General features: G+C 34.9%; 50 protein-coding genes and 1 pseudogene (2 of these 51 only partly in view). 33 read left to right on the top strand and 18 right to left on the bottom strand.

The features are described from left to right. The 3 genes in view from VK161_RS12345 to tsaD are tightly spaced (at most 4 nt apart) and all read right to left on the bottom strand, a layout consistent with a single transcriptional unit that may run on beyond the window. Nucleotides 1-515, bottom strand: the 5' portion of a protein-coding gene (locus VK161_RS12345) for a DUF4159 domain-containing protein (protein ID WP_324215089.1). It extends 124 nt beyond the left edge of the window; 515 of the gene's 639 nt are visible here — the first part of the coding sequence; its start codon is at nucleotides 513-515; its stop codon lies beyond the left edge, outside the window. A 4-nt stretch (nucleotides 516-519) separates the two neighbouring features. Continuing rightward, entirely contained in the window at nucleotides 520-1,224 is a 705-nt protein-coding gene (locus VK161_RS12340) for a 16S rRNA (uracil(1498)-N(3))-methyltransferase (protein ID WP_324215088.1), read from the bottom strand. Between the two features lies 1 nt (nucleotide 1,225). Beyond that, nucleotides 1,226-2,248, bottom strand: coding sequence for a tRNA (adenosine(37)-N6)-threonylcarbamoyltransferase complex transferase subunit TsaD (gene tsaD / locus VK161_RS12335; RefSeq protein WP_324215087.1), 1,023 nt, complete (start codon nucleotides 2,246-2,248; stop codon nucleotides 1,226-1,228). Between the two features lie 174 nt (nucleotides 2,249-2,422). Here tsaD and VK161_RS12330 point away from each other — a divergent pair, with 174 nt between their 5' ends. The 5 genes from VK161_RS12330 (at nucleotide 2,423) to VK161_RS12310 (ending at nucleotide 10,641) form a co-directional block, all read left to right on the top strand. After that, a complete protein-coding gene (locus tag VK161_RS12330) occupies nucleotides 2,423-6,874 on the top strand; it encodes a translocation/assembly module TamB domain-containing protein (protein ID WP_324215086.1) in 4,452 nt (1,483 codons plus the stop codon). Between the two features lie 151 nt (nucleotides 6,875-7,025). Then, nucleotides 7,026-8,012 (top strand): 6-phosphofructokinase, encoded by a 987-nt coding sequence (gene pfkA, locus VK161_RS12325; protein WP_324215085.1) that lies wholly within the window; start codon nucleotides 7,026-7,028, stop codon nucleotides 8,010-8,012. Between the two features lie 71 nt (nucleotides 8,013-8,083). Then, on the top strand, nucleotides 8,084-9,094 hold the full coding sequence (gap, locus tag VK161_RS12320) for a type I glyceraldehyde-3-phosphate dehydrogenase (protein ID WP_324215084.1): 1,011 nt from the start codon (nucleotides 8,084-8,086) through the stop codon (nucleotides 9,092-9,094). 208 nt (nucleotides 9,095-9,302) lie between these two features. Further along, nucleotides 9,303-10,154 carry an N-acetylglucosamine kinase gene (locus VK161_RS12315; protein WP_324215083.1) on the top strand — a complete coding sequence of 284 codons (852 nt, stop codon included), beginning with the start codon at nucleotides 9,303-9,305 and terminating at the stop codon, nucleotides 10,152-10,154. A gap of 112 nt (nucleotides 10,155-10,266) precedes the next feature. After that, nucleotides 10,267-10,641 (top strand): methylglyoxal synthase, encoded by a 375-nt coding sequence (locus VK161_RS12310; RefSeq protein WP_324215082.1) that lies wholly within the window; start codon nucleotides 10,267-10,269, stop codon nucleotides 10,639-10,641. A gap of 19 nt (nucleotides 10,642-10,660) precedes the next feature. Here the strand turns inward: VK161_RS12310 and VK161_RS12305 are convergent, their stop codons facing one another. Continuing rightward, nucleotides 10,661-11,041 carry a RidA family protein gene (locus VK161_RS12305; RefSeq protein WP_324215081.1) on the bottom strand — a complete coding sequence of 127 codons (381 nt, stop codon included), beginning with the start codon at nucleotides 11,039-11,041 and terminating at the stop codon, nucleotides 10,661-10,663. 30 nt (nucleotides 11,042-11,071) lie between these two features. Beyond that, nucleotides 11,072-13,762: a putative LPS assembly protein LptD gene (locus VK161_RS12300; RefSeq protein WP_324215080.1), complete on the bottom strand. Its 2,691-nt coding sequence runs from the start codon at nucleotides 13,760-13,762 to the stop codon at nucleotides 11,072-11,074. Nucleotides 13,763-13,894: 132 nt separating this feature from the next. Between VK161_RS12300 and VK161_RS12295 the strand changes: the two genes are divergently transcribed. The 10 genes from VK161_RS12295 to VK161_RS12250 all read left to right on the top strand — a co-directional run bounded on the left by VK161_RS12295 (nucleotide 13,895) and on the right by VK161_RS12250 (nucleotide 25,061). Next, complete coding sequence (locus VK161_RS12295) at nucleotides 13,895-15,022, top strand: N-acetylmuramoyl-L-alanine amidase (RefSeq protein ID WP_324215079.1); 1,128 nt, start codon at nucleotides 13,895-13,897, stop codon at nucleotides 15,020-15,022. A 23-nt stretch (nucleotides 15,023-15,045) separates the two neighbouring features. After that, entirely contained in the window at nucleotides 15,046-16,197 is a 1,152-nt protein-coding gene (locus tag VK161_RS12290) for an N-acetylmuramoyl-L-alanine amidase (RefSeq protein WP_324215078.1), read from the top strand. Nucleotides 16,198-16,225: 28 nt separating this feature from the next. Then, entirely contained in the window at nucleotides 16,226-17,179 is a 954-nt protein-coding gene (locus VK161_RS12285) for an MlaD family protein (protein ID WP_324215077.1), read from the top strand. 6 nt (nucleotides 17,180-17,185) lie between these two features. Continuing rightward, nucleotides 17,186-18,511, top strand: a complete 1,326-nt coding sequence (locus tag VK161_RS12280; RefSeq protein ID WP_324215076.1) for a (Fe-S)-binding protein — start codon at nucleotides 17,186-17,188, stop codon at nucleotides 18,509-18,511. A gap of 125 nt (nucleotides 18,512-18,636) precedes the next feature. Next, on the top strand, nucleotides 18,637-19,083 hold the full coding sequence (locus VK161_RS12275; RefSeq protein ID WP_324215118.1) for an LNS2 domain-containing protein: 447 nt from the start codon (nucleotides 18,637-18,639) through the stop codon (nucleotides 19,081-19,083). 41 nt (nucleotides 19,084-19,124) lie between these two features. After that, nucleotides 19,125-19,916 (top strand): (Fe-S)-binding protein, encoded by a 792-nt coding sequence (locus VK161_RS12270; RefSeq protein ID WP_324215075.1) that lies wholly within the window; start codon nucleotides 19,125-19,127, stop codon nucleotides 19,914-19,916. An 18-nt stretch (nucleotides 19,917-19,934) separates the two neighbouring features. Beyond that, nucleotides 19,935-20,417 carry an ABC transporter ATPase gene (locus VK161_RS12265; RefSeq protein ID WP_324215074.1) on the top strand — a complete coding sequence of 161 codons (483 nt, stop codon included), beginning with the start codon at nucleotides 19,935-19,937 and terminating at the stop codon, nucleotides 20,415-20,417. A 9-nt stretch (nucleotides 20,418-20,426) separates the two neighbouring features. Next, the gene (locus VK161_RS12260; protein WP_324215073.1) at nucleotides 20,427-23,438 is read left to right on the top strand and encodes a glycoside hydrolase family 3 N-terminal domain-containing protein; all 3,012 of its coding nucleotides are present in this window, start codon (nucleotides 20,427-20,429) and stop codon (nucleotides 23,436-23,438) included. Between the two features lie 64 nt (nucleotides 23,439-23,502). Then, nucleotides 23,503-24,645, top strand: coding sequence for an N-acetyl-alpha-D-glucosaminyl L-malate synthase BshA (gene bshA, locus VK161_RS12255; protein ID WP_324215072.1), 1,143 nt, complete (start codon nucleotides 23,503-23,505; stop codon nucleotides 24,643-24,645). Then, nucleotides 24,642-25,061: a protease complex subunit PrcB family protein gene (locus tag VK161_RS12250; RefSeq protein WP_324215071.1), complete on the top strand. Its 420-nt coding sequence runs from the start codon at nucleotides 24,642-24,644 to the stop codon at nucleotides 25,059-25,061. Before bshA ends, VK161_RS12250 begins: the two co-directional genes overlap by 4 nt. Nucleotides 25,062-25,128: 67 nt before the next feature. Here VK161_RS12250 and VK161_RS12245 read toward each other — a convergent pair whose 3' ends face one another. The 7 genes from VK161_RS12245 to VK161_RS12215 all read right to left on the bottom strand — a co-directional run bounded on the left by VK161_RS12245 (nucleotide 25,129) and on the right by VK161_RS12215 (nucleotide 30,777). Next, on the bottom strand, nucleotides 25,129-26,301 hold the full coding sequence (locus VK161_RS12245; RefSeq protein WP_324215070.1) for a cytochrome-c peroxidase: 1,173 nt from the start codon (nucleotides 26,299-26,301) through the stop codon (nucleotides 25,129-25,131). 26 nt (nucleotides 26,302-26,327) lie between these two features. Continuing rightward, on the bottom strand, nucleotides 26,328-27,689 hold the full coding sequence (locus VK161_RS12240) for a YHYH protein (protein ID WP_324215069.1): 1,362 nt from the start codon (nucleotides 27,687-27,689) through the stop codon (nucleotides 26,328-26,330). A gap of 62 nt (nucleotides 27,690-27,751) precedes the next feature. After that, on the bottom strand, nucleotides 27,752-28,774 hold the full coding sequence (locus VK161_RS12235) for a cytochrome-c peroxidase (protein ID WP_324215068.1): 1,023 nt from the start codon (nucleotides 28,772-28,774) through the stop codon (nucleotides 27,752-27,754). Continuing rightward, nucleotides 28,771-29,466 (bottom strand): MbnP family protein, encoded by a 696-nt coding sequence (locus VK161_RS12230; protein ID WP_324215067.1) that lies wholly within the window; start codon nucleotides 29,464-29,466, stop codon nucleotides 28,771-28,773. Before VK161_RS12230 ends, VK161_RS12235 begins: the two co-directional genes overlap by 4 nt. Further along, entirely contained in the window at nucleotides 29,456-29,935 is a 480-nt protein-coding gene (locus tag VK161_RS12225) for a Spy/CpxP family protein refolding chaperone (RefSeq protein ID WP_324215066.1), read from the bottom strand. Before VK161_RS12225 ends, VK161_RS12230 begins: the two co-directional genes overlap by 11 nt. Before the next feature lie 5 nt (nucleotides 29,936-29,940). Next, nucleotides 29,941-30,207 carry a hypothetical protein gene (locus VK161_RS12220; protein WP_324215065.1) on the bottom strand — a complete coding sequence of 89 codons (267 nt, stop codon included), beginning with the start codon at nucleotides 30,205-30,207 and terminating at the stop codon, nucleotides 29,941-29,943. Between the two features lie 21 nt (nucleotides 30,208-30,228). After that, a complete protein-coding gene (locus tag VK161_RS12215; RefSeq protein ID WP_324215064.1) occupies nucleotides 30,229-30,777 on the bottom strand; it encodes an RNA polymerase sigma factor in 549 nt (182 codons plus the stop codon). A gap of 129 nt (nucleotides 30,778-30,906) precedes the next feature. On the opposite strand from VK161_RS12215, the gene fabG reads away from it, so the two are divergent. From fabG to VK161_RS12200, 3 genes are read left to right on the top strand one after another with little or no spacing between them, the layout of a single operon-like run. After that, nucleotides 30,907-31,653, top strand: a complete 747-nt coding sequence (gene fabG, locus VK161_RS12210) for a 3-oxoacyl-[acyl-carrier-protein] reductase (protein ID WP_324215063.1) — start codon at nucleotides 30,907-30,909, stop codon at nucleotides 31,651-31,653. 14 nt (nucleotides 31,654-31,667) lie between these two features. Continuing rightward, on the top strand, nucleotides 31,668-32,123 hold the full coding sequence (locus tag VK161_RS12205; RefSeq protein ID WP_324215062.1) for a hypothetical protein: 456 nt from the start codon (nucleotides 31,668-31,670) through the stop codon (nucleotides 32,121-32,123). Between the two features lie 26 nt (nucleotides 32,124-32,149). Then, complete coding sequence (locus VK161_RS12200; protein ID WP_324215061.1) at nucleotides 32,150-34,186, top strand: hypothetical protein; 2,037 nt, start codon at nucleotides 32,150-32,152, stop codon at nucleotides 34,184-34,186. 7 nt (nucleotides 34,187-34,193) lie between these two features. Here VK161_RS12200 and VK161_RS12195 read toward each other — a convergent pair whose 3' ends face one another. After that, nucleotides 34,194-36,281: an LTA synthase family protein gene (locus VK161_RS12195; RefSeq protein ID WP_324215060.1), complete on the bottom strand. Its 2,088-nt coding sequence runs from the start codon at nucleotides 36,279-36,281 to the stop codon at nucleotides 34,194-34,196. A 209-nt stretch (nucleotides 36,282-36,490) separates the two neighbouring features. On the opposite strand from VK161_RS12195, the gene VK161_RS12190 reads away from it, so the two are divergent. From VK161_RS12190 to hisB, 11 genes and pseudogenes are all read left to right on the top strand, one after another. Further along, nucleotides 36,491-36,925: a thioredoxin family protein gene (locus tag VK161_RS12190; RefSeq protein ID WP_324215059.1), complete on the top strand. Its 435-nt coding sequence runs from the start codon at nucleotides 36,491-36,493 to the stop codon at nucleotides 36,923-36,925. Further along, nucleotides 36,925-37,911 (top strand): FAD:protein FMN transferase, encoded by a 987-nt coding sequence (locus VK161_RS12185; RefSeq protein WP_324215058.1) that lies wholly within the window; start codon nucleotides 36,925-36,927, stop codon nucleotides 37,909-37,911. Before VK161_RS12190 ends, VK161_RS12185 begins: the two co-directional genes overlap by 1 nt. Before the next feature lie 5 nt (nucleotides 37,912-37,916). Next, nucleotides 37,917-38,126: a DUF4266 domain-containing protein gene (locus VK161_RS12180; protein ID WP_324215057.1), complete on the top strand. Its 210-nt coding sequence runs from the start codon at nucleotides 37,917-37,919 to the stop codon at nucleotides 38,124-38,126. A 22-nt stretch (nucleotides 38,127-38,148) separates the two neighbouring features. Beyond that, nucleotides 38,149-39,492: a DUF3570 domain-containing protein gene (locus tag VK161_RS12175; RefSeq protein ID WP_324215056.1), complete on the top strand. Its 1,344-nt coding sequence runs from the start codon at nucleotides 38,149-38,151 to the stop codon at nucleotides 39,490-39,492. Between the two features lie 2 nt (nucleotides 39,493-39,494). Beyond that, entirely contained in the window at nucleotides 39,495-40,163 is a 669-nt protein-coding gene (locus VK161_RS12170) for a response regulator transcription factor (RefSeq protein ID WP_324215055.1), read from the top strand. A gap of 2 nt (nucleotides 40,164-40,165) precedes the next feature. Beyond that, the gene (locus VK161_RS12165) at nucleotides 40,166-41,542 is read left to right on the top strand and encodes a HAMP domain-containing sensor histidine kinase (protein WP_324215054.1); all 1,377 of its coding nucleotides are present in this window, start codon (nucleotides 40,166-40,168) and stop codon (nucleotides 41,540-41,542) included. Nucleotides 41,543-41,615: 73 nt separating this feature from the next. Next, the gene (locus VK161_RS12160; RefSeq protein WP_324215053.1) at nucleotides 41,616-45,950 is read left to right on the top strand and encodes a CusA/CzcA family heavy metal efflux RND transporter; all 4,335 of its coding nucleotides are present in this window, start codon (nucleotides 41,616-41,618) and stop codon (nucleotides 45,948-45,950) included. 1 nt (nucleotide 45,951) lies between these two features. Further along, nucleotides 45,952-47,070: an efflux RND transporter periplasmic adaptor subunit gene (locus tag VK161_RS12155; protein WP_324215052.1), complete on the top strand. Its 1,119-nt coding sequence runs from the start codon at nucleotides 45,952-45,954 to the stop codon at nucleotides 47,068-47,070. A 24-nt stretch (nucleotides 47,071-47,094) separates the two neighbouring features. Further along, nucleotides 47,095-47,823, top strand: coding sequence for a VIT family protein (locus VK161_RS12150; protein WP_324215051.1), 729 nt, complete (start codon nucleotides 47,095-47,097; stop codon nucleotides 47,821-47,823). A gap of 30 nt (nucleotides 47,824-47,853) precedes the next feature. Continuing rightward, nucleotides 47,854-48,360 (top strand): hypothetical protein, encoded by a 507-nt coding sequence (locus tag VK161_RS12145; RefSeq protein WP_324215050.1) that lies wholly within the window; start codon nucleotides 47,854-47,856, stop codon nucleotides 48,358-48,360. 81 nt (nucleotides 48,361-48,441) lie between these two features. Further along, nucleotides 48,442-48,999 (top strand): annotated as a pseudogene (hisB, locus tag VK161_RS12140) (histidinol-phosphatase); the annotation flags it as partial. A gap of 5 nt (nucleotides 49,000-49,004) precedes the next feature. On the opposite strand, the gene VK161_RS12135 reads toward hisB, so the two are convergent. Both VK161_RS12135 and VK161_RS12130 read right to left on the bottom strand, forming a co-directional pair. Further along, nucleotides 49,005-49,403: a glyoxalase gene (locus VK161_RS12135; RefSeq protein WP_324215049.1), complete on the bottom strand. Its 399-nt coding sequence runs from the start codon at nucleotides 49,401-49,403 to the stop codon at nucleotides 49,005-49,007. Between the two features lie 91 nt (nucleotides 49,404-49,494). Continuing rightward, on the bottom strand, nucleotides 49,495-50,835 hold the full coding sequence (locus tag VK161_RS12130) for an OmpA family protein (RefSeq protein WP_324215048.1): 1,341 nt from the start codon (nucleotides 50,833-50,835) through the stop codon (nucleotides 49,495-49,497). 168 nt (nucleotides 50,836-51,003) lie between these two features. Here VK161_RS12130 and VK161_RS12125 point away from each other — a divergent pair, with 168 nt between their 5' ends. Beyond that, the gene (locus VK161_RS12125; protein ID WP_324215047.1) at nucleotides 51,004-51,396 is read left to right on the top strand and encodes an acyl-CoA thioesterase; all 393 of its coding nucleotides are present in this window, start codon (nucleotides 51,004-51,006) and stop codon (nucleotides 51,394-51,396) included. Here the strand turns inward: VK161_RS12125 and VK161_RS12120 are convergent. Beyond that, nucleotides 51,393-52,652, bottom strand: a complete 1,260-nt coding sequence (locus VK161_RS12120; protein ID WP_324215046.1) for a mechanosensitive ion channel family protein — start codon at nucleotides 52,650-52,652, stop codon at nucleotides 51,393-51,395. The genes VK161_RS12125 and VK161_RS12120 overlap by 4 nt on opposite strands. After that, entirely contained in the window at nucleotides 52,645-52,929 is a 285-nt protein-coding gene (locus VK161_RS12115; protein ID WP_324215045.1) for a DUF3817 domain-containing protein, read from the bottom strand. Before VK161_RS12115 ends, VK161_RS12120 begins: the two co-directional genes overlap by 8 nt. A gap of 84 nt (nucleotides 52,930-53,013) precedes the next feature. Here VK161_RS12115 and VK161_RS12110 point away from each other — a divergent pair, with 84 nt between their 5' ends. Then, entirely contained in the window at nucleotides 53,014-53,529 is a 516-nt protein-coding gene (locus tag VK161_RS12110; RefSeq protein WP_324215044.1) for a DUF6155 family protein, read from the top strand. 73 nt (nucleotides 53,530-53,602) lie between these two features. Further along, nucleotides 53,603-55,138 (top strand): DEAD/DEAH box helicase, encoded by a 1,536-nt coding sequence (locus VK161_RS12105; RefSeq protein WP_324215043.1) that lies wholly within the window; start codon nucleotides 53,603-53,605, stop codon nucleotides 55,136-55,138. A gap of 103 nt (nucleotides 55,139-55,241) precedes the next feature. On the opposite strand, the gene VK161_RS12100 is transcribed toward VK161_RS12105, so the two are convergent. After that, complete coding sequence (locus VK161_RS12100; protein ID WP_324215042.1) at nucleotides 55,242-55,853, bottom strand: Pr6Pr family membrane protein; 612 nt, start codon at nucleotides 55,851-55,853, stop codon at nucleotides 55,242-55,244. A 146-nt stretch (nucleotides 55,854-55,999) separates the two neighbouring features. Here VK161_RS12100 and VK161_RS12095 point away from each other — a divergent pair, with 146 nt between their 5' ends. Then, nucleotides 56,000-57,671, top strand: partial view of a DUF294 nucleotidyltransferase-like domain-containing protein gene (locus VK161_RS12095; protein WP_324215041.1) — the 5' portion only. The gene runs 239 nt beyond the window's last position; 1,672 of the gene's 1,911 nt are visible here — the first part of the coding sequence; its start codon is at nucleotides 56,000-56,002; the stop codon falls past the right edge of the window.

The raw sequence follows: 57,671 nt of genomic DNA, 5'->3' as shown, positions 1-57,671 counted from the left end.
TATAAAAGCACTAATCTATTGTTTTCAAAAATACCAAAGGCTTGAGGTCTTTTGCCGTCGTGCTCGTGAATTTTAGGCAATCCGCCAGCAAAAGTGTAGGGTTTTTGAAAAATAGCATGATTAGCAGGAATCTCAACTAAGTTATTATTAGGAAAAAGTTTCTTTATTTCTTTGCGTATGTACTCATCCATACCGAAGTTGTCATCAATGTGCAGAAAACCTCCTGAAAGCATATAGTTTCTGAGATTGATTACATCACTTTCATTAAAAACAACATTTCCATGTCCGGTCATGTGTACAAATGGATAGGAAAATAATTCGGGACTACTTGGCTCAACGGTTACTGCTTTAGTTTTTATTTTGGTGTTGATGTTTTGATTGGCAAAACGAATCAAATTGGGCAATGAAGTTGGGTTGGCATACCAATCGCCTCCGCCACTGTATTTTAAAAGAGCAATTTCCTGTGAGAAAACAGAAGTTGAAAGCAATAGCAATAAAAATAAATAGTTTTTCATTGATTTATTCATTTGTATAAACAACACTATGACAAGCTACAATGGCAGCGGTTTCAGTTCGTAAACGAGTGCTTCCCAAAGATACAGGAATATAATTAGCATCCAAAGCCAATTGGATTTCTTTAACAGAAAAATCACCTTCCGGACCAATTAGGATTGTACAATCGCTATTCGATTGCAATTCATTCTTCAGCGATTTTTTGTCCGTTTCTTCACAATGAGCGATGAATTTTTGCCCGCTAAAGTCTCTTTTTACAAATTCTTTAAAATAAATCGGCTCGTTTAATTTAGGTAAATAATAATGCAACGATTGTTTCATAGCCGATTCAATTATCTTAACAAAACGATCGGTTTTGACTACTTTTCGCTCCGAATGTTCGCAAATAATAGGAGTAATTTCTTGTATGCCAATTTCGGTTGCTTTCTCCAAAAACCATTCGTAACGTTCGTTCATTTTAGTCGGAGCAACCGCTAAATGCAAGCGAAACTTTGGTCGTTCTTGTTGTTCAAAAGAAACAATCTCAACCGTACATTTATTGTCCGAAGCTAGTTTTATTTTGGTAGTAAATAAAAAACCTAAACCATTGGTTACGTGTAAAATATCATTTTCTTTTTTACGTAAAACTTTAATAATATGTTTGCTTTCTTCTTTATCAAAAATAAAAGAAGTTTCGGTCGAATTTATGGTTGGGTTGTAGAATAATTGCATCTTAAAATTCGATTCTGGCTTTCGATACAATTGAAGCATCGTTAAACTTATTTTCTAAAAATTTATAGTAGCCCACAATTCCTATCATTGCAGCATTATCAGTTGTGTATTCAAACTTCGGAATAAAAGTCTTCCAACCGTATTTGGATTCAGCATTTTTCAAAGTAGTTCTAATGCCTGAATTTGCCGAAACTCCACCACCAATCGCAATTTGATTGATTCCAGTCTCAGCCACTGCCAATTTCAACTTATCCATTAAAATTTCTATGATTATATTTTGAATAGAAGCACAAACATCCGCTTTGTTTTCTTCAATAAAATTCGGATTTTCTTTTACATTTTTCTGTACAAAGTACAAAATCTGTGTTTTCAATCCCGAAAAACTAAAGTTCAAACCTTCCACTTTGGGTTTGGTGAAAGCAAATCGTTTCGGGTTACCTTCTTTTGCTAATTGGTCAATTAACGGTCCACCAGGATAAGGCAAACCTAATATTTTTGCGGTTTTATCAAATGCTTCACCAACAGCATCATCTGTAGTTTCACCGATGATTTCCATATCAAAAAAACTATTAACTTTTACGATCTGTGTATGTCCGCCGGAAATTGTCAAAGCCAAAAAGGGAAACTTGGGTTTATCAAATCCTTCTTCATCAATAAAATGAGCTAAAATGTGAGCGTGCATGTGATTCACAGCTATCAATGGAACATGCAATGCCATCGATAATGATTTAGCAAAAGAAGTTCCAACAAGCAGCGACCCCATCAATCCCGGACCTTGAGTAAAAGCAATGGCTTTTAATTGGGAACGATCAACATTGGCCTTCTTGAGTGCAACATCAATCACAGGGACAATGTTTTGTTGGTGTGCTCTCGAGGCCAGTTCAGGTACAACTCCGCCATATTCTTCATGAATACTTTGGCGCGCAACAACATTCGATAGTACTTTGTCGTTATTAAGAACTGCTGCTGCTGTATCATCGCATGAACTTTCTATTGCAAGAATATAGACATCGGACTTACTCATTGGGCATAATTTTTGTTTACTATTTGGAAAACCGCCATAAAACGTTAATTTTACTACGTTTACAAAAGTAACTATTTTTCAAGGTTTCTGGCAAAACCAAAGCTTATTTTGGAAGAAAAAAAATCAAATACCCGTTTTAAAAAGATACGAAAAATAGTCTTTCGCACTCTCATAGTGCTGATACTGTTATTGTTGCTTATAGGGTTTTTATTGTCGCTTCCTGTCGTACAAACTAAAATAGCACATTATCTTACAGAACAACTCAACAAAGATTTTGGTACCAATATCAACGTAGAACGTGTAGAAATTTCCATTTTTGGTGGTGTTCATCTGAAAAATGTATTGGTTTTGGATGAAAAAAAAGATACTTTAATTTCCTCAAGTCGAATTAAAACCAGTGTAAAAGACGTCAATCAACTGTTGGATGGGAATTTAATTTTCGGACCGATTAAAGCGGACAATCTGCGACTCAAAGTAATAACATATAAAGGTCAGAAAGACACCAATCTCGATAAATTTGTAGCTGCTTTTGATAACGGAAAGAAATCGTCAGGTAAATTTTTGATGACTTCCAAAGAAATTACATTGGTAGACAGCCGTTTTACCTTACTTGATTACAATAGGAAAGTGCCGTTAGATGTTGATTTTACAAAGTTGAATGCTGTAGTGTCTGACTTCAAAATTAAAGGTCCGGATGTGACCACTTCCATCGATAAAATGTCGTTCAGAGACCACCGCGGATTGGAAGTTGAAAACCTAAAATCCAAATTCACCTACACCAAAAAGAACATTCGTTTGGAAGAATTGGATCTAAAAACTAAAGAATCTGAATTCAAAGGAGATATTATTTTAAAATACAATCGTAAAGATTTTGCCGATTTCAACAACAAAGTGATTTTTGATATAAATACCGAAAAAGCTTCTATTGCTACCAACGATATTCGCTACTTCTATAAAGAAATAGGGAAGAATCAGCAGTTTGCACTGAGTGGTAAAATTGATGGAACGCTTAACGATTTAACAGCAAAAAACCTCGTTCTTAAAGACAATAAAAACACTCAAATTATTGGGGATGTTAATTTTAGAAACCTGTTTCAAAAAGAAGGAAAAGGCGGGTTTTATATGAACGGTTCTTTTGATAAAGTGTCTTCTAATTATACTGATTTAACTACTTTATTGCCTAATGTTCTTGGGAAAAAACTGCCCACTTCATTAAAGAAATTAGGTCAGTTCAATTTAAAAGGCGATGCCGAGATTACTACCACTTCAATTGACACTGATTTTGAATTAACTACTCAATTGGGTAATGTAAAATCAAAAATGATTATGACCAACATCGATAACATTGACAATGCCAAATACATTGGAAATGTTCAGTTGGATCGATTCAATTTGGGTAGTTTCATGAACAGTAATGATTTCGGAATTGTAACTCTTGATATCGATGTAGACGGAAAAGGATTTACCGAAAAATACATTGATACTAAGATGTCGGGTACAATTTCTAGTTTTACTTACAATGGCTATACCTATAAAAACATCATTGCTGATGGGAAATTCAAGAAACCAATTTTTGAAGGAAAAGTCAATGTAAATGATCCCAATTTATTTTTAGATTTTGATGGTAAAGTCGATTTAAGTAAGCGCGAAAACATTTATGATTTTAACGCCAAAGTCGATTATGCCAATCTGAAAAATCTCAATTTCATCAACAACAAAATTTCAGTTTTTAGAGGCGATGTTCAGATGAATGTTTCAGGAAGTTCCATTAATAACCTAAAAGGCGATGTAATCATATCGAATGCTTCTTATCAAAATGAAAAAGACATTTATTTCTTTGATAATGTAACGGTTAATTCACAATTTGATCAATTCAATGAACGTACTATCAGTTTGTATTCGCCTAATGAAATTCGCGGTCAAATAGTAGGTAAATACGATTTCAATCAGCTGGCCAAAATCGTTCAAAACTCACTCGGAAGTTTATACACCAATTACAAGCCCAATAAAATAGGCAAAGGTCAATACATTAAATTCAATTTTTCTGAATTCAACAAAATCGTAGAAATCTTCCGCCCGGATATAGTTTTATCGCCCGATGCGGTTTTGAGTGGAAGTATAGTAGGTGATAATAACGATTTCAAACTCAAATTTGCTTCCGATTCGATTGCGGCTTTCAATACCCAATTCGATAAAATTATAGTTGATATTGACAATAAAAATCCGCTTTACAATGCCTACGTTCAGATGGACAGCATCAAAACGAAAAATTACAAAATTCGTGATTTCTCTTTAATTAATGTTACTTCGAATGATACGCTTCACTTTAGAACGGAGTTCAAAGGCGGACGATTGGGCAACGATTTCTACAACCTGAACTTGTATCATACCATAGACAAAAGCAAAAATAACATAGTCGGATTTAAAAATTCGGAAATGATGTTTAAAGATTATTTGTGGAATGTAAATGCAACAAATAATGAGAAAAATCGAATTATTTTTGATAAAACGCTTTCCAATTTTACTTTTGATGATATAGTTGTTTCACACGAGAATCAATCGATGTTGCTCAGTGGAATGCTCAAAGGGGAAGATGATAAAGACATCAACCTCGTCTTTAATGATGTCGATTTAAATAAAATTACTCCCGATGTAAATAAATTTAATTTCCAAGGATTTGTCGATGGAGAAGTAAATATTAAGCAGGTCAATTCCGTCTATAAACCAACATCCAATCTTCGCATCAATCAATTGGAAGTAAACGACAATTTACTCGGCGACATGATTTTGAATATTGAAGGCGATGAGAATTTCAGAAAGTTTTTAATCAATTCAACAATCGAAAACGAAAATTTTGAATCCTTTAGTGCTATTGGAAATCTTCAAATCGTTAATGAAGAAGCTTTGCTTGATGTAGTTTTGAATTTCCGTAAATTTAATTTAGGTGTTTTGAGTAATTTAGGTGGCGACGTGTTTAGAAACATTAGAGGTTCGGTTTCAGGAAGCGCTCGTTTGGATGGAAATGTAAACAATATTGATTACAACGGACGTTTGTTTTTGGAAAAAACCGGACTTACAATCCCGTATCTAAACGTCGATTTACAACTCGAAGACAATTCAATTGTAGACGTAACCCAAAGTAAATTCATTATTCAACGAACTTCTATTTTCGATACCAAATTCAACTCAAAAGGATTCATCAACGGATTTGTAAAGCACAAACAATTTGGTGAATGGGAATTGGACATCAATATTGATTCCAACCGATTATTGGCATTGAATACTCAAGATAGTGAAGATGCAGCGTATTACGGAACTGCTTATATCAATGGTAATGCAAAAGTGTATGGTCCGACAGATGGTTTGGTAATTGATGTTGTTGCCAAATCAGAAAAAGGAACCGACATCAAAATTCCTATCAACGATGCCAGTGCAATCGACGAAAAAGAATACATTCATTTTATCACTGAAGACGAAAAATACAATCGTGTTGTAAGCGAAGAAGCCAGAGGCAGAAATTACAAAGGTTTGGAATTGAATTTTGAATTTGATATTACTCCCGATGCTAATATTGAAGTAATTCTGGATAGAGCATCAGGACACGGAATGAAAGGAAGCGGAAGAGGTGGACTTTTATTCAGAATCAACACTTTAGGAAAGTTTTTAATGTATGGTGACTTTGTAGTTGAAAAAGGAACCTATAATTTTAAATACGGTGGTTTATTTGATAAGAATTTTACTGTAAAAAAGAACGGCTACATTGCTTGGGAAGGCGATCCGTATCGCGCTAATTTAGATTTACAAGCAGTATATGAAACTCAGGCTAATCCCGCTGTTTTAATCAATAATTCCTCGCTGAATAAAAAAGTTCCAGTAGAAGTTACGATTGATTTAAAAGGTACAATTAATAGTCCGGAGCCTGATTTTATTATCAGTTTTCCGACTGTAACAAGTACACTTAAGTCAGAAATACAAACCGTTTTAGATGACCCATCAACACGTCAAACTCAGGCTTTAGCTCTTTTATCAACGGGTTCATTTATCACAGCAGAAAATGCTAGTAACGCTGCTTATGGTTCGTTGTACGAAACTGCAGGAAATATGCTAAGTCAACTTTTTGGGAATAGTGGAGACAAATTTCAATTGGGATTTGGATACAATCAAGCCGACCGAACTCCAGGTCGGGAAACCGATGGTAGAGTAGTAGCCAATATTTCTACTAAAATTAACGAGCGAATTACCATAAATGGAGTAGTAGGTGTTCCTGTAGGCGGAATCAACGAATCGGCTGTTGTGGGTAATTTTGAGCTTTTATACCGTGTAAACGAAGACGGAACTCTTAATCTTCGTGTATTCAACCGTGAAAACGACATTAACTATATCGGACAAGGTATCGGTTATACTCAAGGGCTTGGATTGAATTATGAAGTAGACTTCAATACATTTAAAGAATTAGTCAATAAAATTTTCACCAAACATCAAATTGAAGTGGAAAAAAAAACTGAAGATGTTGACGATTCAAACTTCTTTCCTGACCACATCGAAATGAATGGAGATGATTCTGAAGAACAAAAAAAGAAAGAAGAAAATAAACACAACAAAGAAGCCATTCCTCAAGAAGAATAATTCTTAAAATGCATATTTTTTCACATTGCACTTCCCATTTTAAAAACTTATCAACGAAAACGTTTGAATTTCGATTTTTTTAATAATATACTAAATATCACCTATTTTATATCGCGATTGTTTGCTAATTTTACATAAAATTGTAAAAAAAATGTCAAAAACAATAAAAAAAATAGGTGTACTTACTTCGGGTGGAGATTCTCCTGGAATGAATGCAGCCATTCGCTCTGTTGTTCGAACGTGTGCTTTCCACAATATTGAATGTGTTGGGATTTACAGAGGTTACCAAGGAATGATAGAAGGTGATTTTAAAGAAATGGGTCCACGTTCTGTAAATAACATTATCAATAAAGGCGGAACCATTTTAAAATCGGCTCGTTCAAAAGAATTCATGACCAAAGAAGGTCGTGAAAAAGCCCACAATCATTTAGTAAAAGCAGGCATTGATGCTTTAGTTGTAATTGGCGGAGACGGAACGTTTACTGGAGCTGAAATTTTCAATGAAGAATTTGCTTTTCCAGTAATGGGAATTCCAGGAACAATTGATAACGACATCTTCGGAACCAGTCACACTCTCGGTTATGATACGGCTTTGAATACTGTAGTAGAATGCATCGATAAAATCCGCGACACGGCCAGTTCCCACAATCGACTGTTTTTAGTAGAAGTGATGGGAAGAGATGCAGGCCATATTGCACTTAATGCCGGAATTGGAGCTGGAGCAGAAGAAATTCTAATTCCAGAAGAAGATCTAGGTTTAGAGCGCTTACTAGATTCATTGCGAAAAAGTAAAGCATCAGGAAAATCATCAAGTATCGTGGTCATTGCTGAAGGCGATAAAATCGGTAAAAACGTATTTGAACTCAAAGATTACATCGAAGAAAATTTCCCAGAATACGACATCAGAGTTTCGGTTCTTGGTCACATGCAACGCGGTGGTTCACCATCATGTTATGACCGAGTTTTAGCCAGTCGATTGGGAGTAAAAGCGGTAGAATCTCTATTGGAAGGCAAGTCTAATTTCATGGTTGGAATGCTCAACGATAAAGTGGCATTAACTCCATTAGAACAAGCCATCAAAGGCCATTCTGAAATCGACAGAGAGTTGCTTCGTGTTTCAGACATCATGACAACATAAATCATAAATAATAAAATAACACTATTAATATTCGCTTAAAGCATAAAGCTTAAAGCATAAAGCTTAAAAAAATGTCAAAAGTAAAATTAGGAATTAACGGATTTGGAAGAATAGGTAGAATCGTTTTCAGAGAAACCTATAACAGAGATAATGTAGAAGTTGTAGCCATCAACGATTTATTAGACGTTGAACATTTGGCTTACTTATTGAAATACGACTCAGTTCACGGTCGTTTCAACGGAAAAGTAGAAGTGAAAGAAGGTAAATTATACGTAAACGATAAATTCATCAGAGTTACTGCTGAAAAAGATCCTAAACTAATCAAATGGGACGATAAAGATGTAGATGTTGATGTAGTTGCCGAATGTACAGGTATTTTCACCACTTTAGAAACTGCCCAAGCACACCTTGATGGTGGTGCCAAAAAAGTAGTTATTTCAGCTCCTTCTGCAGACGCTCCAATGTTTGTAATGGGTGTAAATCATACCGAAGCAAAAGCAACTGATACTATCGTTTCAAATGCTTCATGTACCACCAATTGTTTGGCTCCATTAGCAAAAGTAATCAATGATAATTTCGGAATTGTAGAAGGTTTGATGACAACAGTACACGCTACAACTGCTACTCAATTAACTGCTGATGGTCCATCACGAAAAGATTGGAGAGGCGGACGCGCTGCTAGTGTAAACATTATTCCATCATCTACTGGTGCAGCCAAAGCAGTTGGAAAAGTAATTCCATCGTTAAATGGTAAACTAACAGGAATGTCATTCCGCGTGCCAACCGTAGACGTTTCAGTAGTTGATTTAACAGTAAAAGTAGCCAAAGAAACTTCATACGATGAAATCATGGCAGTTCTTAAAAAAGCTTCTGAAAACGAAATGAAAGGAATTTTAGGATTTACAGAAGACGACGTAGTATCTCAAGATTTCGTTGGCGATTCTAGAACTTCAGTAATTGATGCAAAAGCTGGAATTGGTTTGAATTCAACGTTCTTCAAACTAGTTTCATGGTACGATAACGAGTACGGGTACTCAAGCAAATTAATCGATTTATCAGTTCACGTTGCTGGTTTAAAATAATTCATACATTTACAAATCCTGTTCGCAATTATGTGGATAGGATTTGTTATTTTTAGAAGCTTTTTCCCGCTATCGCCTTTATCTTTTTATTGCTTATCATCTTGTGTGCAACGGAAAGGCTTTTCTCAAAGCAATAAAAAGGATATCGGCTTCTATCGGGGCTAGGGCAACAACAAACTAAACAAACCAACCAAACACTAAAATAATAATGAAGTTACTCGTAGACAGCGGTTCAACCAAAGCCGATTGGATTGCAATAGACGAAAACGGCAAAGTTCTTTTTACCACTCAAACACTTGGTTTAAATCCCGAAGTGTTAGATAAAGAAGAAATTATTGCTCGTTTAGATGATAAATTTGACATCTCGCACAACAAAGACAAAGCATCACACTTATTCTTTTACGGCGCAGGTTGCGGAACCGATCGCATGAAAGATTTTTTAACTACTGTTTTTAAAGAATATTTTTCAAATGCTGCTGTTTCAGTTCATGAAGACACCTATGCTGCGGTTTATGCAACCACTCCAAAAGACGAACAAGCCATTGTTTGTATTCTTGGAACAGGTTCTAATTGCAGCTATTTTGACGGAAAAATTCTGCATCAAAAAGTGCAATCATTAGGCTACATTGCCATGGATGATTGTTCTGGAAATCGTTTTGGGCGCCATTTATTACGCGGTTATTACTTCAACAAAATGCCAAAAGAAATGGCACGCGAATTCGAAGAAGAATACAATGTTGATGCCGATTACATCAAACATAATTTATACAAAGAACCCAATCCAAATGCTTATTTAGCAACGTTTGCTAAGTTTTTAATCAAACACAAAGATGCACCTTTCTGTAAAGAAATCATCAAAGCAGAAATGAAAGACTTTGTTGAAAATTACATCATGCAATTTGAAAATTGTCACGATGTATTAGTTCATTTTGTTGGCTCAATAGCTTTCTATTTAAAAGACGAATTAGAAGAAGTTTTAGAACAATACGACATAAAAGTGGGTAATGTACTACGCCGACCAATTGACGGTTTAATTGCTTACCATATTTTAAATAAATAAATTTATCCTAACAGGTTTTCCAAAACCTGTTAGGTATTCAAATAATTAATCAACCAAACGAAATTCAAAACTTGTTTGGTTTTTTTATTACTTACATTTGTAAAAAAAATCAATGGAAATCGCCATCATAGCACACGACGGAAAAAAAGCCGACATGGTTCAGTTTTTAAACAAAAACAAAGCCATTCTTCAAAAAGAAAACATCAAAATTATTGCTACCGGAACCACAGGAAGTAAAGCAGAATTGGCAGGGTTTAAAGTCAAAAAAATGCTTTCAGGACCACAAGGTGGTGATGCTCAAATTGCAGCACGCGTAGCCGAAGGCAAAACTAAAATGGTGTTGTTTTTTAAGGATCCCAATTCAAGTCACCCACACGAACCCGACATCAGTATGCTCATCCGCATTTGCGACGTTCACAACATTCCGTTGGCTACGAATGAAGCCACTGCTCAATTGTTGTTGTTAGGTTTAGATGAGATAAAATAAAAGACCGCAACTAAAACAATTACTTCACCGCTACCATCGAAATTTCAACATTAACACCTTTAGGTAAACCGGCAACTTGTACTGTTTCTCTAGCGGGTGCATTCGATTCGTCAAAATAACTGGCGTAAACCGAATTAATTCGGGCAAAATCGCCCATATCCATAATGAAAATAGTTGTTTTTACTACATTTTCAAAAGTCATGTCAGCTGATTCTAAAACCGCTTTCATGTTTTCCATTACTTGTTGGGTTTCGGTTTCGATGTTGTCAAGAATCAATTCCATCGTTTCTGGATTCAAAGCAATTTGTCCCGAAGTATACAAAGTGTTTCCAATTAAAACGGCTTGGCTGTAAGGTCCAATTGGCGCTGGGGCTTTATCAGTGTAAATTATTTTTTTCATATTAAATTGAATCTGATGCTATTATTTTAATTATCTCAAAGTTCTATCCGGAACCGAACGTTTGTCCCATTTGATATCGCTCAACACACTCGATTTGATTCCGATAAAAAATCCCCAATATGTATATTGTCCAAACGGAACCCAATTGAAATTCATGGTCCAGCTCAATAAATCACGATCCATGCGGATTTGGGTTTGACTCACTCCTTTATTGACAAAATCATAACCTGAAGAAACTCCCATTTTCCATTTTGGTGTCAGCTGTGAATTCACCGAAAGCATCAAACTGCTACTTGAGATTTTATTTCCAAAATCGTTGTTAGCATAGGTGATAGTAAATGCCATGGTCACATCCCAAGGAATGTCCGATTTAAATAGTTCGGCTGGAGCTTCCGTTTCTTCTTCATTTTCTTCGCCTGGTTGATTGTTGATTTTATCACTAAAATCCTCATTCACACCAAATAAGTCATCTTCTCGACCTCCATTTCGCAAACCTTGCGTGTTTTTCTTTTCTTTTTTCTTACCAAATGCGCTACTTGCCAAAGCATAATTCATCGATAAATTGGCACCCGAAACCGCAAATGCTTTTCTCACAAAACGAGCATTAGTTGTGCTGTTGGTTCTCTCAAATTCATAAGGATCGATTGTTCCACCAAAATTCACCGACATTTTTTGGTCAAAAAAGGCCGTTCCACCATTAAACGAAATGGTACTCCATTGTTTGGTTTTAAAATCATAACTCGAACCCAAATTCAAGCGCAATAATTGAATTTTTTTAGGTTCAGTTTTAGTTGAATCCTTGTCCGTTACTTTGGCTTCAAATAAATTCCCTAATGAAAATCCAACGCTATTGGCATCAACTAAATTAGGAGCGCCATAAATTCCGGTATCAAATCGGGTATAATTCCGGTATTCACTTTGAGTATTCGGCCCAGTAAAACGGCCGTAGGTTCTTGAAGCTTCGTACTGCTCTAGATATTGATCAAATTTTGGTGTGTAACCGTGCGAAACCGAAGGAGTAATAGTATGTCGGATCACTTTTACTTTTTTATCTTCACCAAAAGTATACATTCCGTACAAAGTGGTGGATATTCCGTTAGAAAAAGAATACGTTCTAAACGAATCAAATCCATTTACGCGATCATCAACTATTTTATCCGTTTCAAAATCAGTACGTCTTTTGATGGTTTGCAAATACCAAACTTCTTTGTAATTAATGGCTGTATTGACATTGAAATGCTTGAAAATCTTAAAATTGGTACTCAACGGTATATTGTGTTGAAATCCTGTTGTTCCATCCTTAAACATCTGTGATTTAAAGAACAATGAATCACTCGTGTTGTAAGAGTTACTTCCTGTTAAGTCGTAACGGACATTGATATTTTGGATGAAACCTTTTTTGGGTTTAGTATCACTGGCAAAAGGAAAAACACGATCAACATTTAAAGTCAAAGTAGGCAATGTCATTGAAATCTTCTCTGTGTTTGTGTTTTGCGAATGAGTGGCAGCAAGGGCAAGATTGACTTGCGGAACTGTATTGAACGTTTTGCTATAAGATATCGAAGAGTTTAAAGAGTTGTTCAGATTTGATCCTACGTTTACTTGGTTCAAAGATTGTCGGAAATACTTGCTACTTCCTAAGTTTACTGAAGCCGTAAAACGTGAGTTTGGATTTGATTTTGCGTCTTTAGAATGCGACCATTGAATATTATAAATTGTACCTTTTGAATAGTTAGGAAAACCGCGTTCGCCATCAATTAAATTCTCATACCTGAAGTTAAAATTCCCGTTGAATTTATAGCGCTTAGCGTATTGACTTTCAAATCGTAAGGCGTAACTTCCATTAGTATAATAGTCACCTAAAACTGCTAAATCATAGTTATCACTTAATGCAAAATAATAACCTCCGTTTTGCAAAGCATAACCGCGTTGTTCGGTGTAAGTGTAATTCGGAATTAATATTCCCGAACGCGCTTCTTCTGTCATAGGGAAAAAGGCAAATGGCAATGCTAATGGAGTGGGAACGTTGTAAATCCACATATTAGTAAATCCAACTACAATTTTCTTTTTGGGAACAAATTTTACTTTATTCGTCAAAAAATAATATTCAGGATCATCTAAGTCTTTTGCAGTGGTAAAACGAGCACCTTTCATAAAATAAACAGAGTCGTTTTCCTTTTTGGTTATTGCTGCATTGACATTAAATTCGCCTTGATTGGTTTTTGAATTCCAAACCAATGCTTTTTTTGTAACTGTATTGAATCGAATTGAATCGGGTTCAATGACGTTACTACCTTGTTTAAAAACCGGATATTGATAGTATTTTCCTGTTGAGTCTTTCAAGCGACCGGCATAGACTTCATTCTTTTTATAGTCAAAAACAATTTTACCTGCTTTTAACTCGTAGTCTAGATAATACAATTCGGCACCATCAGATAAAGTCAGAAGCTTGTTTTTTTGATCAAATTTTGCGTAGTCTTTGGCTTTGTATTTTACTTTACCTTCTAAATAACCTTTTCCTTTTTTTAGAGAATCCACCTTAATAGAATCAATAATTGTAGTTGAAACTACAGCGCCATTTTCATCTTTTTTTGAATTATCTGTTTGATTTTTAGAAGGAATGGGTTTTGAATTTTTTGGTAATTCTTGAGCGCTGATTTTCCCAGAACTAATTGTTAGGAAAATTGCTGATAAAACGATATAAAATAAGTTTGTACGCAAAGGTTTAAATACTATTTTTGTAAAAATATGGCTTGATTTTTGACTTACCAAAACTAAATCTAAATTCAGGCCAAAAATAAGTAAATAATACTTTTATAAGTAATACGTTTTAATTAAAATTAACTTTTGCAAATGAAATTCAATTCTAAGAACCCGCTTTTGAGCATTATTGTGATGCTAGTTCTTTGTAATTCAGTTTTTTCGCAAAAAAACCACACGTTTACAATCATTTTAGATGCAGGTCACGGTGGAAAAGATCCTGGAAATTCCTATCACGGCTATAAAGAAAAAGAAATAGCACTTAAAACGACTTTAAAAGTGGGTAAATACCTTGAAAAAGACAAAGATTTTAAGATTATTTATACTCGAACAAGTGATGTTTTTATCGAATTAGCCAATAGACCTAAAGTGGCAAACAAAGCCAATGCTAACTTGTTTGTATCGATTCATTGTAATTCGGTTAAGAATTTTGGTCCATCAGGAACTGAAACATTTGTGATGGGTTTAAGTCGAGCAGATATGAATCTGGAAGTGGCAAAAAATGAAAACTCGGTGATTCTTTTAGAAGATAATTACAAAGAAAAATACCAAGGGTTTGACCCAAAGAAGCCTGAATCACTCATTGGTTTAACCATGATGCAGGAAGAAAATTTAAACAGTAGTATCAATTTGGCTACCAAAATACAAGATAATTTTACCTCCAATTTGAAGCGAAACTCAAGAGGAGTAAAGCAACAACCTTTATGGGTTTTAGATGCGGCCTATATGCCAAGTGTATTGATTGAATTAGGATTTTTATCCAATAAAGAAGAAGGTGCTTTCCTGAATTCTGATGCTGGTCAGGAAAAAATGGCCAAACAGATAGCCGATGCCATTATTAATTACAAGAATGAATATTTTGGAGATGGTTTAAATACCTCTAATACGAACCAAAGAGAAGATATAAAAGACATTAAAGAAGAGATTAAAGAGCTTTCTAATCCCAAAAACAATTCGAATGAATCAGTTTATAAAGTGCAACTTTCTGCTAGTTCAAAGAAATTAAAGTTAACGCCAAGTAATTTCAAAGGCTTAAAAAATATTTCCAGCACGTATACTAATAAAATGTATAAATACATGTACGGTGAAACTACTGATATTGAAGAAGCTCGAAAACTGCAAAAAGAAGCGAGAAGAAAAGGTTTTGCAGATGCTTTTGTTGTTGTAATTAAAGATGGAAGATGCGAAAGAGTAAGTGATGTGGTTGTAAATAATAACTAACTTTGTGAATTATTTTGAAATTAATGAATAACTATAGAAACACATTTTATCTACTTTCAATTGTATTTTTGATGGTAGGTAATTCTGTTTTGGCACAAACGGGTCAAAAATTCAAAGTCACTTTAGATGCGGGTCACGGTGATCATGATTTTGGGGCTGTATATCATGGCCATATTGAAAAAAATATTGCTTTGGCAGTTGTTTTAAAAGTGGGCAAAATATTAGAGAAAAATCCAAATATTGAGGTAGTTTATACCCGAAAAACAGATGTTTTTATTGATTTGGTAGAAAGAGCTAACATCGCCAATAGAGCCGATGCCAATATTTTTGTATCCATTCACTGTAATGCTAACAAAAATACTGTAGCCGATGGCTCAGAAACTTATGTTATGGGTTTGACCAAAAATGCATCCAATTTAGAAGCGGCAAAGAAAGAAAACTCAGTAATTACTCTAGAGAAAGATTACAAAGAAAAATACGAAGGTTACGATCCAAATTCGCCTGAAACATTAATCGGTATGACCTTGATGCAAGAAGAATACCTTGAAAACAGTATTGCGTTAGCTGGAAAAGTTCAAGATAATTTCCGTAATCTTTTGAACCAAAAAGATCGTGGTGTAAAACAAGCGCCGTTCATGGTATTGCACAAAGCCTACATGCCTAGAGTATTAATCGAAATGGGATTCATCTCCAACCCAACTGAAGGTGAACGTTTGGATTCTGAATTAGGTCAAGAAGAAGTAGCGCTTTGTATCGCAAATGCTATCATCAATTATAAAAAAGAGTTCTTTGGGGAAGAACCTAACGAACCTATTATGGAAATTCCTAATGTTCGAAAAATTGAACGTGTTATCCCAACACCAAAAGTGCAAGATACTGCTGTAATCGCTGTCGACACTCCAAAAGAAATAATTGATGCAACTGCAATTGTATACAAGGTACAACTTTCAGCTAGTGCCAAAAAATTAGACTTGGTTCCATCAAATTTTAAAGGTTTGAGTGATGTTTCAAGCACTTTTGAGAATAATTTTTACAAATACACTTATGGCGAAACCAACGATTATGAAGTAGCCAAAAAGAAATTGACAGAAGCTAAAAACAAGGGATTTGCTACTGCATTCATTATTGCATTTAAAGACGGAAAAAGCATTAATATCAAAGACGTTATTAAATAATACACTATTTTTATAAAAAATTATCATTTTGAAACTATCAAGAGAAATAAAAACCGCCATTCTAGTAATTTCTGCAATTCTGTTGTTCATTTGGGGATATAGTTTTCTAAAAGGCCGCGATTTGTTTACTAATTACAAGACGCTTTATGTTGAATATGCTAATGTAGAAGGTTTGACAATGTCAGCACCAGTTACTATCAATGGATTAGCTGTCGGAAAAGTAAATAAAATCGGTCTGAACAATGAAACGGGAAAAATCAAAGTGGAACTGCAAATCAACTCCGATTTTCCAATCAGAGTAACAAGTATAGCCGAAATTTATGCTCCAAGTCCGATTGGTGGTAAACAAATTGCTATTATTCCTTCTAATGCAGGTAAAATGGCGGAAGAAGGTGATTTTCTGGTTTCTTCCAGTAAATTGGGTTTGACCGATGAATTGGCGAAACAAATCGAACCACTTAAAGATAAAATTGAAAAGTTATTGGATAATGCTAACGTAATGTTAGTCAATATCAACGAGGTTTTGGATGCCAAATCGAAACAAAATTTGCGCAACAGTTTGGCTACTTTAGATCAAACGATGACTGAATTCCACACCGCTTCAAAACAACTCAATACTATTTTAGCAGATAATAAATCCAAAATGAGTAATACCTTTACTAATTTGGATAAAACGGTAGCTAATTTCAATAAAATTTCATCAGATATTGATCAAGCCAAATTGGGTGAAGTCGTTCAAAACATGCAAACTACACTCAATAAGGTAAACGGAATTATGGGTAGCATCGAGTCGGGAAAAGGAACTATGGGTAAGTTGGTCAAAGACGAAGCACTGTACACCAACATGACCAAAACATCAAAAGAATTAGAATTACTATTACAAGATTTACGTCTGTATCCAACACGTTACGTCAACGTTTCATTGTTTGGAAAGAAAAACAAACCGTACGTCGCACCACCAACAACTGATACTATAAAATAGCATTGTATGAATCTATTATCTACTCTATTTTTTGCACTTTTACTCATCATCGGATTTGGTTATTTTACCATTAATGTAAAAAAACTCATCCGTAATATCAAACTAGGAAAAGACATCAATCGTTCTGATAATTCTTCCGAACGATGGAAAAACATGGCGATGGTTGCACTTGGGCAATCCAAAATGGTTAAACGTCCGTTAGCTGCTTTTCTACATATTATTGTTTATGTTGGTTTCATTATCATCAACATCGAATTATTAGAAATCATCATTGACGGATTGTTTGGAACGCACAGAGTATTCGCTTTTATGGGCGGATTGTATGATTTCTTAATCGGTTCTTTTGAAGTCCTTGCGTTATTAGTATTAATAGCTGTCTTGATTTTTTGGACCAGAAGAAATGTCGTAAAATTAAGTCGTTTCGCAAGTTCAGATTTGAATGGAAAACCAAGAAATGACGCCAATTATATTTTGTATTTCGAAGTGGTATTGATGTCGTTATTTCTATTAATGAACGCAGCCGATTTCCACCTTCAAAATTTAACCGAAGTTTTTGGTCACTACGAAAAAGCGGGTTCGTTTCCAATATCACAGTTTATTGCTCCAATATTTGACGGAATGAGTAATGAAGCGGTGTATATGTTGGAACGTACTTTTTGGTGGTTGCACATCATTGGAATCTTGATTTTCTTGAATTATTTGTACTATTCTAAACATTTACACATTTTGTTGGCATTTCCAAATACGTATTTTGCCGATTTGAATGCCAAAGGAAAATTAGATAATTTAGAAAGTGTTACCAACGAAGTGAAATTAATGATGGATCCGAATGCCGATCCGTATGCAGCACCAGCAGAAGATGCTGTTCCGAGTAAATTTGGTGCTAGCGATGTACAGGATTTGAATTGGGTGCAACTTCTAAATGCTTACACTTGTACCGAATGTGGTCGTTGTACTTCGGCTTGTCCGGCGAATCAAACGGGCAAAAAGTTATCGCCACGTAAAATTATGATGGATACTAGAGATCGTTTGGAAGAAGTGGGGCGTAACATCGATAAAAATAAAGGTGTTTTCATTCCAGATAATGTCTCGTTATTGAACGATTACATCACAGCAGAAGAATTGTGGGCGTGTACTTCGTGTAACGCATGTGTTGAAGAATGTCCAGTAAACATAAGTCCATTATCCATTATCATCGACATGAGAAGGTATTTAGTAATGGAAAAAAGCGCGGCTCCACAATCGTTAAATGCAATGATGACCAATATTCAAAATAACGGTGCACCATGGCAATACAATCAGATGGATCGCCTAAATTGGAAAGACGAATAATCCCTGATGCGCAGCATCTGAATCACAACGGACTTCAGTCCATTGAAAAAATAAATAAAAAAATATCATCCCATAAATGTGAGGCTTGGGATGGTGTTGAATTAGTAAAATTAAAATGTAACAAAATGAAAGCAGACGAAATTGAAAAAAGCCTCCAAGAGCACACTGAAAACGGACAAAAAGTAAGTCCGATTTTACCCGAAGGAATTAAAAATTACTTGATTGACATTGATGGAACCATCTGTGACGATATTCCAAATGAAGAGCCAGAGCGCATGCTAACTGCAGAGGTTTATCCTGATGCATTAGTCACGTTAAACAAATGGTACGATGAAGGTCATATTATATTCTTTTTTACTTCTCGAACAGAAGCACATAGAGAATATACTGAAATTTGGTTGAAAAAACACGGATTCAAATACCACGGAATGGTCATGGGAAAACCTCGCGGCGGAAATTACCATTGGATTGATAATCACTTGGTAAAAGCGACTCGCTACAGAGGAAAATTCACTGATTTAGTGGATAAAGAAGTAACCATTCAAGTATTTGATGACGAACATCACGAATAATGTTATGACGACACAATTGTTGTCACTCAAAAAATAAGAATATGTCAGAAAATTTAATTGTGCCAACAATGGCAGAAATGATGGCTCAAGGCAAACAACCCGAAGTATTATTTTGGGTAGGTTGTTCCGGAAGTTTTGATGATAGAGCAAAACGAATTACTAAGGCATTTGTGCGTATTTTGAATCGTGCGAATGTTGATTTTGCTGTTCTCGGAACCGAAGAAAGTTGCACTGGAGATCCAGCCAAAAGAGCCGGAAACGAATTCGATTTTCAAATGCAAGCCATGATGAATATTGAAGTCATGAATGCATACGAAGTAAAGAAAATAGTAACCGCTTGTCCGCATTGCTTCAACACAATTAAAAATGAATATCCGGAATTAGGTGGAAAATACGAAGTAGTTCACCATACTGAATTTCTGAAATCATTATTAGATTCAGGAAAATTAACCATTGAAGGCGGACAATTCAAAGGAAAACGGATTACGTTTCACGATCCTTGCTATTTAGGAAGAGCCAACAATGTCTACGAAGCACCAAGAGATTTAATTCAGAAATTGGATGCCGAATTAGTCGAAATGAAACGTTCTCGTGCCAATGGTTTGTGTTGTGGTGCCGGTGGTGCTCAGATGTTCAAAGACGCTGAACCTGGCAACAAAGAAATCAACATCGAACGAACTGAAGATGCATTAGAAACAAAGCCTGAAATTATTGCTGCTGGATGTCCTTTCTGCAATACGATGTTAACTGATGGTGTTAAAAACAAAGAAAAAGAGGGCGAAATTAAAGTATTGGACATTGCCGAATTAATTGCTAATGCCCAAGATTTATAACTTCTAATACAAATAAAAATGTACGTTCCATTTGAAAGTTTACCGCCAGAATCCCGTATTTGGATTTACCAATCCAATCGCAAGTTTTCTGACGACGAAATGGTTGAAATTGAAAAGGATTTGAATGAGTTCTTAAATAATTGGAGTGCTCATGGTGCTGCACTTGAAGCGTCGTATCAATTAAAATACAATCGTTTTATAATTATTGCCGTAAATCAAGAAGTTCAAGCGGCAACTGGCTGTTCTATAGATTCTTCGGTTGCTTTTATTCAAAGTTTAGAACAACGTTACAATGTTGATTTGTTGGATAAAATGAACGTAACATTCAAAAATGGTGAGCATGTAGCGCACAAAACACTCATCGATTTTAAACGAATGGCTAAAGAAAAAGCAGTTACTGCCAATACTATTGTATTCAATAATCTCGTTAATACCATTGAAGAGTGGAACGATAATTGGGAAGTTCCAGCTGGCGATAGTTGGCACAGTCGTTTCTTTTAAATCCATTCAATGAAAAAAATAACCCATTTATTTCTGCTTTTTGCAACGCTAATTGTTATTGTCAATTGTTCCTCTTCCAAAGGAAAAATGAGCGATACGACTAATAGTTTAAAGAAAGAAGCAATTCAATACGAAGACGATGAAGTATACGTTCCACATTTAAAATCAGAGCGCAAAACCTTTTTCAAAGGAAGTTCTTCCGAAGACAAATGGGTAGATAGTGTATACAATCAATTGTCGTTCAATGAGAAAATTGGGCAATTGTTTATGGTCGCTGCATATTCCAATAAAGATGCAGAACATTTTAATACTATCGAAAAATTAGTTCAAGACTATAAAATTGGTGGTGTCATTTTCTTTCAAGGTGGACCAGTGCGTCAGGCGCGATTAACCAATCGTTTTCAATCCAAATCTAAAGTACCTTTATTCGTCGGAATTGACGCTGAATGGGGAATGAGTATGCGTTTGGATTCGACCTATCGTTTTCCTTGGAACATGACTTTGGGCGCCATTCGCGATACCAAATTGATTGAAAGAGTGGGCGCACAAATGGGTAGAGAGGCCAAACGAATGGGTGTTCACTTCAATTTTGCTCCTGTTTTAGACATCAATACCAATCCGTTAAATCCAATTATTGGGTATCGTTCATTTGGTGAAGATAAGAAAAACGTAACCGAAAGCGCTATTGCTTTGATGACTGGTGTCCAAAATCAAGGCGTATTTTCAACAGGTAAGCATTTTCCGGGTCACGGCGACACTTCAACCGATTCACATCATACCTTACCAGTAGTAAATTTTCCAAAAGAGCGAATTGATAACGTCGAATTGTATCCTTACAAACGAATGTTCGATGAAGGTTTAGAATCGGTTATGGTAGCGCATTTGAATGTTCCCAATTTGGAACCGCGTGAAAATTATCCAACTTCCATTTCCTATCCTGTTGTAACTGAATTACTTCAAAAACAACTCGGATTTGATGGTTTGATTTTTACGGATGCCTTAAATATGAAAGGAGCAAGTAGTTTCAAAAAGCCTGGAGATATTGATTTGGCTGCTTTTATGGCGGGAAATGATATTCTGTTGTTTGCCGAAAACGTTCCAGTTGCTGTTGAAAAAATCACTCAAGCGTACAACGATACTTTAATTACTGACGATCGCATCGAACAATCGGTAAAAAAGATTTTAAAATACAAATACAAAGTCGGATTGAATAGTTATAAACCTATTGAAACCAAAAATTTAGTTTCTGATATTAATCCGGTTGACAATAGTTCGCTTCAGTACGAATTGTATGAAAATGCAGTAACTGTTGTAAAAAATGACAACGCTATTTTACCCATTAAAGACTTAGCAAGTTCTAAAATTGCTTACATCAAATTAGGTGATTTTCCGGGCACATCATTTTTATCAACATTGAATAAGTACACCGAAGTTACTGAAGTTAGCGTTATTGATAACTCAAAAGCTTTGGAACAATTGAGCAATTATTCAACTGTAATTTTTGGTTTCCATTCTTCGGATGTTTCGTGGTGGAAAAAACAAGAATTCTCCAAAAATGACATTGAATTAATTAACAAAGTAGCCGCTTCTAAAGATGTTATTTTAGATATTTTTGCTAAACCTTATGTTGCATCGGATTTACCTTCGTTAGATGCTATAAAATCAATTGTTGTTTCGTATCAAAACAGTGATATTTCCCAACAAGTTTCAGCCGAAATCATTTTTGGAGCGCTAGGAGCAAAGGGAAGATTGCCTGTTTCAATAAGCGAAAAATATCCTGTAAATCATGGTTTGACAACAGAAAGCACAAATGTATTAGGATTTTCGACTCCAGAACGTGTGGGAATGAGTTCTGAAAAACTAGCCAAAATTGAAACCATCGTCAACAAAGCCATCAACGGAAAAATGGCGCCCGGAATGCAAGTTTTAGTAGCTAGAAAAGGAAAAGTGATTTATCAGAAATCATTTGGATATCACACCTACGATAACAAAACTAAAGTGCAAAATTCAGATATTTATGATGTAGCTTCAGTAACCAAAATGGTTTCGACTTTACCCAATGTAATGCATTTGTACGATCACGGAAAAGTAACTTTAGAAACGAAGTTGGGTGAAATGCTTCCTGCTTTTGCAGAATCAAATAAAAAAGACATTACGTTCAAAGAATTATTATCGCATTATGGTCGTTTACAAGCATGGGAACCTTTTTACAAATCGACTTTAGATATTGAAAAATGTCCGGCTGATAAATATTATAGCCTATTTTTTAAAGAAGGTTTTACTAAACAAGTAGCCGAAAATCTCTACATCAGAAATGATTATCAGGATACCATCATGAGTAAAATCATTTCCAGTAAATTAATTGATAAAAAAGAATACAAATACAGCGATTTTACCTTCATCATTTTGAAAGATTACGTCGAAAAAATGACAGGAAAATCATTGGATGTTTTAAGTACAGAACAGTTTTTCAAACCATTAGGAATGAGCAGTACGATGTACAATCCGTTGTTGAAGTTTGACATGAGTATGATTCCACCAACCGAAATCGACAACTATTTCCGTCATACTACTATTCAAGGTTATGTTCACGATATGGCGGCAGCAATGCAAGGCGGAATTGGTGGTCATGCCGGAATTTTTTCCAATACAATGGACATTGCCAAAATGATGCAACTCTTTCTTCAAAAAGGTAATTATGGTGGACGTCAGTATTTTTCGGAAGAAACGTTTCTAACGTTCAACAATTGTCATTTTTGTTTGGAAGGCAATCGTCGTGGTCTCGGATTTGATAAACCTCAATTGGGTAAAGAAGGCCCAACGTGCGGTTGTGTTTCTAAATCGAGTTTCGGTCATACCGGTTTTACCGGAACTATGGCTTGGGCTGATCCTGAAACTGAAATTGTTTATGTTTTCTTATCCAATAGAACGTTCCCTGATTCCAATGCAGCCAACACACTTTCTAAAGAAAACATCCGCGAAGACATTCAACGCATCATCCAAGAAGCAATTATCAAATAATTTAACGTAGCTTTCACGGTTAAGCATCGCTTATTTCACTAAATTAGCACATTAATTTTTTAGAATGAAAATAGCTATTGTTTGTTATCCAACCTTTGGTGGAAGTGGTGTTGTGGCAACCGAATTGGGTTTAGAATTGGCACATCGCGGTCACGAAATTCATTTTATTACGTACCGTCAGCCTGTTCGTTTAGCCTTACTGAATCAAAATGTGCATTACCATGAAGTAAACGTTCCAGAGTATCCTTTGTTCCATTATCAACCTTACGAATTAGCACTTTCGAGTAAATTGGTTGATATGGTAAAATTATATAAAATTGAGCTACTTCATGTACATTACGCCATTCCACATGCTTATGCGGGTTATATGGCGAAGCAAATGCTTAAAGACGAAGGCATCAATCTTCCGATGGTTACTACTTTGCACGGTACGGATATTACGTTGGTTGGAAATCATCCGTTTTACAAAACAGCCGTAAGTTTTAGTATCAATAAATCCGATATTGTGACTTCCGTTTCTCAAAGTCTAAAAGACGATACTTACAAGCATTTCAACATCAAAAAAGACATTCATGTCATTCCCAATTTTATCGAATTGAACAAAACAAGAAATGAATCATTGATTTCATGCCAGCGCTCGGTTATGGCTCATAAAGACGAGCGAATTGTAACACACATCAGTAATTTTAGAAAAGTAAAACGAATTCCAGATGTAATTAAAATCTTTTTTAAAATTCAACAACACATTCCAGCTAAATTAATGATGGTAGGCGATGGTCCAGAGAAAGAAAAAGCTGAGCAAATGTGTGTCGAACTCGGAATTCAAGACAAAGTAATCTTTTTTGGTAACAGTAATGAAATTGATCAAATCTTATCGTATTCTGATTTGTTCTTATTGCCATCCGAAACCGAAAGTTTTGGTTTGGCCGCTTTAGAGGCGATGGCGTGGAGTGTTCCGGTAATATCAACTAATTCAGGAGGATTACCCGAAGTAAATTTTCCAGGGCAATCGGGTTATTTAAGCGATGTGGGTAATATTGATGAAATGGCCGAAAATGCGTTGAAGATTTTAAGCAATAATTCAACTTTAGCCACGTTTAAAGAGAACGCTTTAACGGTTGCTAAACAATTTGATATTAAAAATATTTTGCCGTTGTACGAAGAATTGTACCATCAAGCGCTCAATAATAAAAATATGACAGTATGAAAAAGATCATCCCAATTCTAATTTTAGCCTTTTTATATTCGTGTTCAACAACAAAAAAAACGGTAGATAATAAATTGTATAACGTACTAGTTTCTAGTGAATACGGAGGTGGAAATTTTCGTTTTTATGAAATCATTACTGAAGCCAAAGAATTTAAAATGTTGTTAGGCGACGACGAAATCAAGAAATTTGTCAAACCCGACGATATCAAAACAGCCAATTTTATTTTGGTTAATTTAGGCGAAAAAAACAATGGCGGATATGGAGTTGAAGTGGCGAATGTTGTTGAAGAAGCTGATAAAATAGTAGTTACCATCAAAGAAATAGAACCCAAAAAAGGAAATGTTACTATGGCCATTACTAATCCGTATGCTGTGATTAAAATCAATTCTAAAAAACCGATTGAAATTAAGTAATTAGATATTCTTACATATAAAAAAAGACGCACTATACTGCGTTTTTTTTTGTTTTAATAGTAATGTTCTAAAACGGATTAGACCATTTTGCATCTACATATACATTTGTGCCACTTAGTGTTTTCAAAAAGGCAATCACCGCATTCACTTCTGTCGCATTTAGATTGAGATGTTGACCAAAACCATTAGGCATTAATCTTGGGTCTAGATTGTTATTTCCAGGTGCAATAGTAATGGTTCCGTAATGGCCGATTGCCGCTTGTAAAGTAGTAATCACTCCAGTATGCATCATTGGTCCGTTTGGAGTACCATCAGGTTTTGTTAAATCGCGCAACGATGGAGCTCGAGTGTTCGTTACATCCAAACCACCATTTATTGAACCTGCTATGCCATTGTTTTTGGTATTGGGATCGATGTCAAATTCGGGAGCAGCATGACAACCTGCACAGCCTAAACCACCGCCAGTTCGGTTTCCTGTAGCATCAAAAATAGGCGGAGTTAAAAATAAATTTTTTCCATTGTTTTCTTGAGCTGTATAATTGGGAAAAGGCACATTGTTATTGGCAACTTGCGCACGTCCAATATCAAATTTGGAATCAAACGATTGTATGCTTCGGATGAATTGTGCCAATGCCAATTGTACTTTATTTTCAGTTATTTCTTCGCTTCCATACACAAATCGGAATAATTCTTTATAATATTCTATTGCGCTTAACTTTGTTATTAATCCAGAAAAAGGTTGATCGCCATTAGTACCGCTAAATCCCATTTCGCCATGATCTTTAATAGGCATAGTTGTTTGAGTTTCTAAATTGATGGCTCTTTCGTCCCAAAAGAATTTCGTTTCAACTGCAAATCTCGAATTGATCAAACGCATCGAATGTCTTCCAGTAGTTCCGTTTACACCTGTACTAGCAACGGCTACATCTCCAAAAGCATTGGCTTGCTGATGACAACTTGAACATGAAACAGTGTTGTTCGAAGATAGATTTTTATCATAAAAAAGTACTCTTCCTAAAGTTGCACCTTTGTTGGTTATCGAATTGCCTTGTGTATTGTCTTTGGTAATGTAAACAGGAACCGTTTGATTGGCATAATTGTATAAATTATTTAAATCGATTTTGGTGCCAAAAGTAGCTACTACATTGGGATAAGAATTCAAATCAACGTATTGGTCATCATCATTTCCGCACGAAATGAAAATCATAGAAACAAGTAAAACGGAGAGGCGTTGCAACATAATCGATTTGGTTTTAGGGTTAAAAACTATTTTTTAATTACTATTTTATACGATTTCGATTCATTGCCATCAGAAATAGTCACAAAATAAGTACCATTATAAATAGTATCAGTTTCAATGATGGTCAATGTGCTTCCTTGAACAATAGTACTGGTTTTTACAACTTTTCCTAATGCATCAATCAATTCAACTTTAAGATCTTTTTCAGCCATTTGTGTCTGAATGGCTATGAACTCTTGTGCAGGATTGGGTGCAATTACCACTTTAAAATCAGTGTCGTCAAAATTTGAAACGCCTAAAGAAGGATTATAAACAGTAGTCGTTTCGGTAATTGAAGTCACTTTAACGCCGGTTTTGTTTCCGTAAAATGTAGGTCCAACCACATACGGATAAGCAGAATTGTGATTAGCATCAACCGTAGCAAAGTAGCAATAAATTCCGTTTGGATATTCAGGAGTCACACAAAAACGGCCATTGTGTTCGTCTAAATAATCGGGTTCTGTATGTGCAACATATTCATAATCTTCTCTAAAATATCCCAACGGATAAGTAGTGCTTACAACCGGACCACTTGTAACACTTGCTCCTGTTGGAGAAGTAGTTCGCGTAGTAATAGCGCGCAATTGATAACTCGATTTCATTCGAGTAATTCCGCCCGTTCCATTCGTATTAGCATAACCATAAGCACCATAAATAGGGAATCCATCATAGGCAAATCCTAATAAAGGCGAATGTTGAGATGGATTAATGACGTACAAACCATCCGAAGGATACGTGTCACAAATGGTTGAAAGTACATTTAAATCGAGGTTGAACGCACTCGGATTTTGATGGTGATGGTAGTTTCCCATTGCTGGATGTGCTTTGGCGCAATCAAATCCTGCTCTTTCAGCCGGAATGGCATCTCTGTTCCAAGCTTGAGTTGCTGTTGGTCCACCAGGACAAGGCGGATTTCCTGGTCCGCCACAAAGTGCATTTGTAGTAGCATTCCAAGCCACGCCGTCTCTGTAATCAAATAAAGCTACACCATTGATGAAAATTCCGATATTTCCTCCATTGGTAGGTGTTGGTGTTCCTGTATTTTGAGTCGGATTTAGAGGTAATTTAAAAATGGCATTTTGTGAAGTTGCTAAGGATGGATTTCCATCTAAAAATGGTCCCGTAATGTAAGCTGGAATTCCATTAGTAGAAACGTATACCCAATTTGCAGAATATTGCACAGTTTGTACATTGGCCAAAACAGCATCATTAATAGGAGTAGGGTTTCCTGAAACATAATGACGTCCCGTAATTCCTGTTGTGTTTCGCAACCAATTAACAATGGCTGGATTGGTTTGTGCATTCATAATTGAGCAGCTGAAAAGCACTAAAAAGAGTATTTTTTTCATAGTTGAAGATTGGTTTATAGAATTAGACGAAACTTTAAATTAATTCTTGCGCTTCCTCTAAATTATTTTTTTGAATACGAAAAACGCTCATCAAACAAGAATTCTTTATCGGATAATGTTTTTAAAAATGCTACTAAATCGGTTCGGTCATCATCAGTAAGCTGAATCGGTTCCAGTAATTGTTTTGACAAAGTTTTGCTTTGGTGAATTCCTGAGTTATAATGTTTGATTACTTCGGTTAAGGTTGAAAATCGTCCATCGTGCATATACGGAAATGTAAATTGAATGTTGCGCAATGTGGGTACTTTAAACTTCAATGAATCGGATGACTTTTGTGTAATTTTCATCCGACCATAATCATTCAGAGTTGGATCGACTTCCAAACCATTATTTTCAAAGTGTTCATTAGAAAACAAAGGTTCCGTATGACATGAAGCACAATGGTTCTTGAACAAAATGTAGCCTTTTTGCTCACTTTCATTGAATTTTTCTTCGTTGCGCATGACTTTGTCGTATTTTGAATTGGATGTCGTGAGCATTACCAAGAACTGTGTTAAAGCTTTTAATGTCAATTGTCCAGTTACTTTTTTAGTTCCAAAGGCTTTTTGAAATAATTCTGGATACTCTTGATTTTGATTTAATTTATTAACCACATTTTCAAGTGTTTCATTCATTTCAACTTCACTAGTAATAGGAGCTAAAGGTTGCACGTCTAAATGATTTACACCGCCATCCCACATAAAAGTAGTTTTCCATGCAAGATTTTGCAAAGTCAGTGAATTTCGGGTGCCAATTTTACCGTCAATTCCGTGACTCAAATCGTGGTCAACATGAGTAAAACCATTAGCTTGCAAATGACAACTCGCACAAGAAATAGTGTTATCTTTTGACAGAATTGGATCGTAAAATAATTTTCTACCCAATTCAAAACCTTCTTCAGTCAAAGGATTGTTTTTAAAATCATATACCGGTTTTGGAAATCCTTTTGGAACTTCAAAATAAATAGGCGTTACTAATGATTTGGAAAAAGAAAAAAATCCAAGAGCTACAATTCCAATTCCAAAAATCAATGTTATTTTCTTCATTCGACCGAAAACATTTTAGTGGATAAATCGGCTATTTTCATGGCTTCTTTACCCGCAATCATTATCGAATTTGTTTCTGCTAGATTGATGTTTTCTAATAATTTAGATACATCCATTTTAATAGAAACTTCATTTTTTCTTTTGTCATTGTCATTGAGATTAATACTAACTTTTCTCAACGCACAATAGGGATGCAAATAACCACCAATATGAAATTGAAAAGCATTTTTTCTTGTTTTGCAACTATTGCTTTTCCCTTCTAATTTTAAATTAATATAACCACTTTGCCACGCCCAATACATTCCGTTTTGTACATCTAAGTCACCGGATAAAGCTCCAGAAACACTGGTTGTGCTATCAATTCCGATGTTGAATTGCACCTTATTGATCTCATTTTTATTGGGAAGATTAATTTGCAGTGTATTTTTATCAGAAGCATCAATCAAATGAAAACTATTTTGTTCTGTATATGAACTTCCGTCTTTATACTGTAATTCCAATCCTGATATATAAAACTTCAACATTGAAATTTCCAAACTATCCGTTTTAGAACTGTACGAATGATTAAGAAGAAAAGGCTGATTTTTAAAACATAAATTTAATTTTAATTGCAAAGAATCCTTTTCAATTTGTGCCGAAGCCATACAAAAGAAAAGGAAACTTGCAATACAACTAACTACTTTATTGTTCATGTTTTCGAGGATGTGGTTTCGAAAATAACCGTGATAATTCTTCTGTTAATGCATTAAAATCATCCAATTGTTCAGGTTTGCATAATTTTTTAATATCGTTGAAATGATTGAAATGAATCAACTCAATTTCTTTTTGATATTGGCCTAATGCATTAATAAGACTGTCTTTTCTTGTTGCATCAAGTGTTGTTGAATTCAAAAGTGAATACAATTCATTTTTAGTAACTCTAATTTTATCTTCTGTAGCAGAGATTTGTTTACGGTGTTGTCGAATTAACACTTCGTAATCGGCTTGTTGCTGAGCGTCCAAATGCAATTGCTCGATGATTATTTCTTTAGGTTTTGGTCGACCACCATCAGGAGGAAAGTGCCCTTTTTTAGGTCCAGAAAACAACAAAAATCCCAATGTAACTATGTTAATGATTAACAAAGTAATGATTGAAAATGTGACTAATTTTTGCTTTTCCATAGTTGTTAATATAATTGATTACTCTTGTGAATGGACTTTTCTAATTCGGTTATTGAAGTATCGTACGTTTTGTTTTTTGTGGATAAAATGACAATGTTCAAAGACATCAAAATCACTATTGACGCTGCAACCAACCACAGGGTTTTCATTGGAACTACTGATTTTTCATGAATTCGAAGCTCAATCTTAGATAACAATTCGTCATTCGGGCTCACTTTGGTAATTTCGTTGGTACTATTTAGAATGTCGTTTATGAATTTTTCAGCTTCCATATTTTTTTTAGACGATGTTAATTATTTTTTCTTGCGGTACTCTTCAAACTTTTTGCTTAATTTTTCTTTTAAAGAGGTTTTGGCTCTAAAAACTAATGATTCTACAGATGAAATACTCAATTGCATGATCTCGGCAATTTCAGGATTACTCAAGCCATCAAGTTTCGATAAAATGAATGCAGTTCTTTGATTTTCAGTTAATTCATCGATTACTCCAAACAGAATTTTAGCATTTTCTTGTTGTTCTAAAGCAATGCCGGGATGTTCAAATGTCGAAATGGAATTCAATTCTCTTTCAGAATCGGATTTAATTCCGAAAATGAAAAGTCGTTTTTTACTCTTTTTGTATTTGATAAAATCGAGACTTTTGTTGATGGTAATTCGGTAAATCCAGGTCTTTATGGATGAGTTATTCTTGAATTTATCCATTGATTGATGCACTCGAACGAATACATCTTGGGTAATTTCTTCAGCGTCTTCGATGTTTTGTACATAATGCAATGCCACATTGTAAACCAATACTTTGTACTGATTATAAAGCAATTGAAAATGAATACTCGAATTCGACATAGAATTATTTGTGGTAAATGTAATTAGACTGCCGACATTAACAAAGGTTTAAGTAGGAAGTAATTTTTTTAAATTTAAAATAGTGCTATATTTGACTTCTAAAATTTCAAACAAATAACTCAAAACAATATGAAATTACTTGAAGGAAAAGTAGCTATAATTACAGGCGCAAGTCGCGGAATTGGTAGCGGAATTGCAAAAGTATTTGCTCAACACGGTGCCAATGTGGCCTTTACTTATAGTTCGTCTGCCGAATCAGCGATGGCTTTGGAAAATGAATTGAATGCATTAGGTGTAAAAGCCAAAGGTTACCAATCGAATGCGGCCAATTTTGAAGAAGCTCAGAAATTATCGGATGATGTGATTGCCGAATTTGGAACCATCGACATATTAATCAACAATGCTGGAATTACCAAAGACAACCTTTTGATGCGTATGTCTGAAGAAGATTTTGATAAAGTAATCGAAATCAACTTGAAATCGGTATTCAATATGACCAAAGCAGTGCAAAAAGTAATGCTTAAAAACCGTAAAGGTTCAATAGTAAACATGAGTAGTGTAGTAGGAGTGAAGGGAAATGCAGGGCAAGCCAACTACGCAGCTTCAAAAGCCGGAATGATTGGTTTTACTAAGTCAATTGCTTTAGAATTAGGTTCGCGTAACATTCGTTGCAACGCCATTGCGCCAGGATTCATCGAAACCGAAATGACAGCAAAATTAAACGAAGACGTGGTTCAAGGTTGGAGAGATTCTATTCCGTTAAAACGCGGTGGAACTCCAGAAGATGTAGCCAATGCATGTTTGTTTTTAGCTTCTGATATGAGTGCTTATGTAACTGGACAAACATTGAATGTGGATGGAGGAATGTTGACCTAAATAGTTTTATACAAATGAAAATCAAGTTTTTAGTATCAATGGCAATTTTCGCCGTTACAAGTTTTTCAGTATCAGCTCAAGAAGTTGAAATTAAAGATGACAAAGTGTTGCTCGATGGCAAACAAATTTTGAAATATGAAAAAATAAATATTTTTCAGCATTCTTTTTATTCATTAGATGATAATGAAATTTTACTTTATAAATACAACGACAACGAGACCAAACAATACAGTCAAGACGATTACCTTGTTTTGAATTTTCTTACCGAAAAAACAAAAGTAGAAACAAAAGATATCATGAGAGCTACTTCTGGTATGGGAATGAACTCTAGAAAAAACATGGAAAAATTGGTTGGATGGTTGTTGAAAGAAAAAGTGATTGATGCTAATGGAGTCTTGAATCCGGAAAAGGTTCAAATTTTCTTTGAAAAATACGATCAAAATATTACAGAACGAACAGTACGATACTAATAAATAGAGTTCTCTGAACACACATTATGACAACATCCACAATAGTTTTACTACTTCTTTCAGTTTTAGTTGCTGTTGGATTGTCGTATTTACAGTATTTTTATAAAAACAAAAGCCAATCCAAATTGATAAAATGGTTGGCTTTTTTGCGTTTCTTGGCTATTTTCGGAATTTTATTACTCTTAATCAATCCGATAATTTCTCGAAAAACCTATGAAACAGTCAAAACACCGTTGGCTATTGTTGTTGATAACTCCAAATCGATAACCGAACTCAAAGCCAATGCTATTTCCAAAGAGGTTTTTGAAAAATTAGCTTCCAATAGCGATTTAAAAGACAAGTACGATGTACAATTGTACCGTTTTGATGCTGACTTTCAATCGATAGAAGAATCAAATGAATTGAATTTCAAAGGAAAACAATCGCATTTTGATCAAGTTGCCAAAAGCTTAAGAAGCATCAACAAAAACCTCACTTTTCCTACGGTTTTAATTTCTGATGGAAATCAAACTTCGGGTGAAGATTATGTGTTTTCATTTGATGCCAATAATAAAGTATATCCATTGGTGGTTGGCGATACAACGACGTATCTCGATTTGAAAATCAATCAAATCAACGTCAACAAATACGCTTTCCACAAGAATAAATTTCCGGTTGAAGTCTTTTTACAATACGCCGGAACCAAAAGTGTAAATGCAAATTTTTCCATTTCGCAAGGAAATAACGTTTTAACGCAACAAACACTTTCGTTTTCTCCTTCCAAAAAAGCGCAAGTTGTCAATGTATTATTGCCTGCGGATAAAGTCGGAATGCAATTGTACACAGCTAAAATTACCTCTACCGAAAGCGAGAAAAACACTTATAACAATACAAAGAAATTTGCCGTTGAAATCATTGATCAACGTTCGGAAATCGCATTAATTTCTTCCATTAATCATCCCGATTTGGGAGCTATAAAACGCGGAATAGAAACTAATGCATCGCGCAAAGTAACTATTCTTAAACCCAACGGAATAAGTGATTTAGGAAAATATAATGTATTGATATTGTATCAACCAACTGCTGAATTCAAAAGTGTTTTTGAAGCCAACAAAAACCTCCGCATCAACACCTGGATCATCACTGGAAATAATACCGATTACAACCTGCTGAACCAACAACAAAACCAGATGGTATTCAGAGTTTCATCTCAAAAAGAAGACTATTTGGCTTCGTTCAATTCTAATTTTAACTTGTTTGCTACGGACAATATCGGTTTTGAAAATTTTCCGCCTTTAGAAAACGCTTACGGAAACATAAAACCAAATGATAATGTCTCTGTTTTACTGACATCCCGAATTAGAACAGTGGATACTGAAGCTCCATTATTGGCTTTTGCAGATACACAAGGAAGTCGCTCGGCCTTTTTAATAGGTGAAAATATTTGGAAATGGCGCGCTCACAGTTATTTAGACAACAAATCATTTGATAAGTTTGATATTTTTATTGATAAAATCATTCAGTTTTTGGCATCGAATGACAGTAAGAAATCACTAATTGTCAACCATGAACGATTCTATAATTCGGGTGATGCATTGGAAATCACGGCTCAGTATTTCAATAAAAATTATGAACTTGATGAAAAGGCACGTTTGACTATAACGGTAACCAATTCGAAAACCAAACAAGTAAAACGTTATGATTTACTCAGAGCTTCCAATGCTTTTAAAGTTAATTTAGATGGATTAGCTGCAGGAAATTATACTTTTACGGTAAAAGAATTGAACTCCAACTCAAGTTATTCTGCCGGATTTGAAATTCTCGATTTTGACATCGAAAAGCAATTTGTCAACCCTGATTTAGTTCGTTTACGACAATTGGCATCTCAAACAAAAGGAACCGTTTTTGTTCCGAATCAAATCGATACTCTTATCAAAACTTTGATGGAGAATAACGATTACAAATCCGTTCAGAAAGAAATCGTAACCAAGACACCAATAATTGATTGGATTTGGTTGTTGGTTCTAATCGCACTAGCATTGGCAACAGAATGGTTTGTAAGAAAGTACAATGGTTTACTTTAAAAATCGACTACTTTTCAAATTTCTTATTCTTTAACATTCGCGATGCCGTTTGGAAATAAGCAACCGTTTCATTCATTAAATCAACACGCTCTTTTGTAAGTGGTTTTTGATCAAAATAAATATCAAAATCATAACTCAAACCTTTTACGGGTTGCATTTTTAATTCAAACTGCTTGACTTTTCGAACAGGTGAAATGATAGTCAAAACATGATCTTTAATCAAGCCTAAATCTTGATAAGTAGCTATAAATGCTCTTGGTTTATAGGTTGTTTTTAATACATCTTGTCCGAAAAATTTGCTTTGATAATTGAAATGCAACAATCCGAAAAGAGTAGGCATTAAATCTATTTGTGAAACCAAAGTAGTATTGTTAGTGGGTTGAATGAATCCTGGTGCATAAATTAGAGCAGGAATTCGGTATTTGTCAACTGGCAATTCGGTTTTACCCGAACTCGACGCACAATGATCAGCCACAATCACAAATACAGTGTTTGCAAACCACGATTGTTTTTGTGCCATAATAAAAAATTGTCGCAATGCGTAATCGGTATATTTTACGCCGCCTTCGCGTGATTTTGAATGACTATCGATATCAATTTTCCCATCAGGATACGTAAACGGTCGATGATTACTCACCGTCATCCAATGGTTAAAAAACGGTTTCCCAGTTTGAGCTTCTTGATTCATCACCTGAATTGCTTTTTTGGCCATATCTTCATCACAAACGCCCCAAATATTAGAAAAAGTAATTTCAGACGGAGCAAAACTTTTCTTGTCAATAATTTCATAACCATTTCCGGAGAAAAAATCAGACATATTGTCAAAATACGAATCTCCTCCGTATAAAAATTTTACTTGATAACCTCGTTTTTTAAAAATACTGGCTGTCGAAAATTTGTTTTTATTGTCTTTTCGTTTCACCACACTTTCACCAGCCGTTGGCGGTAAACAAAGAGTTACGGCTTCCAATCCGCGCACAGTTCGGTTTCCAACTGCATATAAATTGGAGAATTGTAAACTCTGAGTTGCCAACGAATCGATAAAAGGAGTAAGATGTTGCGCATTTCCGTATTCTTCCAAAAATTCAGCGCTGAAACTCTCAATTGTGATTAAGACAACATTTTTGTGAAGTTCCGGACTAGAATTCGATATTTGTTGCAGATTAGAATCATTTTCAGTTGCTGGAAATCGATTTCTTAACAAAGCATAGGCTTGATTTTCGGGAATGGTTTTGTAAAATGTATCATAATCAAGCTCACTGTTTTCAAACGCCAAATAAAAGCGATACATTCCGTTGGCTTGAAGTTCGTTAGTAAAAACATTAGATGAATTCTCTAGTCGAGCCATAGTCGGAATAGCATAGAGTGATAATGCTAATAGAACGGAATAAATCAGTATGCTTTTTAGTTTTGATTCAAAAGAAGGCAATCGATTTAAAAAAGGTAACGAGCGTTTTACAATTAAAAAAGTTGCGATTCCCGCAATAATTCCAACTCCGATGAATAAAGGAATCACAGGATACGATTCCACAATGTTTCCAATTACGGTATTGGTGTATACTAAATAATCAACCGCAATAAAGTTGTAACGCACTCCAAATTCATTCCAAAAAAAGAATTCACTAACCGTATTCTGAATGATTACTAAGGCAAAAATGAATACAGCGATTGAAAAAAGTACCAGTCGTAAGGTTTTTCTCCATCTTGGGAAAAGTAGTAGTAACCCAAATAAAGTAGTTTTCAAAGCAATAAAACCAACTCCAATTTCAGGTAGTGAACCACCGTATTCGTTGAGAATGGTGTTGCAGAAATATACATAAGCTAAAAGTGATAGCAATGCTCCAAAAATGATATAACCCCAAGGTTTTTTGTATTTTGCATTAGATAAAAATACTAAATACAACCATAAAATTACGCTAGCAACGATGTATACAAAGACATCTGAAATTACACCAATTAGTAGTATTTTAATAATTTCATACCAATGAAAATTCGCTTGTGTAATGGGATGAAATACCAAAACAATTCGCAAAATAAAAGAACATATCAAATACAGAATTCCTAAATTAACGAAAGGAGAATTTTTACTGAACATACAACGAGATTATTTAGAACGTCAAAAGTAAATTCCTCAAAATCAATTCAATTTAATATTAACTTATGATATCCTTAAAATCGTCTTAAGATTAAAATTGGCTTAAAATAAAGCGCCAAAAGATGTGTTATAAGCAATAATGACTAATTTTACACTCAGAATTCGGGTATACTATTTGTTAAAGTACCAATGAACTTAATACTACATTCATGAAAAAAATTGCTGTAATTCTTTTACTTTTTATCTCTGCTTTTGGAAACGCACAAAATTGGGTAACCAATATTGAAGAAGCAAAAACTCTTGCTGCTAAAGAAAATAAAAACATTTTACTAGTTTTTTCGGGTTCGGATTGGTGTGCGCCTTGTATGAAACTAGAAAAAGTAGTTTGGAAATCGGAAGAGTTCAAACAAGAAGCAGAAGACAAATGGGTACTACTTAGAGCTGATTTTCCAAAGAAAAAAGGGAATCAACTGTCAGCTGAATTAACTGCTAGTAATAAAAAATTAGCTGAAAAATACAACAAAGGTGGAAATTTCCCTTTGGTTGTAATATTGGATAAAACAGGTAAGGTCATCGGAATGACGGGTTTTAAAAATGTTACTGCCGAAGAATACATTAAAATGATTAACTCATTAGTGAAATAATGAAAAACCAATTGCTTTTACTCATTCTGATGGTAACATCGCTTTCTTTTGGACAAATCGTTCACAAGAAAAAGTTGTCCATGCTCGGAAGTCCGTTTGAGATTACCGTAATTGCCAAAGATACTGTAGAGGGAAATTATTTTGCCGATTTAGCTGTAGCCGAAGTCAAACGCATTGAAAATCAAATTTCCGATTGGATTCCCACTACTCAAATTTCAGAAATCAATAAAAATGCTGGTAAAAGAGCAATCAAAGTAGATGATGAAGTATTTGAATTGGTGCAAAGAGCCATCAAAATTTCGAAATTGACCAATGGTGCTTTTGATATTTCGTATGCTTCCATGGATAAAATTTGGAAGTTTGATGGAAGTATGAAAGAAATGCCATCTCCAGAAGCTATTAAAAAATCAGTCGAAAAAATTGGTTATCAAAACATCATTTTAGATGATAAAGAAAAAACCATTTTGCTCAAATTAGAAGGAATGAAATTGGGTTTAGGCGGAATCGGACAAGGTTATATTGCCGACAAAGTGAAAGCATTATTACAGAGTAAAGGTTGCACATCCGGAATTGTAAATGTTTCGGGCGATATCAATACGTGGGGAAAACAATTGGATGGAAAACCGTGGACTATTGGCATCATCAATCCGATGAATAAAAACAAAGTGTTTGCTACTTTTCCCATCGAAGACAGTGCTGTCGAAACTTCTGGCAGTTACGAAAAATTTGTGATGTTCAACGGAATTCGCTACTCGCACATTATTGATCCGCGTACAGGTTATCCTGCAACCGGAATCGTGAGTGTTTCTGTTTTTGCCAAACAAACTGAAATTGCCGATGCACTCGCTACGGGCATTTTTGTACTTGGAGTAGAAGTAGGGCTCGATTTGGTCAATCAATTAAAAGGAATTCAATGCATCATTGTTGATGATAAAGGAAAAATACACACTTCAAAAGGCATTGATGTTCAAAAATATAAATCATAATTACCATGAAAAAAATACTTAGTGCAGCTATTGTTCTTATCGGATTGCAATCGTGTAATTCCGTCAAAGAGTACGAAAAAGAAAAAATCAACGATCCGGATATGAAATTGACGGCCAAAACAACCGAGCGTTACGAAACTGCATTTCAAGTCTATCGTGAAGCTGCTGCTGGAGCCAATGGAGGAAAATCGGGTGGTGGTTGTGGTTGTAATTAATTAATACAGAAATTTCAATTCCATGCGAAACAAACTAATTCTTTCCCTTTTACTTTTAACTCAGATTGCTTTTTCCCAAGAAAGTGAAACGACCAAAGACACAACAGTAGTATTCAAAAAACGTGTTTTAGAAGCTACCGAAGTAGATTTCCTTGCCAGTTATTACAAGCAAGATGGTGTTCACTCATCGGTTTCTGGCGGAATAGGTTCGGAAAATCTAACGGATATTGCTTCCAATATTGTTGTAGCAATGCCAATGAACGACGACGATGTATTGACTATTGACGCCGGAATTTCAGCTTACACTTCGGCTTCATCAAGTAATATCAATCCTTACGATTCAGCTAACCCAACGCCATGGCAAAGTTCCTCTGGTGCTTCAGAGCAAGATCAGTTGGTATCATTAGTAGCTAATTATAGCCATAGTAGTGATAACCGTAATTTTATTTGGAATGCCGATGTTTCGGTTTCAATGGAATACGATTATTCTTCCATCGGAATTGGAGGTGGAATCACGCGTTTATTCAACGATAAAAACTCGGAAGTTTCTGTAAAAGCAAATGTGTATTTAGACAATTGGCAACCGATTTATCCTAAAGAATTGCAAGTAAATCAAGGTCCGATTTTTGATCAAAACGGCAACAATTCAGCACTTTATAATCCGAATTTTGTAGAATGGGATTCTACTAATAGAAATTCGTACTCCGCTTCGTTTAGTTTTTCTCAAGTGCTGACAAAGAAAACTCAATTTTCTATCTTTTTCGATTTAGTACAACAAGAAGGCCGATTGTCAACGCCTTACCACAGAATGTATTTTGCAGACAAGCCTAACTTTTATGTAGGTAATCCGTTGGGAATTCCAAATTACCAAAACGAAAGTAATACTGGAACGTATCAGTTGGCCGATGCGATTGAAAAACTGCCTAAATCACGTTTCAAATTGCCCATTGGTTTGCGTTGGAATTATTATGTAAATGAGCATTTGGTTGTTCGAACGTATTACCGTTATTACTCTGATAATTGGGATATTACGGCGCATACTGCTTCAATAGAACTTCCAATAAAATTGACGGATAAATTTACGCTAACTCCAATGTACCGTTACTATACGCAAAAACAGTCGAAGTATTTTGCACCTTATGAAACCCATGTATCAACTGAAGAATACTATACTTCCGATTACGATTTATCCACTTTTGATGCTAATCAATACGGTTTCGGATTTGCGTATACCGACATATTTACAAGTGCAAAAATTTGGAAATTTGGATTAAAAAATATCGATTTCCGTTTCAATCATTACGATAGAAGTGATGGATTGAGTTCGAATATTGGTTCTATCGGATTTAAATTTGTAATGCAATAACAATGAAGATTCTAATTATAGAAGACGAAAAAGGAATTACTGATTTTCTCAAGCAAGGTTTAGAAGAAGAAGGCTATTCTGTGTCTTTTGCTTACAACGGAACTGACGGATTGGAAATGGCGTTGAACTCGAGTTTTGATTTGATTCTATTGGATTGGATGATGCCGAAAATGTCGGGTTTAGAAGTGTGTAAAGCCTTTAGAAAATCCAATACAACCACTCCTATTTTATTTCTAACTGCCAAAGATACGATTCAAGAAACCATAGAAGGTTTGCGCGCTGGAGCGAATGATTACATCAAAAAACCATTCAGTTTTGATGAATTGCTAGAACGCATCAAAATACATTTCCGATACCAATTAGAAGAAGATGTTTTACAACTGAATTCCATCAAAATCATTCAATCCAAATACCAAGTTTTAGTCGATGGTACTGAAGTAAATTTGACGCAACGTGAATACGAATTATTGCTATATTTGATAAAAAACAAAGGCAAAGTCTGCACGCGTACACAAATTATCGAAGACGTTTGGAACATTCATTTCGAATACGACACAGGAGTCATTGATGTTTTTATGAATGCCATTCGAAAAAAACTCAACCTCAGTAAAGAAGACGAAAGTATCAAAACCATTCGTGGTGTAGGTTACATCGCCAACGATAGCAACTAATTATGTTTTCACTTTCCTATAAAAACAGAATTGCGTTCAACTATATTTTGAGCACAGCATTGCTGACGGCTTTTGCTTTTATAGTGATATACAGAGTAATTCATTTTAGTGTTGACGAACACATTAATGAAGGAATTGACGAAGAGTTACAAAAGCATTTAGATGATGTTGCAATCGATAATAATGATACTTACTTAATTCAAGTCGATCAATGGCGCGCTCGCGAACACAACACCATCAGTGTCAATCCAGTTTTCGTGCAATTTTATGATAACAACAAAAAGTTAATCGACAAATCACCCAATTTAAAACAATCCAACTTACTACTTTTAGATGCCTCAAAAGATAATGAATACGTAGATGCATTTTTAAATGGAATTCCAATTAGACAAATTCAAACGCCTATTATCAATAATGACAAAGTCATTGGTTATTTGGTTGTCGCCATGTCTTTAGATGATTTTGAAATCATTTATATTCTAAAAAACATTTTATTGATCACGTTTCCAATCATTCTAATTCTTCTGTTTTTAATTGCACGATTTTTTGCGGGTAGAAGTATCCAACCAGTGGTAAACATCACTGAAACATCAAGTAAAATTACCAAAGACAACTTAAACACGCGTATTGATTTACCAACCAACAAAGACGAACTGTATGTACTTTCCAAAACCATAAACGATTTACTCGATCGAATGGAAGAAGCCGTTGAACGCGAAAAACAATTTACTTCTGATGCTTCACATGAATTAAGAACTCCACTTGCAGTAATTAAAGGTACACTTGAAGTTTTAATTCGTAAACCACGTGAAAAACAAGAGTATGAAGAAAAAATTGCATTTTGTGTTAGTGAAGTAAATCGCCTAAATAATTTGGTTGATGAGCTACTTTTATTAGCGCGTTTTGAAAATCAAAAGCAAAATAATAAGGTAGAGAATGTGTTTTTGAACGCCCTAATTCTGGATAGTTTATCACGCTATTCGGATAAAATCAGCAAACAAAAATTAGATATTTCTACCCAATTTGAAGACGAATATTACGTACAAACCGACTATTATCTGATTTCAATTATCATTGGAAATTTGCTTTCCAACGCTATAAAATATTCCAAACCCGATGGAAAAATTCAAATCAAATTAAGCAAAGAAAATTCAGCAACAATTATTACTATTAATGATAATGGTCTAGGAATTCCTTCAGAAGATTTGAGTAAAATTTTTAATTCTTTTTACAGAGCAAGTAACTCAAAAAATCCAACTATAAAAGGAACTGGTTTAGGACTTTCGATAGTAAAAAGACTGTGTGATATTCTGCACATCACCATTGAAATTTCAAGCGAAGAAAACGTCGGAACTTCTTTAAAATTAAGGATTCCCTAATTTTGTTTTAAGGCTTTCTTAAGCTATTCAAGCAACTTCGATTCTACCTTTGCAAGTAGAAAATGAAATTAAAATGCTTGAAAAAATAATTGCCTTTAGCTTAAAAAACAAACTCATTGTTTTACTGTTTACCTTAACCATTTTTGTCTTTGGGTTATTCTCTGTTTTCCAAATTTCGATTGGTGCTGTTCCCGATGTTACCAATAATCAAGTTCAGGTAATCACCACTTCTCGCAATCTTTCTACTCAAGATATCGAGCAATACATAACATATCCAGTTGAAATCGAAATGGCCAATTTGCCTAGTGTAAAAGAAATTCGGTCTATTTCAAAATTCGGACTTTCAGTAGTTACCATCGTTTTTGAAGACGAAATTGGAACGTATTTGCCACGTCAACTCATAGCTGAAAAAATAAAATCTGCTTCAGAGAAGATTCCACAAGGTTTCGGAACTCCAGAAATGGGTCCAATTACAACTGGTTTAGGTGAAATTTATCAATATGTTTTGGATGTAAAACCAGCATATAGAGAACAATACTCTGTTACCGATTTGCGAACGATTCAAGATTGGGTTGTAAAACGTCAGTTGTCTGGAATAAAAGGTGTAGTTGAAGTTAATACTTGGGGCGGTTATTTAAAACAATACGAAGTGGCGATCAATTCGTCTAAACTCAAAGCGATGAACATTGCTATGGCGGATGTATTTTCGGCTTTAGAAAAAAACAATAGCATTGCGGGTGGCGCTTACATCGAAAAAGTCAATCAAAGTTATTTCATACGTGGTGAAGGAAAAGTAAAATCCATTCAAGACATTGAAAACATAGTAGTTGCCAATTCTAATGGCTATCCCATTTACATCAAGGATGTTGCACAAGTTCAATTTGGAAGTGCCAATCGATTTGGAGCCATAACCGGAAATGGAGAAGGCGAGAAGGTATTAGGTCAGGTGATGATGCTCAAAGGCGCCAATTCCAAACAAGTAATCAGCGATGTGAAAGAACGTGTAGCCGAAATTCAGAAAACACTACCCAAAGGCGTTTACATCAATTCGTTTTTAGAACGAAGCGAATTGGTAGGTAAAACTACATTTACGGTAGCTGAAAATTTAATTCTAGGTTGCTTAATCGTAATTTTTGTTGTGGTTCTTTTGCTAGGAAATTGGCGTTCTGGATTGGTTGTCGCTTCTGTTATTCCGCTGTGCTTATTGTTTGCCATATCGTTCATGAACATCTTCGGAATTGATGCTAATTTAATGAGTTTAGGCGCAATTGACTTCGGAATTATCATTGATGGTGCGGTGATTATTGTCGAATTCATCGCATTTCAAATCGCCCATAAATCCAAACATTTGACTACCTTATCCAAAGAAGATCAACAAATTCAAATTGACGAAATCACGTATAAAAGTGCTTCCAAAATGATGAATTCGGCTGTATTTGGTCAGTTAATCATTCTAATAGTATTCATTCCAATTCTTTCGTTATCAGGTGTTGAAGGTAAAATGTTCAAACCAATGGCTATGACGTTCAGTTTTGCCTTAGTAGGAGCGATGTTACTTTGTTTTACTTATGTTCCCGTGGTTTCATCATTATTTCTAAAACCAAAAGAAGAAAATCCAAATTCATTTTCCTCAAAATTAATAAACAAATTAAATTCATGGTATTTTCCAGTTATCAATTGGGCCATTGGAAATACCAAAAAAGTAATGTATGGCGCAGCTGGATTGTTGGTTTTTGCAATAGTGCTTTTCAGTACCATGGGCGGCGAATTCATTCCAACCTTAGACGAAGGTGATTTTGTAATTCAACCCGTTTTAAAAACAGGAACCTCATTGTCGAAAACCATTGCTACAACAACCAAAATAGAGAAAACAATTCTAAAAAACTTCCAAGAAGTGGAGCAAGTTGTGAGTCGAATTGGAGCTGCAGAAGTACCAACTGATCCAATGAGTATGGAAGAAAGCGATATCATCGTTAAACTAAAACCCAAGTCTGAATGGGTTTCTGCCGATAGTAAAGACGAATTGGCTGATAAAATAAAAGAAGCTATTGCCAATCAAATTCCGAATATCGAAATCGAATTCACACAACCTATCGAAATGCGTTTCAACGAGTTAATTTCAGGAACGCGTTCGGATGTGGCCATCAAAATTTTTGGAGAAGATTTGAATGTATTGGCCAAACGTGCTGAACAAATCAAGTATGCCATCGAAAATGTAGAAGGTGCTTCGGATGTAATTATCGAGAAAACAGAAGGCTTACCTCAAATGAGTGTGGTTTACAATCGTTCTAAAATAGCACGTTACGGATTGAATATTTCCGATTTAAACGAATTGATTGCTCTTGGTTTTGCCGGAAAAACAGTCGGAAATGTGTTTGAAGGTGAAAAGCGTTTTGATATGGTCATTCGTCTCGATAAAACCAATCGACAAGACATTGATAATCTTCGCAATTTATACGTTCCAACGCCAAACGGCGAACAAATTCCGCTTCAAGAATTAGCACAAATAGAATATACTGAAGGTCCAGCGAAGATTTCTCGCGATAATACTCGACGCCGAATTGTAGTCGGAATCAACGTGAGAAACCGCGATTTACAGAGTGTTGTTGACGATGCTCGAAACATCATTGAAAGTAAAATTAAACTTCCTCCTGGTTATTATGTGACTTATGGCGGACAGTTTGAAAACCTACAAAGTGCCAAAGCTCGATTGATGATTGCCGTTCCGATTGCATTATTTTTAATCTTCATTTTATTGTATTTCGCTTTTGGTTCAGTCAAAGAAGCATTAATGGTTTATTCAGCGATTCCATTGTCGGCAGTCGGTGGAATACTATTTCTGTGGATACGCGATTTGCCCTTCAGTATTTCGGCTGGAGTCGGATTTATTGCTCTATTCGGAATTGCGGTACTCAACGGTATTGTATTGATCGAACATTTTAAAGAACTCAAACACAACGGAATGAAAGACATCAACGAACTCATTTTAAAAGGAACGACCGATCGTTTGCGTCCGGTTTTACTGACTGCCGCTGCTGCTGCTTTAGGATTTTTACCAATGGCGATTTCTTCCTCGGCTGGAGCTGAAGTGCAACGACCATTAGCAACTGTAGTCATTGGAGGTTTGTTTACTGCAACTATTTTAACCATGATAGTCTTGCCCGTTCTTTATAAAATTTTAGACAAAAAAGAAGGCAAAAAAGCAAAGTTTAAAATTCACGCTAATGCGACAATTATCATGCTGTTTCTATCATGTACTTTGGCCTTTTCACAAGAAAAAAAGACTACTCAATTGGACAGTTTAATTGCATTGGCTCATCAAAATAATAAAGCCATCAAGGCTACACAATTGCAAGTAGAAAAATACAACGCCAATATAAAATCAGCATATTCATTTGATAAAACGAATGTGTATTACAGTTACGATCAAAACAATTTGGCAGTAAACAATAAACCGTTAAACGTATTCGGGATTCAGCAACGTTTTTTATTTCCAACAGTTTATGGAGCACAAAAGAAATTATATACTGCCGAATATGAAAAGGAAAAAGCTGCCTTTGAAATTGTAAAAAATGATTTATCAAATGCCGTTGCGCAAACCTATAATCAAATTGTATATTATCAGCATCAAGAGAAATTGTACACGTATTTGGATAGTTTGTACCAGAATTTCTCCAAAGCCAGTGATCGACGATTTGAGCTCGGAGAGACCAATTATTTAGAGAAAATTACGGCGCAAAGCAAATTCCGACAAATCAGAACCAAATTAGTTCAAATAGATAAAGACAAAAAGGCTAGTTATGAAGCTTTACAATCTTTATTACAATCGAAAGCGGAAGTTCAAGTTTCAACAAATAAATTGACAAAACTACAAATAGAGAAAAGCGCAACTGAAAGTTTGTACAGTTCGTATTTCGAAAGCATTAGTAAAATCAATCAAACTAATCAAAAGCTACAAAAACAGCAGTATTTACCCGATATTAATTTGGAGTATTTTCAAGGAAATAACAGCGGTTTATCCAAAGGATTAAACGGGTTTCAATTGGGTGTTTCGGTTCCTATTTTATTTGGCGGAACCAAATCCAAAATCAAAGTTGCTCAATTGGAATCGCAAAGTTGGGAAGAGCGTAAACAAAATGAAATGACTCGAATTAACCAACATCTTTTACAGAAAAAAGAAGAAGCATTAAAATACGATGAAGCTATTAAGTACTATACCGAATACGGCGAAAAATTGGCCAAAGAAATCATTAAAGTAGCCAATATGAGCTATCAGCATGGAGAAATTGACTTCTTTCAATACATCACTTCGCTAGAGAATGCTACTACAATTCAGGTTGATTACCTCGAAAGTGTATACAATTACAATAAGATACAATATGATTTACAATTTCTATCCATTCAATAATATGAAAAAACTAGTTTATTTATTCGCGCTAACTACAGTATTTATTTCGTGTAAAGACGATAAAAAAGAAATTGTTGAAGACACCAATAATGGCTTAATAACTGTAACTCCATCTCAATTCAAAAACATGGAAATGGAAATTGCTACACCAAAAGAAAGTGACTTTGATGTTACGGTTAAAGCATCTGGGAAAATTGATGCGCCACCACAAAACAAAGCTAAAATCACAACTTTTATTGGAGGATTCATTAAGTCGTCACGATTATTAGTAGGTGATAAAGTGTCGAAAGGTCAAGCGTTAGTTACCATCGAAAGTACCGAGATTGTAGACATTCAGAAAGACTATATTGAAGTAGCCGAACAAATCAATTATTTGAAATCGGAATTTGAACGTCAAAAAACACTTTATGACGAGAAAATAACGTCACAAAAAAACTACTTAAAAGCCGAAAGCGAGTATCGAAGTGCCAAAGGAAGATACCAATCGTTGCGTCAAAAGTTACTAATGTTGAATATTAATCCAACTCAAGTGGAACGTGGAAGAGTTGTGACTTCAATAACGTTGTTTTCACCCATTTCGGGTGATGTAACCGTAATGAATGCTAATGTTGGAATGTCGGTAATGCCATCAGATGTGATTTTGGAAATTGTCAACACCACAACGTTACACCTTGAAATGAAAGTGTTTGAAAAAGACATTCTATCTATTAAAGAAAACCAAACCATCAAGTTTAACGTTCCAGAAGCTTCAAAAGAGCAATTTTTTGGGAAAGTACATTTAATAGGGAAATCAATTGAAGGTAACGACAGAACCAGTAATGTACACGGTCATTTGGATGAAAATGTGAAGCAAAAATTACTGACTGGAATGTTCATCGAAGCACAAATAGTTGTGAATACTAAAAAAGGATTTGCTATACCAAAAGACGCTTTAGGCTTCGAAAACGATAAAAATTTCGTACTTTTATTGAAATCACAAGACGCCAAAGGCTATCACTTTCAAAAAGTAAATGTGGTGAAAGGTGAAAGTACCGAAGAATTAGTTGAAATCATTCCGAATAAGGAAATTAATGCTAATTCGAAACTGCTCACCAAAGGTGTTTTTGATCTAATTGATTAAATATAACTACTTAATTTTAGTACAATGAGTAAATCAAAAAAAGAAGAGAGTTCAATTACAATTGACAATTATTTAGACAGTCATTATATTCACAGAAGTAATTGGTTGCGTGCTGCTGTTTTGGGCGCCAACGATGGAATAATATCGATTTCAAGTTTAGCAATTGGTGTTGCCACAGCCAGCTCAACAAGAGAGCCTATTATTTTGGCAACTGTCGCAGGGCTTGTAGCAGGTGCATTGTCTATGGCTGCTGGCGAATACGTATCGGTGAGTTCGCAAACGGATACTGAAAAAGCGGATATTGAACGTGAAATAAAAGAATTAGAAGAAATGCCCGAAGAAGAGTTGAACATTTTAGCTCAGATTTACGAGAAACGAGGTTTAAAAAAGGAAACGGCAATGCAAGTAGCTGTTGAATTAACCGAAAAAGATGCGCTCGCAGCTCATATTAGAGACGAATTAGGAATTAATGAAATCAGTCAAGCCAATCCAATTCAGGCCGCTTTATCATCGGGTGCGGCGTTTAGTGTTGGTGGTGTATTGCCACTACTGGTTGTTCTTTTTGCACCCATAAAAAACATGGAATATTGGCTGTATGGTTCTACTTTGATTTTTCTCATGATATTAGGAAGTATGGCAGCTAAAACTGGTGGTTCAAGTAGTAAAAAGGCAATATTACGAATCACTATCTGGGGAACAATTGCTATGGTTTTGTCGGCCTTAGTTGGTTACCTATTTGGAGTTAGAGTATAAAATAGTAAATAAATAATAAATTTTGAAATTATGAATGATGCACATTGGCACATGGTAGTAAATCACTTTCCAATTATCGGGACGATATTGGGATTAGGAATTTTGATTGGCGGATTGGTTTTTAAAAACAATTCGATTAAAAACACAGCGTATTGCCTGTTTATTGTGGCAGCACTATTTTCATTCGCGAGTATGAATACCGGAGAAGGAGCAGAGGAAATTGCAGAGAAATTACCCGATGTTACGGATCAAATTATCCACGAACACGAAGAAGCTGCTGAAAAATTAGCGTTAGTTCTTTATTTCTTGGGAGCAATTTCAATTGTTGGTTTGTATTTGAATGTTAAAAAGAATGCAAAAGCAAACCTTGTTTCGTTTTTAGCTATGACTGTTGCTGCCGTAGGCGTTTTCTTAGCGCAACAAACGGGAACAACAGGTGGTGAAATTCGTCATACCGAAATTAGAGCAAATGGAACAACAACGGCAGGAGCAACCCAGTCAGAAACTGCTACTCAAGGAGAAGAAGATGATGATTAAATTATAACTGTTTCGCTATAAAACCGCTTTATTTGTCGTGATAAAGCGGTTTTTTTGTTTAATTTTGAATAAATAAAACATATGAAAAAAGTACTCTTCATCGATCGTGATGGAACCATAGTCAAAGAAGCTGCACCGCCCGATTATATTTTAAATTCATTTGACGAATTAGAATTCTACCCAGAAGTATTTCGCTATTTGGGCAAAATTGCACGTAAATTGGATTACGAATTAGTTATGGTTACCAATCAAGATGGTTTAGGAACCGATTTATTGCCCAATGACATTTTTTGGAGTATTCAGAATAAGATTATAAAATCATTTGAAAATGAAGGAATTGTATTTTCAAAAGTGTTTATTGATGATAGTTTTCCTCATGAGAACAAACCGACACGCAAACCCGGAATCGCAATGGTTATAGAATACATTAACAATCCAAACTACGATTTAGTTAATTCATTCATGATAGGAGACAGGTTAACTGATGTAGAATTTGCTAAAAATTTGGGCGCAAAAGGAATTTTTATTGATAATGATGAAGAATTAGGAGCAACAGAAATCAGCTCCAAACGAGAAGAACTCGAATCAACTATCGCTTTGCAAACCACAAGTTGGAAAGAAATCTATCAGTTTTTGAAAAAGCGTTAAGCTACTTCTTCAAATAAAATCACTTGACTTTTCAATCGTTCTATTAATAAATTCATCATCCTTTTGTTTAAGTTGGATGAATTTAGAATGTAGTCGTGGTATTCATCTAAAGTGAACATTCCAATCACAATACCTTTTAGTGAATTTCTGAACTTGATGTCGCGTTGTATTACATTTTCGATGTAACTCATCTTTTTTTCTGGTGAAAGTGTAAAGAAAACTCCTTTTTGCTTGATCGCATAATTTTTAAAAACCTCTACAAACAAATCATTTTGAAACTTTAATATCGGTCGGAGAGTAGTGTTTTGAAATCGTTCTTCAGAGCTCGAATTCTCACTTATAACGCCAATACTTCCGCCTCTTAATTCTAGAATCGCTTCGTCTTTAGTTTTCATAGCTTTAGGGTTTATGTTGCTATATAAAATTAAAAAAATAACCCCCAATTACTTGAGGGTTATTTATAAGTTATTAAGAATCGATTGTTAATTAGTCAACTTTGAAAGTTACACGTCTAACAATACGTCTTGCCTCTGGTGAATTCGGATCAACTGAAGCATCTTCACCTTCTGATTTTATTGAAATTCGATCAGCAGGAACACCGGCTTTAATCAACACATTTTTAATGCTTTCTGCACGATCATTAGCCAATTTATCGTTGTAAGCGTTGCTTCCGATTTCGTCAGCGTGACCGTAAATTTCTAACTTAGATGATGGATTCTTTCTTAAATAAGTAAGAATGAAATCAATTCCTTGTGAAGAAACATTAGTTGGTTTTGTTTTGTTAGTATCGAAGTAAGCAGATACGTAACCACCATTGATTAAGTTTCTAGCTTCGTCTGAACTATTATTATTGTTGGTAGTTGTAGACGAATTAGTTGGTAATATTCCGTTGTTTTTGAAATACGTTTCTAATTCATCAGGAACACCATTTTTGTTCAAATCAACCATTCTACCTCTTGTATCAACTGCAACTCCTGCTAATGAATTGTTCTCTTGATCTAAATAATCTGGAACACCATCTTTATCAGAATCATTCATCAATTCTTCCATTTCGCCAACACGTTTGTCAAGAGCTTCAATTTCTTCAATTTTCGGATCTTTAATAACAGCCCAATCACCGTGAATTTTATCTTTTCCGAAAGAATAAGAAAGGCCTAAACTTGCCGAAATGTATTCTCCACCTAAATTATTATCAGTATCAGAGTACGAACCATCCCAGTTAAAGTGTTGTCTGAAATTTTTCAACACACTCACGTCAAATAAAATAGAAAGTTTGTTAGCAATTCTGAATTGCGGAGTTAATCCAACTACAATTCCACCATTGTATTCATCAACACCATAATTTTGGTCATTTTCTATTACGTTTGGAGTTTTAGACGTGACTTGAGAAACATCCAAACCAGCATGGAAAAGAAAACCTAATCTACCCAATACTTCTTCTGCACCAAACAAACGATTTAAGTTGATTACACCTTCTGGTCGGAATGATAACACTTGCATTCTGAATTCTTCACTTCCTGTGTCGGGTTGATTTTTTAAATCATCATAACCAAATCTTCCTCTAACTCCAAATACAGGTGTAAACATGTAACGAGCGGCTAAAGAAAAACTATTAGCATCGACACCTCCAAATAAGCTTCCAGAATCGCTCGAGAAGTATCCTTTTTGATACGGTCTAAGTCCTTTTCCTTGACCAACAGTAGCTTCTAAAGTCCATCTGTTGTAGGTTTGGCTATCAACTGCTTCGTCCTCTTTTTTTTCTGTTTCCTGAGAATACACATAGCCTGAAGAAGCTAATAATAACAGTAGTAAAGTAATTTTTTTCATTATATAAATATGGGTTTATCCTATTAATAACCCGCAAATATACTATAATTAAGCATTTAAACAATTAAAACGTCAAAAAACTGTTAAAATTAGTGTTGAATTTGGTAAAGTTTATGTCTATAAAATGCAATTTTATCAGTAATTTTGCCTAAATTCTTACATAAAATTATGCGATTTCATACCAGAAAATGGGTTAAGCCCGAAGATTTAAATCCGAATAGTACTTTATTTGGAGGTCGATTGTTGGCTTGGATTGATGAGGAAATAGCCTTGTATTCGATCATACAATTGGAAAGTCCGAGAATTGTAACCAAACACATGTCGGAAATCAATTTTAGAAGTTCGGCCAAGCAAGGCGATATTGTTGAAATTGGTATTGATGTGGTGAAATTTGGAACAACATCGCTGACATTGATGTGCGAAGTGCGCAACATGATGACCAAAGAAACCATCATTACGATTGATACAATAACAATGGTAAGTGTTGATTTGAATGGAAAACCACATCCACACGGGAAAACAAAAATCGAATTTGTTGAAGATCGATTGAAAATGCGTTAGTCCACAATCGTGTTTTTATCTGTTGAAAGTTCGAAAATTTCCAAATCAAAATACACTGTTGAAGCAATAATGTGATCAAAAATATCGGCCATGATGTATTCGTATTGCTCAAAACGTTGGTCTTTTGAAAAAGTGTAAATTTCCAATGGAATTCCTTGTGATGTAGGTTGCAACTGACGACACAACAAAATCATGTCTTTGTTCAAACCAGGATAATTTTCCAAATAACTCGTGATGTATTTTCGGAACAAACCAAAATTTGTCATGTTTCTTCCGTTAATCGAAAGTGATTTATCGATCTTATTGGCTGCATTGAACTTGTTGATTTCTTCTTGTCGAGTGTCAATATAATTTGAAATCAACTGGATTTGTTTCATTTTCTGCAATTCTTCTTCTTTCAAAAAACGAATACTTTTTCCTTTGATTAAGATGTATCTTTTGATTCGTCTTCCGTCTGAATCCAACATTCCGCGCCAGTTTCTAAACGAATCGGATATTAAGCTGTAAGTCGGAATCGTAGTAGTCGTATTATCAAAATTGCGCACCTTTACCGTTGCCAAATTGATTTCAATCACATCGCCATCGGCTCCGTATTTATCAAATGTAATCCAATCGCCTATTCGAACCATATCGTTTAGCGAAACTTGCACACTGGCTACAAATCCTAAAATAGTATCTCTAAAAACCAAAATAATAATTGCCGACAAAGCTCCCATTGAAGCCAACAATGTGTTGGTTGTGATGTCGAAGATTTTAGAAATGATAACTCCAGTGGCAAAAATCCAAAGCACAATCATAATTACTTGAATGTAACTATCGATGGGTTTATCACTAAATCTAGGCTGATCTTTCAAATAATCTCGAAAGGCTTTCATCACACTTCGAATGATCCAAAGTGAAAGTAAAATAATATAAATTCCTACCATTTTACCAAAAACCGATTCCCAATATACATAGTCATCCAAAATAATCGGTACTGATTTGTAAATGAATAAAAACGGAATCAGGTGAGCAATGTACTTTGCTGTTTGATTGGAAACCAACAAATCATCAAAATGCGTTTTGGTTTTTTTGGCTACAACAGCCATTACTGTCACTAGTACAATTCGAAAAACAACATAAATAAGATAGGCGAGAACACACAAAAGGACGATGTTCAGCAACAAACTTATATATGAAGCTAAAGTATCTCCAAAACCAATTTTTCTCAGTAATGGATAAATCCAATTGAATATACTCTGTAAAATTTTATGCATTTTTCAGGTACTTTTTCTCTATATAAAAGGTTCCGAATGGTATAAAAGAAGCCAATTGCACCACAAAAAAATCTTTTAACGACCAGTTTTGTTCTTTCTTTATTAAAACAGCCAAAATAACATAGCCAATAAAAAGAACTCCATGCGCCATGCCAATTGGGAATAATAACGTTTTGTATAAATCCATGTTATTAGGCTTGATAAACAACATATTGACTAATAAAACTAGATAGGAAATACCTTCTGAAATTGCTGTAAACTTAAAAATCTTGCTCATACACTAAATTTGAAAGGCAAAATTAAGTAATAACATTTACATTAAAACAACAAACTGAGTTACTTTTGCACTAATTTAACCATTATGAGTAAACGCGACCTAAAGAACTACATAAACCAACTTACCAAGGAACAATTGGAAGAACAGTTGGTCGAATTGTACGATAAGTTCAAAGACGTCAAAGTCTATTATGATTTTGTATTTCGTCCCAATGAAACTAATTTGGTTAAAGATGCGAAACTCAAAATTTCAAACGAATATTATCCCGTTCGAGCTAAAAGACCTAAAATGCGTCGTTCGGTGGCGCAGAAATTCATCAAACATTTTATAGTATTGGGAGTTGATCCTTTCTTGATTGCCGATGTAATGCTGTATACTATCGAAATTGCTCAAACACTTTCCTCTGAAAGAGAGATCAAACAAGAAGCTTTTTATAAAAGTATGCTGAACTCGTTCGAGCAAGCCATAGCGTTTATGATTGAAAAGGGAATTTTAAGCGAATTTAAGAGTAGAGTAGTGGCTATTAGCGCTGAAACGCTGGTGCAAAATTGGATGAATCATTACGAATTCAATGCCATTATAGAACGGTTTGATTATTAAATTTACATTAAATAGTTAAATTATACTCGACAAAGTCTTTTTTAGAGTACTTTTGCAAAATTGTAAAAATGCTATGTCAAAAAAGGATATTCTTGTCGAAATTGAAGAAAGAAAGGAGCTTTATGGCTACCAGAAAGGCGATATTGACAAAATATTTGACCGATTAGACAATCAACCTCATAATTATCATTTACTGTATCAATTGCCAACTGGCGGTGGAAAAACGGTTATTTTCTCTGAAATCACAAGGCGTTATTTAGAACAACACAATAAAAAAGTGGTTGTTTTAACGCACCGAATCGAATTGTGCAAGCAGACTTCCAAAATGCTCAAAGGTTTTGATGTTAAAAACAAAATCATTAATAGTTCGATTAAAGACTTACCCGATCAAGAAGAATACTCGTGTTTTGTGGCGATGATTGAAACGCTTAAAAACCGCTTAAACGACGAAAAATTAGAAATACAAGATGTTGGTTTAGTGATTATTGACGAAGCTCACTTCAATTCATTTAGAAAGTTATTCAGTGCTTTTAAAAATGCATTCATATTGGGTGTAACGGCAACGCCATTGAGTTCGAATATCAAATTGCCGATGTACGAAAACTACGATGAATTAATTGTAGGTGATACCATTCAGAACTTAATTGACAAAGGATTTTTGGCTAAAGCCACAACCTACAGTTATGATGTTGGTTTGACGTCACTGAAAGTCGGAATTAACGGTGATTATACCGTAAAATCGTCCGATGATTTGTACAGTAATATGATCATGCAAGAGAAATTGTTGCATGCTTACACTGAAAAATCTTTGGGAAAAAAGACGCTTATTTTTAACAACGGAATCAACACATCATTGCATGTTTATGAGAGTTTTAGGCATGCAGGCTACAACATTCGACACTTAGACAATACCACATCCAACGAAGATCGAAAAGAAATTCTGCAATGGTTTAAGAAAACTCCCGATGCGATTTTAACATCGGTCGGAATTTTAACCACCGGATTTGATGAACCTACAGTTGAAAGCATCATTTTAAATCGTGCTACCAAGTCGTTAACGCTTTATTTTCAGATGATTGGACGTGGTTCTCGACGTTTACCTCACAAAGACAGTTTTACGGTTATTGATTTGGGAAACAATGCTTTACGATTTGGTTTATGGAATAATCCTGTGGATTGGCAGCACATTTTTAAATCGCCCGAATATTACTTAGAAAGCTTGCGTGATGATGCCGAAATTGAAGCTAATTTTAAATACGTAATGCCGGATGCTTTGCGAAAGAAATTTTCAAAAACAGACGATATTTTTATGGATGTTCACGAAGAATTCAAATACACCGTAAAAAACAATCTCAAAGCCAAAACGATTATTGAAAAATCGCTGAAACAGCATGCAACGATGTGCGTTGAAAATACGGAAGAATTATCAGACGCACGAAAATTAGCCAAAGAATTAAACGACGATATTGAATACCGAATCAAACAATATTGTATTTGCTTAGGAAACGTTACCAAAAACTACCGCAGTTGGCTGACTGAAGATTACACTCAGAAACTTACTATTGAGATTGGAAGAATCTATCGTTTAAAAATCTTAGAAGAACTGTAAATAGTGATTGCATATGTTTTTATGAATTAATACATTTGCACTATAATTTATATTATGTAAAATAGATTTTTTTCAAAGGCAAGATATATAAGAGCTTTTTTTATTATTTATTTCGATAGCGTACTACTCCAATTACAATACACGAAATGATTCCGAAGAACAAAGTCAATAGCAAAGAATTGATTGCTACTTTAGAATATCCAAGTTCCAAAACATTCACAAATGGATACGGATAATAATTGACAAAATGTCCGCGAATTAAAATGACAATCAAATAAATCATTGGATACAACAACCAATTAAAGAATGATTTCCATTTAATTGTATTGGATTCAATTGAAAAATACCAATACAGTATAAATACAATCGGAATAATTAAATGCAACATTTCGTCTACAACTCGTTGCAGTCCTGTTGGTTCCCAAATAAAACGCAAAACGGTGTTGTATACAAACCCAACAACAAATATGTAAACTGCTGTTGATGAAATAGTATTAAATCGTGTAAAAAAGGAAAAACTGTTTTTAGGTTGCAGCCATAATGCGGTAAATACAATCGCAACTAGAATATTAGTTAGTATGGTGAAAAAAGTAAAAAATCTAAAAACTGCTTCTACTACATTGGTCGTTCGTGCTCCAAGTAATAAAACAAACTGAGCAATTATCGTTGTCCAACTGAAGATTGCAAACCAAAATTCTTTTGTGACTGCTTTCATAAAAAACGATTAGAAATGTAAATTTAATTAAAAAAAATAAGGTTTGTAGTAGTAAATTGATACGATGGTATTAGATTTCAATTTTTTATCTTATTACCTTTGCGCTTTGATTGATTATTCCTATTTTTATACAAATAACATTGACTATGAGTAACGCTATTTCTCAACGTGTAGCCGATTTTTTAAAAGAATACGAACCTTTTAGTTTTTTGTCGTACGACGATTTAATTAAAATCACCTTAACCATTCGCGTCATCAATTTGGAAAAGCACAAAACCTTGTTTCAAATCAACGATGCCTTACACGATTCTTTTTATGTAGTGGCTTCTGGTGCAGTTCATCTTACGGTGATTTCGGATGCAGATGAATCGCTATTGAACAAATGTTATCCTGGCGATATTTTTGGTTTACGTCCGTTTTTTGCTAAAAATAACTATCAAATGAATGCTAAAGCACGTGAAGAAAGCATTTTGTACGCCATTCCTATTGAAACGTTTAAGCCTTACGTAGCGCAAAACCCTGAAGTATTGAACTTTCTATTGGAAAGTTTTGCAACCAATTCTAAAAATCCTGCTGATAAATACAACAATAAATTGATTTCGGATAATGTGGTTTCTGATACGCAATCGGATACACTCTACTTCCAGTCGCTGAATTATTCTAAAAGTCCAGTTAAAGTAACTGCTTCCACTAAAATAAAGGAAGTTGCTACTTTAATGACGGAGAATTTAATGAATAGTGCTCTAATTTCAGACAATAATCAACCCATCGGAATTGTAACCGATACCGATTTCAGAACTAAAGTTGCCACGGGAAAAGTCGAAATTTCACAACCCATAAACTCCATCATGGCCTCACCTGTCGTGACGGTTTCTGAGAACATTTCGGTTGCCGAAGCGCAGTTAATCATGCTGAAACATGGCGTGACGCATTTGTGTGTAACTTTTGATGGAACCGACAAATCGGATATTAAAGGCGTGATTTCAGAGCACGATTTGGTAGTTGCACAAGCGAGTAATCCCGGAATTCTTCTCAAAGAAATAAAGCGTTCACAGAGTGCAAAAGATTTGAAACAAGTTCGTGATAAACTATCCGAAATCGTACAAACTTCGTTAGAAAAAAACATTCCGCTTACTCATATTAATAGTATTAGTGGCGAAATTACGTTGGCTATTGTTAAAAGAGCGGTCGAATTAGCTATCCTCGATTTAGGATCGCCTCCTGCCCGATTCGCTTGGTTGAGTATTGGAAGTCAAGGCCGAAAAGAGCAAACGCTACTCACCGATCAAGACAGTATTTTGGTTTTTGAAGATGTTGCCGCCGATAAATATCGTGATGTCAAAGATTACTTCATAAAATTGGCAAAAAAAGCTACTTCTACTCTCGAAAAAGTGGGTTATTCAAATTGTCCACAAAATCATATGGCAAGCAATTTGTTATGGTGTAAGTCGTTGTCTGACTGGATCAAACAATACAATAATTGGATGAATACTCCAGGTGAAGTTTCCAATGAAATTAGCAGTGTTTTCTTTGATTATGATTTGGCTTTTGGTGAACAGCAATTGGAAGATGCGATTACCGAAACGATATTCAGAAACGTCAAAAATAATGCTCTTTTCTTTGATTATTTGGGCAATGACGCTTTGAAAAAACCAGCACCACTAAACTTCTTTAAAAAGTTCAATTTGGAAGAAGAAGGCGAAAACAAAGGGAAATTCGACATCAAAAACAGAGCTATTATGCCGTTGATTGATGGTGCGCGCATCATGACGTTAAGTCTGACCATCAGAGGAATTAACAATACGTTTTTGCGTTTCA

The sequence above is a fragment of the Flavobacterium sp. genome, from assembly GCF_035299245.1.
Classification (GTDB): Bacteria; Bacteroidota; Bacteroidia; order Flavobacteriales; family Flavobacteriaceae; genus Flavobacterium.
This window is presented reverse-complemented; position numbering and strand designations above follow the sequence as displayed.

Coding starts and splice junctions, on each gene's coding strand:
- tsaD (WP_324215087.1), bottom strand. CDS start 2,248: ATGAGTAAGTCCGATGTCTATATTCTTGCAATAGAAAGTTCATGCGAT.
- VK161_RS12215 (WP_324215064.1), bottom strand. CDS start 30,777: ATGTCGAATTCGAGTATTCATTTTCAATTGCTTTATAATCAGTACAAA.
- VK161_RS12135 (WP_324215049.1), bottom strand. CDS start 49,403: ATGAAAACTAAAGACGAAGCGATTCTAGAATTAAGAGGCGGAAGTATT.
- gap (WP_324215084.1), top strand. CDS start 8,084: ATGTCAAAAGTAAAATTAGGAATTAACGGATTTGGAAGAATAGGTAGA.
- VK161_RS12260 (WP_324215073.1), top strand. CDS start 20,427: ATGAAAAAAATAACCCATTTATTTCTGCTTTTTGCAACGCTAATTGTT.
- VK161_RS12190 (WP_324215059.1), top strand. CDS start 36,491: ATGAAAAAAATTGCTGTAATTCTTTTACTTTTTATCTCTGCTTTTGGA.
- VK161_RS12105 (WP_324215043.1), top strand. CDS start 53,603: ATGTCAAAAAAGGATATTCTTGTCGAAATTGAAGAAAGAAAGGAGCTT.
- VK161_RS12195 (WP_324215060.1), bottom strand. CDS start 36,281: ATGTTCAGTAAAAATTCTCCTTTCGTTAATTTAGGAATTCTGTATTTG.
- VK161_RS12180 (WP_324215057.1), top strand. CDS start 37,917: ATGAAAAAAATACTTAGTGCAGCTATTGTTCTTATCGGATTGCAATCG.
- VK161_RS12145 (WP_324215050.1), top strand. CDS start 47,854: ATGAATGATGCACATTGGCACATGGTAGTAAATCACTTTCCAATTATC.
- VK161_RS12315 (WP_324215083.1), top strand. CDS start 9,303: ATGAAGTTACTCGTAGACAGCGGTTCAACCAAAGCCGATTGGATTGCA.
- VK161_RS12120 (WP_324215046.1), bottom strand. CDS start 52,652: ATGCATAAAATTTTACAGAGTATATTCAATTGGATTTATCCATTACTG.
- VK161_RS12265 (WP_324215074.1), top strand. CDS start 19,935: ATGTACGTTCCATTTGAAAGTTTACCGCCAGAATCCCGTATTTGGATT.
- VK161_RS12270 (WP_324215075.1), top strand. CDS start 19,125: ATGTCAGAAAATTTAATTGTGCCAACAATGGCAGAAATGATGGCTCAA.
- VK161_RS12245 (WP_324215070.1), bottom strand. CDS start 26,301: ATGTTGCAACGCCTCTCCGTTTTACTTGTTTCTATGATTTTCATTTCG.
- VK161_RS12295 (WP_324215079.1), top strand. CDS start 13,895: ATGAAATTCAATTCTAAGAACCCGCTTTTGAGCATTATTGTGATGCTA.
- VK161_RS12100 (WP_324215042.1), bottom strand. CDS start 55,853: ATGAAAGCAGTCACAAAAGAATTTTGGTTTGCAATCTTCAGTTGGACA.
- VK161_RS12200 (WP_324215061.1), top strand. CDS start 32,150: ATGACAACATCCACAATAGTTTTACTACTTCTTTCAGTTTTAGTTGCT.
- VK161_RS12110 (WP_324215044.1), top strand. CDS start 53,014: ATGAGTAAACGCGACCTAAAGAACTACATAAACCAACTTACCAAGGAA.
- fabG (WP_324215063.1), top strand. CDS start 30,907: ATGAAATTACTTGAAGGAAAAGTAGCTATAATTACAGGCGCAAGTCGC.
- VK161_RS12225 (WP_324215066.1), bottom strand. CDS start 29,935: ATGGAAAAGCAAAAATTAGTCACATTTTCAATCATTACTTTGTTAATC.
- VK161_RS12125 (WP_324215047.1), top strand. CDS start 51,004: ATGCGATTTCATACCAGAAAATGGGTTAAGCCCGAAGATTTAAATCCG.
- VK161_RS12150 (WP_324215051.1), top strand. CDS start 47,095: ATGAGTAAATCAAAAAAAGAAGAGAGTTCAATTACAATTGACAATTAT.
- VK161_RS12290 (WP_324215078.1), top strand. CDS start 15,046: ATGAATAACTATAGAAACACATTTTATCTACTTTCAATTGTATTTTTG.
- VK161_RS12130 (WP_324215048.1), bottom strand. CDS start 50,835: ATGAAAAAAATTACTTTACTACTGTTATTATTAGCTTCTTCAGGCTAT.
- VK161_RS12170 (WP_324215055.1), top strand. CDS start 39,495: ATGAAGATTCTAATTATAGAAGACGAAAAAGGAATTACTGATTTTCTC.
- VK161_RS12185 (WP_324215058.1), top strand. CDS start 36,925: ATGAAAAACCAATTGCTTTTACTCATTCTGATGGTAACATCGCTTTCT.
- VK161_RS12275 (WP_324215118.1), top strand. CDS start 18,637: ATGAAAGCAGACGAAATTGAAAAAAGCCTCCAAGAGCACACTGAAAAC.
- VK161_RS12175 (WP_324215056.1), top strand. CDS start 38,149: ATGCGAAACAAACTAATTCTTTCCCTTTTACTTTTAACTCAGATTGCT.
- VK161_RS12155 (WP_324215052.1), top strand. CDS start 45,952: ATGAAAAAACTAGTTTATTTATTCGCGCTAACTACAGTATTTATTTCG.
- VK161_RS12240 (WP_324215069.1), bottom strand. CDS start 27,689: ATGAAAAAAATACTCTTTTTAGTGCTTTTCAGCTGCTCAATTATGAAT.
- VK161_RS12115 (WP_324215045.1), bottom strand. CDS start 52,929: ATGAGCAAGATTTTTAAGTTTACAGCAATTTCAGAAGGTATTTCCTAT.
- VK161_RS12205 (WP_324215062.1), top strand. CDS start 31,668: ATGAAAATCAAGTTTTTAGTATCAATGGCAATTTTCGCCGTTACAAGT.
- VK161_RS12310 (WP_324215082.1), top strand. CDS start 10,267: ATGGAAATCGCCATCATAGCACACGACGGAAAAAAAGCCGACATGGTT.
- bshA (WP_324215072.1), top strand. CDS start 23,503: ATGAAAATAGCTATTGTTTGTTATCCAACCTTTGGTGGAAGTGGTGTT.
- VK161_RS12280 (WP_324215076.1), top strand. CDS start 17,186: ATGAATCTATTATCTACTCTATTTTTTGCACTTTTACTCATCATCGGA.
- VK161_RS12305 (WP_324215081.1), bottom strand. CDS start 11,041: ATGAAAAAAATAATTTACACTGATAAAGCCCCAGCGCCAATTGGACCT.
- VK161_RS12160 (WP_324215053.1), top strand. CDS start 41,616: ATGCTTGAAAAAATAATTGCCTTTAGCTTAAAAAACAAACTCATTGTT.
- VK161_RS12220 (WP_324215065.1), bottom strand. CDS start 30,207: ATGGAAGCTGAAAAATTCATAAACGACATTCTAAATAGTACCAACGAA.
- VK161_RS12250 (WP_324215071.1), top strand. CDS start 24,642: ATGAAAAAGATCATCCCAATTCTAATTTTAGCCTTTTTATATTCGTGT.
- VK161_RS12235 (WP_324215068.1), bottom strand. CDS start 28,774: ATGAAGAAAATAACATTGATTTTTGGAATTGGAATTGTAGCTCTTGGA.
- pfkA (WP_324215085.1), top strand. CDS start 7,026: ATGTCAAAAACAATAAAAAAAATAGGTGTACTTACTTCGGGTGGAGAT.
- VK161_RS12165 (WP_324215054.1), top strand. CDS start 40,166: ATGTTTTCACTTTCCTATAAAAACAGAATTGCGTTCAACTATATTTTG.
- VK161_RS12230 (WP_324215067.1), bottom strand. CDS start 29,466: ATGAACAATAAAGTAGTTAGTTGTATTGCAAGTTTCCTTTTCTTTTGT.
- VK161_RS12340 (WP_324215088.1), bottom strand. CDS start 1,224: ATGCAATTATTCTACAACCCAACCATAAATTCGACCGAAACTTCTTTT.